At 50.9% G+C, this 57,671-nt stretch carries 48 protein-coding genes and 2 other annotated features; of the genes, 33 read left to right on the top strand and 15 right to left on the bottom strand.

The genetic code is table 11. The annotated features are described in order from the left end of the window. Positions 1–105: 105 nt before the first annotated feature. From rpoB to Dia5BBH33_RS02200, 5 genes are all read left to right on the top strand, one after another. A complete protein-coding gene (rpoB, locus tag Dia5BBH33_RS02180) occupies positions 106–3,879 on the top strand; it encodes a DNA-directed RNA polymerase subunit beta (RefSeq protein WP_108850915.1) in 3,774 nt (1,257 codons plus the stop codon). Between the two features lie 23 nt (positions 3,880–3,902). Further along, complete coding sequence (gene rpoC, locus Dia5BBH33_RS02185) at positions 3,903–8,039, top strand: DNA-directed RNA polymerase subunit beta' (RefSeq protein WP_143332291.1); 4,137 nt, start codon at positions 3,903–3,905, stop codon at positions 8,037–8,039. Positions 8,040–8,196: 157 nt separating this feature from the next. Beyond that, entirely contained in the window at positions 8,197–8,985 is a 789-nt protein-coding gene (locus Dia5BBH33_RS02190; RefSeq protein ID WP_022381551.1) for a hypothetical protein, read from the top strand. Further along, complete coding sequence (locus Dia5BBH33_RS02195; RefSeq protein WP_143332292.1) at positions 8,982–9,797, top strand: hypothetical protein; 816 nt, start codon at positions 8,982–8,984, stop codon at positions 9,795–9,797. The genes Dia5BBH33_RS02190 and Dia5BBH33_RS02195 overlap by 4 nt, the downstream gene beginning before the upstream one ends. Before the next feature lie 199 nt (positions 9,798–9,996). Then, the gene (locus Dia5BBH33_RS02200; protein WP_143332293.1) at positions 9,997–13,740 is read left to right on the top strand and encodes a phosphoribosylformylglycinamidine synthase; all 3,744 of its coding nucleotides are present in this window, start codon (positions 9,997–9,999) and stop codon (positions 13,738–13,740) included. Positions 13,741–13,813: 73 nt separating this feature from the next. Here Dia5BBH33_RS02200 and Dia5BBH33_RS02205 read toward each other — a convergent pair whose 3' ends face one another. From Dia5BBH33_RS02205 to Dia5BBH33_RS02215, 3 genes are all read right to left on the bottom strand, one after another. Continuing rightward, entirely contained in the window at positions 13,814–15,091 is a 1,278-nt protein-coding gene (locus Dia5BBH33_RS02205; protein WP_022381554.1) for a sensor histidine kinase, read from the bottom strand. A 1-nt stretch (position 15,092) separates the two neighbouring features. Beyond that, a complete protein-coding gene (locus Dia5BBH33_RS02210; RefSeq protein ID WP_022381555.1) occupies positions 15,093–15,767 on the bottom strand; it encodes a response regulator transcription factor in 675 nt (224 codons plus the stop codon). 61 nt (positions 15,768–15,828) lie between these two features. Next, positions 15,829–16,446, bottom strand: a complete 618-nt coding sequence (locus Dia5BBH33_RS02215) for a GTP pyrophosphokinase (RefSeq protein WP_143332294.1) — start codon at positions 16,444–16,446, stop codon at positions 15,829–15,831. Positions 16,447–16,734: 288 nt separating this feature from the next. On the opposite strand from Dia5BBH33_RS02215, the gene typA reads away from it, so the two are divergent. Continuing rightward, positions 16,735–18,555: a translational GTPase TypA gene (gene typA / locus Dia5BBH33_RS02220; RefSeq protein WP_143332295.1), complete on the top strand. Its 1,821-nt coding sequence runs from the start codon at positions 16,735–16,737 to the stop codon at positions 18,553–18,555. Between the two features lie 183 nt (positions 18,556–18,738). Further along, positions 18,739–19,611 (top strand): YihY/virulence factor BrkB family protein, encoded by an 873-nt coding sequence (locus tag Dia5BBH33_RS02225; protein ID WP_108849979.1) that lies wholly within the window; start codon positions 18,739–18,741, stop codon positions 19,609–19,611. Positions 19,612–19,674: 63 nt separating this feature from the next. Here Dia5BBH33_RS02225 and Dia5BBH33_RS02230 read toward each other — a convergent pair whose 3' ends face one another. Together Dia5BBH33_RS02230 and Dia5BBH33_RS02235 are read right to left on the bottom strand one after the other, a co-directional pair. Next, on the bottom strand, positions 19,675–20,313 hold the full coding sequence (locus Dia5BBH33_RS02230; protein WP_108849978.1) for an alpha/beta hydrolase: 639 nt from the start codon (positions 20,311–20,313) through the stop codon (positions 19,675–19,677). Beyond that, a complete protein-coding gene (locus tag Dia5BBH33_RS02235; protein WP_143332296.1) occupies positions 20,268–20,678 on the bottom strand; it encodes a hypothetical protein in 411 nt (136 codons plus the stop codon). Before Dia5BBH33_RS02235 ends, Dia5BBH33_RS02230 begins: the two co-directional genes overlap by 46 nt. 146 nt (positions 20,679–20,824) lie before the next feature. Here Dia5BBH33_RS02235 and Dia5BBH33_RS02240 point away from each other — a divergent pair, with 146 nt between their 5' ends. Next, positions 20,825–22,165: an ISL3 family transposase gene (locus Dia5BBH33_RS02240; protein ID WP_143332297.1), complete on the top strand. Its 1,341-nt coding sequence runs from the start codon at positions 20,825–20,827 to the stop codon at positions 22,163–22,165. Positions 22,166–22,301: 136 nt separating this feature from the next. Here the strand turns inward: Dia5BBH33_RS02240 and Dia5BBH33_RS02245 are convergent, their stop codons facing one another. The 4 genes from Dia5BBH33_RS02245 to panC form a co-directional block, all read right to left on the bottom strand. Beyond that, positions 22,302–23,303 carry an alpha/beta hydrolase gene (locus Dia5BBH33_RS02245; protein WP_143332298.1) on the bottom strand — a complete coding sequence of 334 codons (1,002 nt, stop codon included), beginning with the start codon at positions 23,301–23,303 and terminating at the stop codon, positions 22,302–22,304. A 71-nt stretch (positions 23,304–23,374) separates the two neighbouring features. After that, positions 23,375–24,334 carry a bile acid:sodium symporter family protein gene (locus Dia5BBH33_RS02250; protein ID WP_143332299.1) on the bottom strand — a complete coding sequence of 320 codons (960 nt, stop codon included), beginning with the start codon at positions 24,332–24,334 and terminating at the stop codon, positions 23,375–23,377. Between the two features lie 36 nt (positions 24,335–24,370). Next, entirely contained in the window at positions 24,371–24,754 is a 384-nt protein-coding gene (panD, locus tag Dia5BBH33_RS02255; protein ID WP_022383150.1) for an aspartate 1-decarboxylase, read from the bottom strand. Further along, positions 24,754–25,611 carry a pantoate--beta-alanine ligase gene (gene panC, locus Dia5BBH33_RS02260; protein ID WP_231939245.1) on the bottom strand — a complete coding sequence of 286 codons (858 nt, stop codon included), beginning with the start codon at positions 25,609–25,611 and terminating at the stop codon, positions 24,754–24,756. Before panC ends, panD begins: the two co-directional genes overlap by 1 nt. Before the next feature lie 537 nt (positions 25,612–26,148). On the opposite strand from panC, the gene Dia5BBH33_RS02265 reads away from it, so the two are divergent. Continuing rightward, positions 26,149–26,670: a transporter gene (locus tag Dia5BBH33_RS02265; RefSeq protein ID WP_143332300.1), complete on the top strand. Its 522-nt coding sequence runs from the start codon at positions 26,149–26,151 to the stop codon at positions 26,668–26,670. A gap of 70 nt (positions 26,671–26,740) precedes the next feature. On the opposite strand, the gene Dia5BBH33_RS02270 is transcribed toward Dia5BBH33_RS02265, so the two are convergent. The 3 genes from Dia5BBH33_RS02270 to Dia5BBH33_RS02280 form a co-directional block, all read right to left on the bottom strand. Next, positions 26,741–27,541: a carbon-nitrogen family hydrolase gene (locus tag Dia5BBH33_RS02270; protein WP_022383147.1), complete on the bottom strand. Its 801-nt coding sequence runs from the start codon at positions 27,539–27,541 to the stop codon at positions 26,741–26,743. A gap of 112 nt (positions 27,542–27,653) precedes the next feature. Beyond that, positions 27,654–28,934, bottom strand: coding sequence for a M18 family aminopeptidase (locus tag Dia5BBH33_RS02275; RefSeq protein ID WP_108849973.1), 1,281 nt, complete (start codon positions 28,932–28,934; stop codon positions 27,654–27,656). Next, positions 28,934–29,317: a hypothetical protein gene (locus Dia5BBH33_RS02280; protein ID WP_022383145.1), complete on the bottom strand. Its 384-nt coding sequence runs from the start codon at positions 29,315–29,317 to the stop codon at positions 28,934–28,936. The genes Dia5BBH33_RS02275 and Dia5BBH33_RS02280 overlap by 1 nt, the downstream gene beginning before the upstream one ends. A 196-nt stretch (positions 29,318–29,513) precedes the next feature. On the opposite strand from Dia5BBH33_RS02280, the gene Dia5BBH33_RS02285 reads away from it, so the two are divergent. From Dia5BBH33_RS02285 to Dia5BBH33_RS02295, 3 genes are all read left to right on the top strand, one after another. After that, positions 29,514–29,816: a hypothetical protein gene (locus Dia5BBH33_RS02285; RefSeq protein WP_108849972.1), complete on the top strand. Its 303-nt coding sequence runs from the start codon at positions 29,514–29,516 to the stop codon at positions 29,814–29,816. Further along, the gene (truA, locus tag Dia5BBH33_RS02290; RefSeq protein WP_108849971.1) at positions 29,813–30,553 is read left to right on the top strand and encodes a tRNA pseudouridine(38-40) synthase TruA; all 741 of its coding nucleotides are present in this window, start codon (positions 29,813–29,815) and stop codon (positions 30,551–30,553) included. The genes Dia5BBH33_RS02285 and truA overlap by 4 nt, the downstream gene beginning before the upstream one ends. Before the next feature lie 92 nt (positions 30,554–30,645). Continuing rightward, entirely contained in the window at positions 30,646–32,223 is a 1,578-nt protein-coding gene (locus Dia5BBH33_RS02295) for an IS1182 family transposase (protein ID WP_143332110.1), read from the top strand. A gap of 160 nt (positions 32,224–32,383) precedes the next feature. Here the strand turns inward: Dia5BBH33_RS02295 and Dia5BBH33_RS02300 are convergent, their stop codons facing one another. Beyond that, on the bottom strand, positions 32,384–32,812 hold the full coding sequence (locus tag Dia5BBH33_RS02300) for a universal stress protein (protein WP_022383143.1): 429 nt from the start codon (positions 32,810–32,812) through the stop codon (positions 32,384–32,386). Positions 32,813–32,945: 133 nt separating this feature from the next. On the opposite strand from Dia5BBH33_RS02300, the gene Dia5BBH33_RS02305 reads away from it, so the two are divergent. Next, positions 32,946–34,025, top strand: coding sequence for a PsbP-related protein (locus Dia5BBH33_RS02305; protein ID WP_022383142.1), 1,080 nt, complete (start codon positions 32,946–32,948; stop codon positions 34,023–34,025). A 66-nt stretch (positions 34,026–34,091) separates the two neighbouring features. Continuing rightward, on the top strand, positions 34,092–34,883 hold the full coding sequence (locus Dia5BBH33_RS02310; RefSeq protein ID WP_022383141.1) for a hypothetical protein: 792 nt from the start codon (positions 34,092–34,094) through the stop codon (positions 34,881–34,883). Between the two features lie 49 nt (positions 34,884–34,932). Here Dia5BBH33_RS02310 and Dia5BBH33_RS02315 read toward each other — a convergent pair whose 3' ends face one another. Beyond that, complete coding sequence (locus Dia5BBH33_RS02315; RefSeq protein ID WP_143332301.1) at positions 34,933–35,982, bottom strand: winged helix-turn-helix domain-containing protein; 1,050 nt, start codon at positions 35,980–35,982, stop codon at positions 34,933–34,935. A 60-nt stretch (positions 35,983–36,042) separates the two neighbouring features. After that, entirely contained in the window at positions 36,043–36,333 is a 291-nt protein-coding gene (locus Dia5BBH33_RS02320) for a hypothetical protein (RefSeq protein WP_143332302.1), read from the bottom strand. A gap of 185 nt (positions 36,334–36,518) precedes the next feature. Here Dia5BBH33_RS02320 and Dia5BBH33_RS02325 point away from each other — a divergent pair, with 185 nt between their 5' ends. The 19 genes from Dia5BBH33_RS02325 to purM all read left to right on the top strand — a co-directional run bounded on the left by Dia5BBH33_RS02325 (position 36,519) and on the right by purM (position 57,479). Next, a complete protein-coding gene (locus Dia5BBH33_RS02325) occupies positions 36,519–37,760 on the top strand; it encodes an MFS transporter (protein ID WP_022383139.1) in 1,242 nt (413 codons plus the stop codon). Positions 37,761–38,154: 394 nt separating this feature from the next. Continuing rightward, positions 38,155–39,411 (top strand): MFS transporter, encoded by a 1,257-nt coding sequence (locus tag Dia5BBH33_RS02330; RefSeq protein WP_022383138.1) that lies wholly within the window; start codon positions 38,155–38,157, stop codon positions 39,409–39,411. A 73-nt stretch (positions 39,412–39,484) separates the two neighbouring features. Beyond that, positions 39,485–40,600 carry an o-succinylbenzoate synthase gene (gene menC / locus Dia5BBH33_RS02335; protein ID WP_108849968.1) on the top strand — a complete coding sequence of 372 codons (1,116 nt, stop codon included), beginning with the start codon at positions 39,485–39,487 and terminating at the stop codon, positions 40,598–40,600. 73 nt (positions 40,601–40,673) lie between these two features. Next, positions 40,674–41,834, top strand: coding sequence for a M20 family metallopeptidase (locus tag Dia5BBH33_RS02340; RefSeq protein WP_022383136.1), 1,161 nt, complete (start codon positions 40,674–40,676; stop codon positions 41,832–41,834). Between the two features lie 77 nt (positions 41,835–41,911). Further along, entirely contained in the window at positions 41,912–43,024 is a 1,113-nt protein-coding gene (menC, locus tag Dia5BBH33_RS02345) for an o-succinylbenzoate synthase (RefSeq protein ID WP_108849967.1), read from the top strand. A gap of 348 nt (positions 43,025–43,372) precedes the next feature. After that, positions 43,373–43,495, top strand: a complete 123-nt coding sequence (locus Dia5BBH33_RS11370) for a hypothetical protein (protein ID WP_022383134.1) — start codon at positions 43,373–43,375, stop codon at positions 43,493–43,495. A 12-nt stretch (positions 43,496–43,507) separates the two neighbouring features. Continuing rightward, positions 43,508–43,739: a binding site (T-box leader), on the top strand. A gap of 108 nt (positions 43,740–43,847) precedes the next feature. Next, the gene (locus Dia5BBH33_RS02350) at positions 43,848–44,870 is read left to right on the top strand and encodes a uroporphyrinogen decarboxylase family protein (protein ID WP_108849965.1); all 1,023 of its coding nucleotides are present in this window, start codon (positions 43,848–43,850) and stop codon (positions 44,868–44,870) included. Between the two features lie 25 nt (positions 44,871–44,895). Continuing rightward, positions 44,896–45,771: a transporter substrate-binding domain-containing protein gene (locus Dia5BBH33_RS02355; protein ID WP_022383132.1), complete on the top strand. Its 876-nt coding sequence runs from the start codon at positions 44,896–44,898 to the stop codon at positions 45,769–45,771. A gap of 36 nt (positions 45,772–45,807) precedes the next feature. Then, positions 45,808–46,503: an amino acid ABC transporter permease gene (locus tag Dia5BBH33_RS02360; RefSeq protein WP_022383131.1), complete on the top strand. Its 696-nt coding sequence runs from the start codon at positions 45,808–45,810 to the stop codon at positions 46,501–46,503. 9 nt (positions 46,504–46,512) lie between these two features. Beyond that, positions 46,513–47,235: an amino acid ABC transporter permease gene (locus Dia5BBH33_RS02365; RefSeq protein WP_022383130.1), complete on the top strand. Its 723-nt coding sequence runs from the start codon at positions 46,513–46,515 to the stop codon at positions 47,233–47,235. Between the two features lie 2 nt (positions 47,236–47,237). Continuing rightward, positions 47,238–48,065 carry an amino acid ABC transporter ATP-binding protein gene (locus tag Dia5BBH33_RS02370; protein ID WP_022383129.1) on the top strand — a complete coding sequence of 276 codons (828 nt, stop codon included), beginning with the start codon at positions 47,238–47,240 and terminating at the stop codon, positions 48,063–48,065. Positions 48,066–48,121: 56 nt separating this feature from the next. Further along, on the top strand, positions 48,122–49,135 hold the full coding sequence (locus Dia5BBH33_RS02375) for an alpha/beta hydrolase (protein ID WP_143332304.1): 1,014 nt from the start codon (positions 48,122–48,124) through the stop codon (positions 49,133–49,135). Positions 49,136–49,209: 74 nt separating this feature from the next. Further along, positions 49,210–49,441: a binding site (T-box leader), on the top strand. A 59-nt stretch (positions 49,442–49,500) separates the two neighbouring features. Further along, positions 49,501–50,373, top strand: a complete 873-nt coding sequence (locus tag Dia5BBH33_RS02380) for a transporter substrate-binding domain-containing protein (RefSeq protein ID WP_022383127.1) — start codon at positions 49,501–49,503, stop codon at positions 50,371–50,373. 122 nt (positions 50,374–50,495) lie between these two features. Continuing rightward, entirely contained in the window at positions 50,496–51,854 is a 1,359-nt protein-coding gene (locus Dia5BBH33_RS02385; RefSeq protein WP_162501749.1) for a M20/M25/M40 family metallo-hydrolase, read from the top strand. Between the two features lie 136 nt (positions 51,855–51,990). Next, positions 51,991–52,986 carry a tRNA dihydrouridine synthase DusB gene (gene dusB, locus Dia5BBH33_RS02390; RefSeq protein ID WP_022383125.1) on the top strand — a complete coding sequence of 332 codons (996 nt, stop codon included), beginning with the start codon at positions 51,991–51,993 and terminating at the stop codon, positions 52,984–52,986. Between the two features lie 456 nt (positions 52,987–53,442). Further along, a complete protein-coding gene (gene purE / locus Dia5BBH33_RS02395; RefSeq protein WP_022383124.1) occupies positions 53,443–53,934 on the top strand; it encodes a 5-(carboxyamino)imidazole ribonucleotide mutase in 492 nt (163 codons plus the stop codon). A 26-nt stretch (positions 53,935–53,960) separates the two neighbouring features. Continuing rightward, positions 53,961–54,824 (top strand): phosphoribosylaminoimidazolesuccinocarboxamide synthase, encoded by an 864-nt coding sequence (locus Dia5BBH33_RS02400; RefSeq protein WP_108850913.1) that lies wholly within the window; start codon positions 53,961–53,963, stop codon positions 54,822–54,824. 155 nt (positions 54,825–54,979) lie between these two features. Then, positions 54,980–56,401, top strand: coding sequence for an amidophosphoribosyltransferase (gene purF / locus Dia5BBH33_RS02405; RefSeq protein WP_143332306.1), 1,422 nt, complete (start codon positions 54,980–54,982; stop codon positions 56,399–56,401). A 19-nt stretch (positions 56,402–56,420) separates the two neighbouring features. Further along, entirely contained in the window at positions 56,421–57,479 is a 1,059-nt protein-coding gene (gene purM, locus Dia5BBH33_RS02410) for a phosphoribosylformylglycinamidine cyclo-ligase (protein WP_108849961.1), read from the top strand. Positions 57,480–57,671 lie beyond the last annotated feature (192 nt).

A 57,671-nucleotide genomic window follows, 5' to 3' on the forward strand; every position in this document is an offset into this window, starting at 1 on the left:
ATAGCAAGGTACATGAATTTCTGTGGCCCTTGCTTATTTTTTCCGAATAAGCGCGAATTGAGTGTTTGAAATGAAAGGGTGAGGCGAGGAATGCCCAAAAGCAAGATGTTCAGACCTGTGCAGGTTGGCAAGAAGAAGAGATACACCTATGCCAGATCGCAGGAAGTCCTGAAGATGCCACATTTGCTCGATCTGCAGACAAAGTCCTATGAATGGTTCTGCAGAGAGGGTCTCAAAGATGTATTTGCAGATATCTCCCCGATTGAGGATAGTGCACACAAGTGGGCACTTCATTTCGGCGATTATTATTTCGGTCAGGGCAAATACAATATTGAGCAGTGCAAGGCGAAAGATGTGAACTATTCTGCACCTCTGTACGTCAAGGTCCGTCTGGAAAACAAAGAAACCGGCGAATTGAAGGAACATGATCTGTTCATGGGGGATTTCCCAGTCATGACGGATACGGGCACGTTTATCATCAACGGTGCGGAACGTGTAATCGTCTCCCAGCTCGTCCGTTCCCCGGGCGTCTACTACAAGAAGGAAAGAGATGCCTTTGATAAGGAAATCTATTCCGCACAGCTGATCCCGAACCGCGGTGCCTGGATTGAACTTGAATCGGATCCGTCTGGTTCTCTTTCCGTTCGTATCGACCGCAACCGCAAGATGCCGGTTACTGTCCTGATCCGTGTTCTCGGATACTCCACCAATGAAGAAATCCTTGAATTATTCGATCACGACATCCACATCGAAAAGACGCTGGAAAAAGACAGCACAACGGACAGAAAGTCCGCTCTGATTGAAATTTACCACAAGCTTCGCCCGGGCGAACCGGCAACAGAAGAAAGCGGCGCTACACTGCTGCACAATTTCTTCTTTGACCCGCGGCGCTATGATCTGGCTAAGGTTGGCCGTTACAAGCTGAACAAGAAGCTGTCCTGGAGAAACCGTCTCCTCGGCCACAAGACTGAAGGCCCGATCGTCAACATGGAAACCGGCGAAGTCGTCATTGAAGCAAACAGCATCATTGATGATGAAGCTATTGCAAAAATTGAAGAAAGCGGAGTATTCAACGGCAACGGCCAGGTTGAAATCATGACCCAGAAGGATGACGGAACACCGGTCAAGGTGATCTGCTCTTCCGGCAACCGTGAAGATAACTTCCGTACACTGGAAAACTGCGACATCATCGCATGCATCGATTACCTGCTGAACATGATGCAGGGCTATGGCAAGAGCGATGATATCGACCATCTCGGCAACCGCCGCGTACGCTGCGTAGGCGAACTGCTGCAGAACCAGTTCCGCATCGGCCTGACCCGTATGGAAAGAGTCGTTCGTGAAAGAATGACCACCCAGGATCAGGACAAGATGACCCCGCAGGCTCTTGTCAACATCCGTCCTGTTGTTGCAGCTATCAAGGAATTCTTCGGAAGTTCCCAGCTGTCCCAGTTCATGGACCAGACTAACCCGCTGGCAGAACTGACTCATAAACGCCGTCTGTCCGCATTGGGACCTGGCGGTCTGTCCCGTGAACGCGCAGGGTTCGAAGTCCGCGACGTTCATTATTCCCACTATGGACGCATGTGCCCGGTAGAAACGCCTGAAGGCCCGAACATCGGTCTGATTTCCTCGCTGTCCAACTACGGGATCATCAATAAATACGGCCTGATCGAAACGCCGTACCGTCAGATCGTTGATGGAAAGGTTACGAACGAATGCAAGTACGTAACCGCTGATATCGAAGAAGACAAGATCATCGCGCAGGCCAGTGAACCGCTGGATGCAGAAGGTTATTTCGTTCATAAGAACGTAGCCAGCCGCCGCGGCGCTGACGTGCTCGAAGCTGAACCAGACGAAGTCGACTTGATGGACGTATCCCCGAAACAGGTCGTTTCCATCGGCACATCCCTGATTCCATTCCTCGAACATGATGATACGAACCGCGCACTGATGGGTGCTAACATGCAGCGTCAGGCAGTTCCGCTGCTCCGTCCGGAAGCTCCGCTCGTCGGAACCGGTATGGAATGGGTAGCCGGCCAGGACTCCGGTGTCTGCATCCTCGCCAAGAGAGGCGGCACTGTTGAAAGAGTCACCGGTCGTCAGATCATTGTCCGCGCTGACAATGGCGAGCTCGATACCTACGATCTCATTAAATTCATGCGTTCCAACCAGTCCACCTGCATCAACCAGCGTCCGGTAGTATTCAAGGGCGACCGTGTTGAAGTTGGTTCCACACTGGCTGACGGCATGGCAACAGACGGCGGCGAACTGGCCCTCGGCCACAACGTGCTCGTTGCGTTCGTATCCTGGGAAGGGTACAACCACGAAGACGCCGTTCTGATCTCCGAACGTCTCTGCAAGGACGATCTCTACACCTCCATCCATATTGAAGAATACGAATGCGATGCAAGAGACACCAAGCTGGGCGCAGAAGAAATTACCCGCCAGCTGTCTTCTGTTTCTGAAGACGCTGTCAAATACCTCGACGAAAACGGCATCATCATGATCGGTGCTGATGTTCGTCCTGGCGATATTCTGGTCGGCAAGGTCACCCCGAAGGGCGAAACCGAACTGACTCCTGAAGAAAGACTCCTCCGCGCTATTTTCGGCGACAAGGAAAGAGAAGTCCGCGATACATCCCTGCGTGTTCCGCATGGTGAATTCGGCAAGGTTGTCGATGTCAAAGTCTTTACCCGTGAAAACGGCGATGAACTGGCTCCTGGCGTCAACAAGCTCGTCCGCGTATACATTGCTCAGAAACGTAAGATCCGTGAAGGCGACAAGATGGCCGGCCGTCACGGCAACAAGTGCGTATGCTCCAGAATTCTTCCAGTCGAAGATATGCCGTTCACACCAGACGGTCGTCCTGTCGACCTGGTTCTGAACCCGCTGGGCGTACCATCCCGAATGAACATCGGACAGATTCTGGAAATCCACCTGTCCTGGGCCTGCCACATGCTCGGCGAAGAAATTCACGAAGCACTGAAGGATCCGGCTCAGTACAAGATCATGGAACAGCGTCTGCGCGACTGCGGATATGATTTCGATCAGTATGGCATGCCTGAACCGACCGAATCCGGTATCCATATCGCAACCCCGGTATTCGACGGCTGCCGCGATGAAGACCTCGCAGCAACACTGAAAGCAGCTGGCCTGCCGGCTAATGCAAAGACTGATCTTTATGACGGCCGTACCGGTGAAAAACTGGACAACCAGGTCACCATCGGCTGGAAATACATGCTGAAGCTCCATCACCTCGTTGATGACAAGATTCATGCTCGTTCCACTGGTCCATACTCCCTCGTTACCCAGCAGCCACTGGGCGGCAAGGCTCAGTTCGGCGGCCAGCGCTTCGGCGAAATGGAAGTCTGGGCACTCGAAGCTTACGGCGCAGCTTACACACTGCAGGAAATCCTGACCGTCAAGTCCGATGATGTCATCGGCCGTGTCAAGGCATATGAAAAGATCTTCAAGGGCGAAGACATCCCGAGCCCGGGCGTTCCGGAATCCTTCAAGGTTCTCATGAAAGAACTTCAGTCCATCGGCCTGGATGTCCGCATCCTGAACGAAAATGGCGACGAAGTCGTTCTGAAGGAACTCGACGAAGAAGATATGGAACAGGGTTACGGCGGCGGAGAACGCTGGCACAGAGATGAAGTCAAGGAAGCTATGGAAGGCGACACTGCTGTCACCGAATCCAGAAATGCCATGGAATCTTCCATGACGGGCGCTCCGGCTGAATCCCTCCATGATGATGTAGCATCCTTCAACGATGCCCTTGAAGCTGAAGTCACAGCTCCCGCTTATGAAGAAGCAGGATTTAATGAAGAAGAACTCAATGGCGATTCCGGTCACGACGATGACCGTGACGAATAAGTCCGGAAAGGAGCGGTACACAATTGTTAGATGTAAACGAATTTGATTCCATGAAAATCGGCATCGCTTCTCCGGAAAAGATCCTCGAATGGTCCCACGGCGAAGTAACGAAACCGGAAACGATTAACTACAGAACCCTGAAGGCTGAAACCGATGGTCTCTTCTGCGAGAAAATTTTCGGACCGACAAAGGATTGGGAATGCAAATGCGGCAAATATAAGAAGATGCGTTATAAAGGCACCATCTGCGACAAGTGCGGTGTCGAAGTAACGAGCTCCAAGGTTCGCCGTGAAAGAATGGGCCACATTGCCCTGGCATGCCCCGTTTCTCATATCTGGTATTTCAAGGGTACCCCGTCCCGTATCGGATTGATCCTTGAAATCGCTCCGCGTCAGCTGGAAAGAGTTCTCTATTTCGCAGCTTACATCGTCCTGGATCCGGGAGACACCAACCTCTCCAAGAAACAGGTCCTGAACGAAACTGAATACCAGACTGCCGTTGCTACTTACGGCAAAGGCTCATTCAAGGCTCAGATGGGCGCTGAAGCTATCCAGTACCTTCTGAAGGAACTGGATCTGCCGGCTCTCGAAAAAGCCCTGAAGAAGGAAATCGAAGAAGGCAGCGGCCAGCGCAAGGTAAAATGCATCCGCCGTCTGGAAGAAGTCGAAGCATTCCTTCATTCCGGCAACAAGCCTGAATGGATGATCCTGACCGTTCTTCCGGTCATTCCTCCGGATCTGCGCCCGATGGTTCAGCTCGATGGCGGCCGTTTCGCTACCTCCGACCTGAATGATCTCTACCGCAGAGTCATCAACAGAAACAACCGTCTGAAGAGACTTCTGGAACTCGGTGCTCCGGAAATCATCATCAGAAACGAAAAGCGTATGCTGCAGGAAGCAGTCGATGCGCTGATCGATAACGGCCGCCGCGGCAGAGCCGTATCCGGCCCGGGAAACAGACCGCTGAAATCCCTCTCCGATATGCTGAAGGGCAAACAGGGCCGTTTCCGTCAGAACCTGCTTGGTAAACGTGTCGACTATTCCGGACGTTCCGTTATCGTCGTAGGTCCTGAACTGAAAATGTACCAGTGCGGTCTGCCGAAGGAAATGGCAATCGAACTCTTCAAGCCATTCATCATGCATGAACTGATCAAGAGAGGCATCGTCATCAACCTGAAAGCTGCCCGCAAGAAAGTCGACAAGCTCGCTCCTGAAGTCTGGGATGTCCTTGGCGACGTTATCAAGGAACACCCGGTTCTCCTGAACCGCGCTCCTACACTTCACAGACTCGGTATCCAGGCATTTGAACCGATCCTCTGGGAAGGCCGTGCAATCAAACTGCATCCGCTCGTATGTCCGGGCTACAACGCCGACTTCGACGGTGACCAGATGGCATGCCATCTGCCGCTGTCCGTAGAAGCACAGGCCGAAGCAAGAACGCTGATGCTTTCCATCAATAACATCCTTTCGACAAAAGACGGCAAGCCGGTTGCTATTCCTTCTCAGGATATGATCCTCGGATCCTATTACCTGACCATCGTGGAAACAGCAGCAGACAACAAAGTCGACTTCACGCCGGAAGAAAAAGCTGCTCATCCGGATGCTTCCTTCGATCCTGCCAAGGAATGGAAGAAGGCTGAAGATGAGATGGATACCTCCCATCTGCATGCTTACACTGGTTATGACGAAGTCATGCTGGCTTATGCACTGCACGAAATCCGCATCCATGATTTCATCAAAGTTCACATCCCGAAGGAAGACCGTCCGGACGGATTCAACGATGATGATTCCGATCTTGTCATTTCTACCCCGGGCCGCCTGATTTTCAACTATGCGATCCCGAGAGAACTCCGTTATTTCTACAAGCGTCATGAAAAGAGAGTCGACGAAAACGGCAATGTCACCGAAGTTGTCAACAACGGCCTCGGCGTCACCATCGGCAAGAAGCAGATGGGCAAGCTCGTCAACGACTGCTTCAAGAAGCTCGGCTTCAAGGCAACCGGCGATCTGCTTGACTCCGTCAAGTCCCTCGGCTTCCATTACGCTCTCGTATCCGGTATTTCCATCGGCATCTACGACGTAGCCGTTCCGCCTGAAAAGGATGGAATCCTCGAAGACGGCGATGAAAAGGTAGAACAGATCAAGAGATACTTCAGACGCGGCCTCATGACCGACGACGAAAGATACAGAAGAGTCGTCGAAATCTGGAGTGCAAAGACCGACGAAGTCGGCGCTGCTATGAAGAGCTCCATGAGAAAGTTCAACCCGCTGACCATGATGGCACAGTCCGGCGCCCGTGGTAACGACAACCAGATCAGACAGCTGGCCGGCATGCGCGGCCTGATCGCCGATACATCCGGTAAGACCGTTGAACTGCCAGTTAAGGCAAACTTCCGTGAAGGTCTGACCGTACTGGATTACTTCACATCTTCCCACGGCGCCCGCAAGGGTCTGGCCGATACCGCACTGCGTACAGCAGACTCCGGTTACTTGACCCGCCGTCTCGTCGATGTCTCCCAGGACGTCATCGTCCGCGAAGAAGACTGCGACGTACAGGTACTGAACTTCGACCGTGAAGAAGGCATCCTCGCATCCCGTCCGGATGTAAAGAACACCATTCTCGGCCTGAAACCGACACTCCTCGGATCCGTACTCGATGAAGACATCATCGACCGCAGAAGCGGTGAAATCCTCCTCGTCAAGGGCAAGACCCTCGATGCTGACGATGTCACCCTCCTGAACCGCCATCTGGTTGAATCCGTCACTGTCGTTATTCCAAGCGCTGATGCTGAACCGGAAACGAAGACATTCGACCTCGGCACCGCTGAAGCTGTCAAGGAATATGATCACGCTATGCGTCATCACCTGACCGTTCATTTCGCAGGCAAGGCTCTTGAAGAAGACGCTCTTGACCGCAGCGGAAATGTTGTTCTTACAGCAGGCACCGTCATTGATGCTGATGCTGCTGAAAAGATTCTGGCCGCTGACGTTCCGGTCATCCGTGTACGCATGGATGAATGTGAAGGCGTCGAAGTCATGAAGATCGAAGAAAACAACCGCCTGATCGAATCTCTGGCAGACCGCATCTCCGGACGCTGCCCGCTGGAAGATGTCGTGAACCCGCAGACTGGCGAAATCATCGCTAAGAAGAATGTGGAAATCACTGACGAACAGGCTTCTGAAATTGAAAAGTACTATGACAGACTGAAGATCCGCTCTATGCTGACCTGCCACTCTGCACACGGCGTCTGCGCTAAGTGCTACGGCAGAAACCTGGCAACAGGCCGTCACGTAGAAATCGGCGAAGCTGTCGGCATCATTGCCGCTCAGTCCATCGGCGAACCAGGTACACAGCTGACCATGCGTACATTCCATACCGGCGGCGTTGCTTCCGCAGAAGATATTACACAGGGTCTTCCACGTGTCGAAGAATTGTTCGAAGCACGTAAGCCGAAGGGCAATGCTATCATCTCCAAGATCAGCGGTACTGTATCCATTACAAGTGCTGAAGATAACCCGAACGTCAAGATTATCACGATCTCCAACGATGAACAGTCCGAAAGCGAAAAGATCCCGGTTGCCAAGAAGATCATTGTCCAGGATGGACAGCACATCGAAGCTGGCACACGTCTTTTCGAAGGCAACATCAACCCGCACGATATCCTCGAAGTACTGGGTGTCCAGGCTACTCAGGATTACATCGTCAACGAAGTCCAGAAGGTTTACCGCAGCCAGGGCGTTGAAATCAACGATAAGCACATCGAAGTCATCGCTCACCAGATGCTCCGTAAGATCAAGATCATCGAACCGGGCGATTCTGGCTGGCTCCCGGGCGAAGTCGTCGACATTGTCGCATACCGCGGCATGAACGGACGTCTGGAAGACGAAGGAAAGAAACCGTCCCAGGGCATCAACCTGCTCCTCGGCACGACAAAGGCAGCTCTTGCTACCGACTCCTTTCTCTCCGCCGCATCCTTCCAGGAAACGACCCGCGTTCTTACCGAAGCCGCTATCAAGGGCAAGGAAGATCCACTCCTCGGTCTGAAGGAAAACGTCATCATCGGCAAGCTGATTCCTGCCGGTACAGGCATGTCCCGTTACCGCAAGCTGAAAGTCGTTCACAATGCTGAACCTCCGGCTCCTGCAGAAAAAGCTGAATAATAATGACTCAAATACTGCAGCTCAAAAGGCTGCGGTATTTTTATTGCGGAAGAGGCGCCGGATTTATTTCCTGCGGGAATCTTTTTCACTTGAACAATCTCCCGTATTTCTCTAAAATAGAGAGAAAGGCTGTAATTGTATTGATAAAGGAGCCATTATGCTGCGTAAATATATAATCCGTCTGGCTCTTTCTGCTGCGCTTGTCTTAGGGGGCGCGGCCGGAGCCAGGGCGGATGATCTTGTGATTGACGGGCTGGGAAAGATTCCTCTGGGGAATGCGGTTACTGTACAGAACGGCAACGGGACTGACATCCAGAATTTCCTGAAGAAGGGCGCTGAAAGAAAAGGATATGGCAAGACGTCCAATGCTGCCATGTGGACGCTCATGACGGTGCCTCCGGGAATGAATGTGTATCCGGAGAAGCCTCCGTACCCGTATGAAAGCATGGAGCTTTACCAGCTCCGGAAGCGGGATGTCCGCGGCGTCTATACGGCAATCGTCGTCGTCCTTTCCGGAACGCCTGAGGTATTTTTCCATGAAGGAAACCGGAGAGCTGAGAAATTCTGGAGTGATGCCTTCCGCGAAGATGCCAAGCGTCCTTCGACACTCTTTGGTATGCCTAAGATCCAGCTGAAGGAATTCCAGAATGTCGTCGATGAAGTGTTGAAGGACAAGAAGGGCGGAGCCAACAAGGTGAAGGTCCTGACTGTCAGCCCGTGGCGCGCTTACAAGCAGGAAGACGGGGAGTACCGCTGGGGACAGGATGCCAAGATCATCATGACGATGCCAAACGGCCTTTCCTTCCCGCTGTGGGTGGAAAGCTCTGTTTTCAAGCAGGGAAACAAGTACTACCTCGTTATTATCAACGGAAGCCATGTAGCGGCTGATCAGCTCGGCGATCCGCTTCTCTATGGGTTCTACCGGATGGAAAGGAGCAGCCAATGAAATGGAAGACAGCGGCCCTGGCCGCGCTTTTGACAATCGCAGCTTCCACAGGCGCCATGGCGTATGATATGAATACGCTGGCGGAAAAGACGCTGCCGAAGAGCTTCAAGTACATGGCCATTCCGGGTGAGCAGACCATGGAATTCAATGGCGCTGAAGTTCCTTACAAGATGGGGCAGCTGCAGATTACGCTGAAAAGAAGCCAGAAGTTCTACTCCGGCTATATCATCCGCACGACGCTTCCTCCTGAAGTGGCTGATGCCATGCATCCGTATTTCAGGCTGAATCCGACTGTAACGGAATGGAGGGGGCTTGCTCAGCTCAACCGCGCTCTCATGAACCCGTCCTCGCAGCTCAGGAAGGGAATCGACAAGACGCTTCTGAACCTTGCCGTCAATGCACTCGGGCAGGTCGCAAAGGAAGATGTCAAAGTCGAGATTTCGGACATTGAACCGTTCCGCCGCCTGGATGCCGGCGAAGCGTACGTGTATACGGCAGGCGGCCGTATCGTTTATGATGCGCAGGGGCTTTTGATGCCGATGTATGCGCGTTCCTATTTCTTCCTGGGTGAAAACGGACTTGAAGTCATGATGCTTCTTGCTCCGGATGAAGGCAAGGACATCCTTGTCTATGCCATCGATGATCTGGCCAAGGCAGCCGCTAAGGAAGATCTTCTTGGCGCAGGCGGCTACGCGGATATCAGTGTCATCCTCGGCCGTCAGGAAATGGATCTTGAAAAGGATCCCGAAGCAGGGGAAAGTGAAGCTGACGAACAGAAGGAACAGGAGCAGATCACACAGAAAGCACAATAAGAAGGACGGAGGCCGTATCGGCTTCCGCCTTTTTTGACCATTTTTGACTATTCCAATTCGGTAAAAAACAGGCTGTTTCCTATGCCTATTTTGTGGAGCAGGTTTTGTTTTTGTGGTAAGATAGGATTGTGATTTTCGGAATTGACGCATTGTCCGTCGCCGCAATATTTTGCGGATTTATTGGAAGGAGTGTTGAACTTTGTCTGCTATCAGACGTTTATATGTACGCAAGAAAGAAGGATTCCGCCAGGGTGAGGAAAGCCTCACTTCCCAGCTGAATGAAGTACTGGGAAACCGTCTTGCGGAAACCGCCGTGTACCACCGCTACGATGTGGACGGGCTGACTGAAGAGGATTATGAAAAGGCTGTCGCAACTGTCTTCTCTGAACCTCCGGTCGATTCCGTAGAGGAAGCGCTCCCGAAGGGAGACCTTGTCATCGGCGTAGAATTCCTGCCAGGCCAGTATGACCAGAGAGCAGATTCCGCTGAACAGTGCCTTGCCATCGTTACCGGCAAAGACGGCGCACGCGTACGCTGCGCACTCGTTTATACATTCAATGGCGATTTCATTGAAGGCGACCGTGAAAAGATCGTGAAGTTCCTCGTGAACCCGGTCGAATCCAGGGAAGCAAGCCTTGAACCAGCCAAGACGCTCGATCTGCCGATTGAAGATCCGAAACCGGTTCCTACCGTTGAAGGGCTGACAGGCCTCGACGACAAGGGCCTTGACGAACTCATCGCATCCATGGGACTTGCCATGAGCCATGACGATCTCGTCATGATCCGTGACTACTTCCGTGATGAAGAAAAGAGAGATCCGACTGTCACTGAAATCCGCGTACTCGATACGTACTGGTCCGATCACTGCCGTCATACGACATTCTCCACAAGCCTGACCGATATCGGCGTGGAAGAAGGCAAATTCACGGCTCCGATCGAACGCGCTCTTGATGAATATAAAGAAACACGCATCACCATTTACGGCAAGGACACCAAGCGTCCTGTCACACTGATGGATATGGCAACGGCTGCTGTCAAAGCGCTCCGCAAGGAAGGCAAGCTGGAAAACCTCGATCAGTCCGAGGAAATCAATGCATGCACCATCAAAGTGAAAATCGAGACAGAAGCAGGAATCGAAGACTGGCTGCTCCTCTTCAAGAATGAAACGCACAACCATCCGACCGAAATCGAACCATTCGGCGGCGCAGCTACCTGCCTTGGCGGCTGTATCCGCGATCCGCTTTCCGGCCGTTCCTATGTATATCAGGCTATGAGAGTCACCGGCGCAGGCGACCCGAGAGCTCCTCTTTCCGATACACTGCCAGGCAAGCTCCCGCAGAGAAAGATTACTCTGGAAGCTGCCAAGGGCTACAGCTCTTACGGCAATCAGATCGGCCTTGCTACCGGACAGGTCCAGGAATACTACCATCCGGGATTCATTGCCAAGAGAATGGAAATCGGCGCTGTTGTTGCAGCAGCTCCGGAAGACCATGTCATCCGTCTCCGTCCGGAGCCGGGCGATGTCGTCATCCTTGTCGGCGGCCGTACGGGCCGTGACGGCATGGGCGGTGCTACCGGTTCTTCAAAGGAACTCAATACCGAATCCATTGAAACCTGCGGCGCAGAAGTACAGAAGGGCAATCCTCTGACTGAAAGAAAGATCCAGTGCCTCTTCAGACGCGGCGAAGTTACGCGCCTCATCAAACGCTGCAACGATTTCGGCGCAGGCGGCGTATCCGTCGCTGTAGGCGAACTGACTGACGGCCTTGATATCGATCTCGACAAGGTACCGAAGAAGTATGAAGGCCTTGACGGAACAGAGCTTGCTATTTCCGAATCCCAGGAAAGAATGGCTGTCGTCGTCAGAAGCGAAGACGCTGAGCAGTTCATCAAGTTCGCAGCAGAAGAAAATCTCGAAGCTACCATTATTGCTGATGTCACCGATACGAAGAGACTTGTCATGAAGTGGAGAGGCGATACGATCGTCGACATTTCCAGAGCCTTCCTCGATACGAACGGCGCTCAGCAGATCAAAGAAGCTTATATCAAGAAACCGGCAGACGAAGGCTTCTTCGGCGTGCCGCAGATCAAATCCATCAGGGAAACCTGGCTTGAAGGCATGAAGGACCTCAACAACTGCTCGCAGCAGGGCCTTTCTGAACGTTTTGACTCCACTGTCGGAGCTGCTACCGTCCTGATGCCGTTTGGCGGCAAGTACCAGAAGACACCGACCGACGGCATGGTTGCCAAGTTCCCGGTCAGAAAGGGTGAAACCGATGCAGCAAGCTTCATGGCGCACGGCTTCGATCCCGATCTTGCTACATGGAGCCCGTTCCATGGTGCTGTCTATGCAGTCCTCCTTTCCGTCGCACGCCTTGTATCCATGGGTGCTGACTGGAGACAGGCATACCTCACGCTGCAGGAATATTTCGAAAAACTGACGGACAAGAACAGCTGGGGCAAGCCGGCTGCCGCTCTCCTGGGCGCATTCCATGCCCAGATGGCTCTTGGTCTTGGTGCTATCGGCGGCAAGGACTCCATGAGCGGTACCTTCAATGACCTCCACGTTCCTCCGACACTCGTATCCTTCGCTATCGCTCCGGGCAAAGCTTCTGAAGCTGTCAGCCAGGAACTGAAGAAGGAAGGGGACACGCTGATTCTCTTCGGCCAGCCGAAGGATGCTGAAGGCATGCCTCTCCTCGACGTATTCAAGGCTCATGCTGATTTCCTCTATGAAGAAGTCAGGAAGGGCCATATCGCTGCCATGAAGGCTGTCGATCACGGCGGAGTCGCTGTGACGATTGCAAAGATGGCATTCGGCAACCGCCTCGGCGTGACCTTTGACAGCAAGCTGCCGCTTCCGAAGTATTTCGCAAACTTCTACGGCGCTATCGTTGTCGAAACGACACCGGAACTGGCTGCTGAATATGCAAAACAGTTGCACACGAAGATCCTCGGTACCGTCGGCGGAGATTCCATGAAGCTTCTGGGCGAGGAAGTCACACTGGATGAACTCCTCAAGGCTTACGAAGGCACACTGGACCCGATCTTCCCAAGACGCGCTGAAAATATCGATAAGGCAGATCCTGTCATTGAAGAAACAAAGGAAATCCCGGATTTCTACGTACATACCAATGTAGCAAGACCGAGAGTCTTCATCCCGACCATGCCTGGCAATAACTGCGAAGTCGACAGCGCAAGAGCTTTCGAAAGAGCAGGCGCTGTTTCCGATATTTTCATCTTCAGGAACAGGGATTCCGCTGAACTCAAGGCTTCTGTCGATGAAATGGCAGAACGCATCAGCCATGCGCAGATTGTCATGTTCCCAGGCGGCTTCTCTGCCGGCGACGAACCGGACGGCAGCGGCAAGTTCATTGCTGCCGTATTCCGCAACGAAAAGCTCAAGGAAGCCATGGAGCAGCTCCTCCACACCCGTGACGGACTGGCTCTTGGCATCTGCAACGGCTTCCAGGCTCTGATCAAGCTGGGACTCGTTCCTTACGGTGAATTCAAGCCGCTGACAGATACAGCACCGACACTGACATTCAACACGATCGGACGCCACCTGTCCCGTTTCGTAACGACCAAGGTCGTTTCCACCAAGTCCCCGTGGCTTTCTCTCTGCAAGCCGGGCGACCTCTACAGCATCGCTATCAGCCACGGCGAAGGCCGCTTCATCGCATCCGATGAACAGATCAAGGCTCTTGCCGCTAACGGCCAGATTGCTACCCAGTACACGGACCTTGAAGGAAATCCGACTTACGACAGCAGCTTCAACCCGAACGGTTCCTCCTGGGCCGTCGAAGGCATCACCAGCCCGGATGGAAGAGTCCTGGGCAAGATGGGCCATACAGAAAGAAGCGGCGCCAACATTGCCAAGAACATCTCCGGCAACAAAGCGCAGCCGCTCTTCGAATCCGGCGTGAAGTACTTCAAAGGCTGATTCTTGAAACAGCACTAACTGCATAATAAAAATCCCGAGGGCATGTGCCTTCGGGATTTTTCTATAATGTGTCTCAACCAGCCTTCATCGTTATGGAGAAGGTGATTTTTCCATCCTTGTACGATACGGAAAGGGGAGCCTGCAGCAGGGAGGATAGTTCTCCTGCGATGGAAAGGCCGATACCGTAGCCTGCCTTTTCGCTGTTATGGGATTCATCGTTCCGGTAGAACCTTTCAAAGAAACGGGAGTAGTCGACGCCCTCGCCTTCCTTGTAATCGTTCGTGACGGAGACGGTGACATTCTTCTTCGTGCCCGCTGCCGAGACGGAGATGGTGCCGCCCTTGTCGCAGTACTTGACGGCATTGTCGAGGAAGATATGGATGAGTTCGTTCATGCACTTCCAGTCGCTCATGCCTTTCAGTCCTTCCGGGCAGGAGACGGCGAGTTTCTTGCCGCCGTCTTTTACAAGGAGGTCGAATTCACTGGCCGCCGCGGAAAGGAGTTTCTTCACATCAAGCGGCTCTATCTTGAGCTGCAGGCGGCTCATTTCACTTGCCTTGGAAAGAAGGATGAGGTGATTGATAAGGTTGGAGAGGTGGCGCACCTGTTTTAAGATGCCCTCTGTCCAGTCATTCTTGCCATTCATCATTTCAATCGCTTCTGCATTGACGGAAATGATGGCAAGAGGAGTCTTCAGCTCATGGCTGGCGTTCGTGATGAACCGTTTCTGTGCTTCCAGGTTATGCACGAAGGGCGCGATGGCCTTGTTGGAAAGGAACGCGAAGATAGCGACATAGAGAAGGATGCAGAAGAAGCCGAACCAGATGGAATAGCTGAGGAAGGTATGGAAATCGGCAAAGTCTCTCGTGCAGTCCATGACGACGATGAGCTTGCTGCCGTCAGGATATTCCGTCTTCATGAAACCGTAACGCGCCTTGTTCTTCTGCATGAAGCCGGTCGCAGATGGAGACTGGAGCGCTGTCTTGGAAAAGGCGATGGCCTGGTCCTCAGAGAAGGCGACGATGTTCTTCACATTGACGGAAGTCATCCTGTTCTCCGAATCAAGATGAATGGAGAAGTAACGTGTCTGGTAAGCAAATTCAGGAGTATCTGCCGGGGAATTGGCACCGGGAATCGGGAGCCAGCCGGCAGAGGTGGTATCGTTCTCATGAATCCTTGAGGGAAGCGTGCCGCCGTTCTGCGTGATGGCTGTCATCGTATCAATGACGTGCGAGCGCATGGCCGCATAACCAAGCGTATTGATGAGGCCCAGAGCCCCGATCACGATGATGAGGACAGCGACCGTTGCCAGTAGGATGAACTGGCGGCGGAGCCGTTTGATGAGGTTCATGCTAATCCCTCCTTGGCATCAGAGTGAATGAACCGCCTTCCTCTCCATCGATCTGCAGATCCGACATGACGGCAAGGAGCTTGCCGCGGAGGTAGGAAATGTAAATCCATACGACGCTTTCATCGACATCCTCTTCCTTGCTCCAGATTTTGTCGAAAATGAATTTCGTATCCAGACCCTTCAGCGGATTCAGCATGAGGAGCTTCATGAGCTTCGTTTCCTTGCCGGAAAGGCGGATGGAATTATGGCAGGACAGTTCCTGTTCTTCCGAATCAAGGGAAGTGGAGCCTACATTGAGTTTGGATGGCGACATGTCCTGTCCGCGGCGCGTGAGCGAGCGGATGCGGGCGAGGAGCTCGCCGACGGAAAACGGCTTTGTCAGATAGTCATCAGCGCCTGAATCAAGGCCGGAAATGCGGTCGTCGATTTCAGACTTTGCCGTAAGGAGTATGACAGGCGTCACGTCCCCCTTGCTGCGAAGGATTTTCAAGGCTGTCAGGCCGTCCATCACGGGCATCATGATGTCCATGACCATGCAGTCATAATTGTTTTTCATGGAAAGGTCCAGCGCTTCCTGTCCGTTCTCGGCAAGGTCGACTTCATAGCCGCTGTGCTTCAGGATTGTGGTAAGAACGTTGGACATGTCCCTTTCATCTTCTGCAAGAAGAAGTCTCATACAATCACTCCCTTATGAAAAAGGATGCGTCCCAGGCGCGGACAGCCCGCGGACGCACCGCTTAGTGTTCATCACGGATAAGGTTCCTGATCGTCTGCATGGAGAGGTCGCAGGAAGCAAGCTCGTCAGCGCAGCGCTTCAGCTCGCGGACGATCATTTCCGGATTCTTGATATCTTTCTTGTACTTCATCTGATGTTCCAGACTTGCCCAGGAATCCATGGCAATCGTGCGCAGCTGGATTTCTGCAAAGTACTGGCCCGGATTCTGTCCCAGGACGTCCTCAAAGGGCACGTCCATGCGGAGAATCATGTGGAAGCTCCTGTAGCCGTTCGGCTTGGCGCTTTTGATGTAGTCCTTGCCGACGATGACTTTGGCTCCGGGAATGGATTCGATGAATTTGATATTGTCGTAAATGTCATTCAAAAAGCAGCAGACGATGCGGATGCCGATTGCGTCATGGATATCATAGAGCGCAGACTTCGGCACGGGCGGAAGGCCCTTTCTCTGGCATTTCTCCCGCATGCTGTCTTCTGATTTGATGCGGTAGATGAGGTGCTCGTAAGCAGGCTCGCCTGTTTCTTTTCTCTTTGTTTCGTTGTAGTTTTCTATCTGGGATACGAGGTGCTTGAGGACGGCGGGAAGTACCTCTTTGTGTTTTCCATAAATTGATTCAGCCATGTATGCCTCCTGAAATAGTATATCCTTTATTATATCACGGAATGAGGGCGGGCGAGGAAAACGGCTAATAATTTATAACTTGTTGAAGTTTCCGAAAAGCCGGAAAAATCTAAGAAAAAATGAATGGGAATACGGTTTCTTTATACTATGCGGACTTTTCAAATTTGCGATAATATGGTAAAATTAATTGTATTTCTAGTATAAGCGTATATAAAGACAGGCAGTCCTGCGGATTTGTGCAGGAGCCGTTGTTTTTAGAAGTAGTACCCGAGGGGGAAAAGGAAAGAAATGAAAAGAGAAGGTATTCGTAACATTGCCATTATCGCGCATGTCGACCATGGTAAAACGACTCTCGTAGATGCCATGCTGAAGCAGAGCCATATTTTCAGAGACAACCAGAAAGTGGCTGAACGTGTCATGGACTCGAATCCTCTGGAAAGAGAAAGAGGAATCACCATCCTCGCCAAGAACACATCTGTGATGCATGACGGTGTAAAAATCAATATCGTCGACACCCCAGGGCATGCCGATTTCGGCGGCGAAGTAGAACGTATCCTCAACATGGTTGACGGCGTTCTTCTTCTGGTAGACGCACACGAAGGCCCGATGCCGCAGACGAAGTACGTACTGCGCAAGGCCCTTGAACATAAACTGAAACCGATCGTTGTCATCAATAAGATTGACCGTCCGGATCAGCGTATCAGCGATGTAGAAGGCGAAATCCTTGAACTGTTCATGGAACTCGACGCTACTGACGAACAGCTTGATTTCCCGCTCGTTTATGCATCCGCAAGAAGCGGCATTGCAAAACTCCATATGAATGATGAAGGAAAGGATCTCACTCCTCTCTTCGATACCATCCTGAAGTACTGCCCATGCCCGGAAGGCGATGCTGACGGCGGACTGCAGGTCATGGTCACCACCCTTGAAGCTGACGACTACCTCGGCAAAGTCGCTATCGGCCGTATTACCCGCGGTACAGCTAAGCAGGGCATGACCGTTGCCATCACTGACGGTGAAAAGATCCGCACCGACCACATCGGCGCTCTCTTCAACTGGCAGGGAATGAAACGTACACCGGTCACCGAAGCTAAGATGGGCGACATCATTGCTATGGCCGGCTTCAAAGACATCAACATCGGCGAAACCGTTGCTGACGCAGCTAATCCGGAAGCTCTTCCGGCTATCCATATCGACGAACCGACCCTGTCCATGGTATTCCATGTCAACAAGAGTCCGTTCGCAGGCAGAGAAGGCGACTTCGTCACCTCCCGCCACATCCGTGCAAGACTCTACAAGGAAATCGAGACCAACGTGGCTCTCCGCGTAGAAGACACTGATACATCCGACGCATTCAAGGTATCCGGCCGCGGCGAACTTCACCTGTCCGTCCTGATTGAAACCATGCGCCGTGAGGGCTTTGAACTCGAAGTTTCCAAGCCGCAGGTTATTTACAAGGAAATCAACGGCAAGAAGTGCGAACCACTCGAACGTCTGACAATTGAAGTTCCGCAGGAATTCATGGGTGCCGTTATGGAAGGTCTTGGACCGAGAAGAGCAGAAATGATTTCCATGGAAGAAATCGCCGGCTACATGAGAATGGAATTCTCCATTCCGGCCCGCGGCCTCATAGGCTTCAGAAATGAACTGCTGACCACCACCAGAGGCACAGGCATCATGTACCACGTATTCCAGGGCTATGCTCCATACAAGGGCGATATTCCGGAAAGAACAAAGGGTTCCCTCGTCGCATTCGAATCCGGCACGACGACCGCTTACGGCCTGAACTCCGTTCTCGACAGAGGCGAACTCTTCCTTGAACCGGGCGTAGAAGTTTATGAAGGCATGATCGTCGGCGAAAATGCCCGCGACCAGGACATGGACGTCAACCCGTGCAAGAAGAAACATCTGACCAACACCCGTGCATCCGGCTCCGATGATGCCATCAAGCTGCCGCCATGCCGCAAGTTCACTCTGGAAGGCGCTCTCGAATGGATCAACGACGACGAACTCGTCGAAGTGACACCAAAGAGCATCCGCATGAGAAAGATGGTTCTTTCCCGCCAGGCTCGTTATAAGGACGCAAACGTTAAAAAAAGCCAGCAGTAATTGCTGAATGAAATATCCGCGCCATCAAGACGCGGATATTTTTATGTCATTGAGACTTCGGCAGACCTTTGAATGATTGAAATTCATTCCGAATATCTTTTCCGTCTGTTCCAAGAGTGTCAATTTCATGTATAATAAGTTAGGATTTCATAAAGGCCGGACGGACGGCGGAAGGAGAGTGCCATGGAAGAGAAAATCACTGACTCTACAGCGGTGTATTTTCTGAAGCGCATGATCAATCGTTTCAATGACGATAATGTCACAGCGCTGGCGGCAGAAAGTACATACTACTTCATACTGGGACTGATTCCTTTCATGATCTTCTTCGTGAACGCCATGCTTTTCTTCGCGGCACCGCAGGTCGACCTTATTACAAAGGCAGTCCATTACTTACCTCAGCAGGTCGCTGTCACGCTGCAGGCCAACATCAACCGTATCCTGCAGGCAAGAAGCTCCATCTGGCTGGTTGTCGGTCTTGCTACCGCCTTGTGGACAGCCTCCCAGGGGGTCACGACGCTGATCCGGTCCATGGACTGCGCCTTCTATGGAGACAGGGACAAGCAGTCTTATATCAAAGTCAAAATCAAGTCACTCATCTTCACGATGCTCATCTCATTTGCGATGATCCTTTCCCTTGGTCTTATCGTTTTCGGAAACGCAGTCGTCTATGCGATTGCCTACTACTTCAATGTGGCGGATGTATTTCTTGAAATGTGGACGATGGCCAAGTTCGGCATCCCGTTCGTAATCTTCACCTTTTCTCTGGCAGGCTTCTATCAGTTCGCGCCGGCAGGAAGGAGAAGCGAGTGGAAACGCATCATTGCGGCATCCTTCATCGTGACAGTCGTACTCTTGGGACTGACAGCCGCTTACGGGTACTACATCCTTCATGTATCATCCATGGGCATCACGTACGGCTCCCTGATCGGCTTGATCGTCCTCTTCATCTGGTTCCACCTGACAGCCATGACAATCATCACAGGCGGTGAATTCATCATGGCATGGGATGAAACAGCAAGACGACATGATCTGGACGAAATCATAAAAAGTGAATAAAAAATGGCAGTAAAAAAGATGTGATCGAAACCGGTCACATCTTTTTCGTTTCTATCATGGAAATCAGGGTTTCATGTTCAGGTTGATGAAGCTCTGCATTTCTTCAAAGGCATCGACACTGTCCTGTATCTCAGGGACGCAGAAGGGGAAGTCGTGGGACATGTAGGGATAGACGGTGAGCGTCACTTTGACATCGTCAGAAGCGGCTTTCTCAGCAAGCTTCATGCCTTCATCCAGAAATACTTCGTATCCGCCGGTCTGGATCAGCATGGGAGGAAGGCCCGTGAGATCGCCGTAAAGAGGGGACAGGTAAGGGTCATCCAGCTTTGCGCCTTTGGCGTAGGATGGATGATTGATTTCGTAGAACATGTTTGGATTGATTTCGCCAAGGATCAGATCTTTTTTCACGCTGCCCTGTCTCGATGGAGAAATCGTTTCCATCGTCGTCCACGGGGAGTCAAGGATAAGGAGTCCGGGCTGGGGAAGCTTTTCATCCTTCAGCTTCAGCGAAAGAGCCAGGGCAAGGTTTCCTCCGGCAGAATCGCCAAAGACGATGATGCTCTTGGGATCGCAGCCGCCTTTGAGGAGTGACTGATACGCCGTGAAGGCATCATCCAGTGCAGCCGGATACGGATACCTCGGCGCAATCCGGTAGTCTACCATGTAGGTGTCCCTCGCATTGGAAAGGACAGACTGACGCATGCGATCCTTCTGTATTCAGCATGGAGGGGCGTGGTGTATCCGCCGCCATGAAGCTGGAGAACGGTCCTGTTCGGCGAGCCCTTGGGATTCACCAGTTTTTCCATGTAGAAACTGCCCATATCAAATCTTGTGTAGGTCCAGTCATCCGGTACTTCAAAGGGATGGCTGACAGGCTTTGCATCCTTGGCAGGGTGGAAGCTGGCATACATTTCCTTATAGATATAGGCCTGATTGGAAGCATTGTCCATCTGAAGGCCCGATTCAGGCAGCGACCAGGCAGGCGCGGCAGAAGCGGAGAAGCTTCCTGTGAAAAGGGCAAAGCCCATAATGCCGGCAGCGGCAAGACGTGAAAGTTTCCTGTTCATAAAATCCTCCTTGACCTGCTTTTATAATTTGGGTTCTTCACGCTTTTTTGTGGGATAAAAATAATAACATATAAAATTGGCATTGAAAAAGAGCATTATCTACTCCAAAATGTAAGTTGCCTAAAACTACGCACGGAGGTCGAATAATGCTCTTTTATTACCATAATGAAATCACTTTTAATTGTCAATATTATCGCACAGAAAATATCACTAACCATCCAAATCCTCATTGCCATACCCGAGTTACCAGTCTACGGACTGCCAGAGATTTTTTTTGTCCGCACTGTCACTCCCGTATGCATAGTTATGGGGCTTTTTCTGTACTCATCAAGGATTTTCCAGATCTTCCTAAGCAAAAGAAGTATATAGAGTTCTCGGGGCACAGATTTTGCTGCACATCCTGCGGGGAGACCATAACGGAAGATATCCCCTGCCAATGCCCTTTCACACGCGTTACTTGGGATATGGCCTTGTGGATTATCCATCTGCTTAAGTGTCATACATCCATTTCTGCCATTTCGGCCATGCTCTCTGTACATTGGAGTACCATACAGAAAATACAAAAGCATATCATGGATAAGGCGTTGGCTGCCTTTGAAACCTGCCTGAAGAAAAGTAACTATCGCCCACGGTATTTAGCCGTAGATGAGTTCGCTATCCATAAGGGCCATCGCTATGCCACCTGCGTTATGGATTTGGAAACGGGATTCATCTTGTGGGCCGGCCTGGGTCGCTCCATGGCAGATTTTGAGCACTTCTTTAAGAGCATTGGCCTTTCGCTTCTTTCCAGGCTAAAAGCGGTGGCCATGGATATGAACGCATCCTTTAACAGGCTGTTCCAGAAATATTGTCCGAAGGTCCCCATCGTTTATGACCGGTACCATATGCAGGCACAGTTTGGGCGTGATGTTATGGGAGCCGTGCGCCTGGAGGAAGCACAAAAGCATAGGCAGGAAGCAGAAGCATTAAAGAAATATACGAAAGAAACTAATAATCCAGAGCTCCAGAAGATGGCCAGGGAAAAGAGCCATGAAGAAAGGAAGCTTTATACCGAATTAAAGAAATCCCGATGGATACTGTTAAAGAAGGACGACCACCTGAATGAAAGGCAGAAAACTCATCTGTTGGATATCCTGAGCGAGCATAGGGATTTGGCGATTTGTTATGCCATGAAGAAGGAGATGACTCGTATGTTCACATTGACTGACTATGAAGAAGCTCTCGCCGGATGGACAAAATGGATTCAGGCTGGACTGGAGAGCGGGATTCCTGCATTGGTGAAATTTGCCCGGCAAAAGCAGAAGCGAATCAAGGGACTGGCTGCTCATGCCCTGTATCCTATCAATACGGGGAAGCTTGAAGGATTCAATAATAAGATCAAGGTACTAAAAAGAATCGGATATGGGTACCGAAACATGGATTATTTCTTTACCCTTATCCGATTCCATTCTTTACCTAAAAATTATTCATCCCCCAAATTTCCGTGAAGAGCCATAATTTGTATATATCATATCCCAAAAAGAGTCGCCTGTGTCAAGGAATCAGATAAGGAATTAGAAAGAGGCAATGAAAAAAGATGTGACCGAAAATGAAGGGTCACATCTTTTGTTTCTGTGATGGGAATCACGGTTTCATGTTCAGGTTGATGAAGTCACGGATTTCTGCAAAGGAATCGATGCTGTCCTGAAGCTCCGGCAGGCAGAGCGCAAAGTCATGCGACATGCCGGGATAGACAGTGAGCGTCACTTTGACATTGTCAGCAGCGGCTTTCTTCGCCAGCTTCATGCCGTCATCAAGGAAAAGCTCATAGCCGCCTGCCTGAATCAGCATGGGCGGGAATCCTGTGAGATCGCCGTAAACAGGTGAGAGGTGCGGGTCGGAGAGATTCATGCCTTTTGCATAGGTGGGGTGATTGATTTCGTGGAACATGCCCGGATTGATTTCACCCAGGACAAGATCCCTCTTCACGCTCTCCTTCCGGGAAGGGGATTCTGTCTCCAGCGTCATCCATGGCGAATCAAGGATGAGAAGCGCTGGCTGGGGAAGCTTTTCTTCCTTCAGCTTTGCGGAGAGGGCGAGTGCCAGATTGCCTCCGGCAGAGTCTCCGAAGACAATGATATTTTCCGGCTTGTATCCCTTCTTCAGCATGAACCGGTATGCAGTCATGGCATCATCAAGAGCGGCCGGATATGTATGTCTTGGCGCGAGCCGGTAGTTCACCATGTACGTATCGCGCGCGTTCGAAAGGACAGCCTGACGGACGCCCTGATTCCGGTACCCATTGTGAAGAGGACCTATATAGCCGCCTCCATGAAGCTGAAGGACGGTGCGGTTTCCTGAGCCTTCTGGGTTTGTCAGCTCTTCCAGGACAAGTCCGTCCTGAGAATATCTGGTGTAAGTCCATCCGTCCGGAGCTTCGAAGACAGCAGGCTTGGCAGAAGAGGCTGCAGGATGGAAGCGTCCGTACATTTCCTTGTAAATGTAGGCCTGCTTGGCAGTATTTTCCATCTGGACGCCCTCAGAGGGGAGCGTCCATGCCGGCGCAGCATAAGCGGGAAGGCTGCTGCCACAAAGGATCATTCCGAGAAGGCCTGCAGCAGCCAGGCGGAGAATTTTCTGATTCATGATAGTTTCCTTCTTTCTTCAAACTAACTGTAATTATCATAGACCTTAGAGTCAGCTTGAAGTCAAGAAAATTAAATGGATCTTGTCTCAGCGGCGGGAGCCATTTCCTCCTCTTCATCCTTTCCTGCACACCAGGAAGCGAAGAGGGATCCGGAAATGTTGTGCCATACGGAGAAGATAGCACCTGCGATGCCGCCGGCCGCCGTGAAGTACATGAGGGCAAGCGTGGAGGCAAGGCCGGAATTCTGCATGCCGACCTCGATCGACATCGCGCGTACCTGCGCTTTTGTCATGCCTGCTTTCTTAGCCGCAAGGTATCCGAGTGTCATGCCGCCAAGGTTGTGGAGGATGACGACGCAGAGGATGATGAGGCCGCTGTCAAGAATCGTACGGCCGGAAAGGGATACGACGCATCCTACGGTGAAGATGATGACGAGAGCAGAGAGCATCGGCGTGATCTTCGTGACTTTCGAGACGGCCTTCGGGAAGAAAATATTGAGAAGGACGCCTGAAAGAAGGGGCAGAAGCACCATTTCTATGATGGAAATCATCATGGATGTGAAGCTGATATCGACCCATGCGCCGGCGGTGACCCAGATCAGGAAGGGTGTCACGAAGGGGGCGAGGATCGTATTGACCATTGTCATGGAAACAGAGAGCGCTACATCGGCGCGTGCAATGTAGGAAATGACATTGGAAGCCGTGCCGCCCGGGCAGCATCCGACGAGGATGACGCCGATGGCAATCGCCGGCGGGAGAGCAAAGAGCTTAACGAGCGCGAAGGCAAGCGCCGGCATGAAGATGAACTGGAAGAGCGTGCCGAGAGCAATGTTCTTCGGATGATCGAAGACGTTCTTGAAGTCGCGGGGCGTAAGGCTCATGCCCATTCCGAACATGATGACACCTAGGAAAATAGGGATATAACGGGCAAAAGGCTTCATGAGGGAAGGCCATATGATGCCGCATACGCCTGCAAGGATGACGCCGGCAGCCATGTACCTGGTGCAGAAATGAACGAGTTTTTCAAGCATGGAATCACTCCTTTACGGGGAAAACAGAAAAAGGAATCAGACGGTTTCTCTTTCCTTTTCCGTGCCTCTTTCGCGAAGGATATGATTTTCGCCATCGACCATGACGACTTTCGGGACAAAGCCTCTGGCTTCTTTTTCATCCATGCCGGCATAAGCGATGATGATGACGATATCGCCGACGGCAGCCATGCGTGCCGCAGCACCGTTCAGGCAGATGACGCCGCTTCCTCTTTTTCCGGCAATGGTATACGTCTCAAGGCGCGCGCCGTTATTGTTGTTGCAGATCTGCACGCGTTCGCCGGGAAGGATGCCTGCAGCATCGAGAAGGTCAGCATCGATCGTGATGCTTCCCATGTATTCAAGATTGGCTTCCGTGACGGTTGCGCGGTGGATTTTTCCATGCATCATTGTATAAGTCATTATTCTGCCTCCAGGATTACGTTATCGATGAGTCTTGTCTTGCCGAAGCGGACAGCGACAGCAAGGAGGGCATTTCCTTCAATCGTTTCAGGAAGCTCTGCAAGGCCGGGCATTTCATACATTTCCACGTAATTGATGTCGCTCATCGGCTCTTCTTCGATTTCATTTTTAACGATAGTCAGGAGGGCATCCTTGTTTCTTTCGCCCTTCTGGAAAGCTTCTTTGGCGTGGGCAAGGCTTCTTGAAAGGACGAGAGCTGCCTTTCTTTCTTCCTGCGAGAGGTAAACGTTCCTGGAGCTCTTGGCAAGGCCGTCTTCCTCGCGTACGATCGGCATCAGGCGGAGTTCCACATTCATGAAAAGATCTTTGACCATGCGCTGGAGGACCTGTGTCTGCTGCGCATCCTTGAGGCCGTAGTAAGCGCGGTCGCATTCGGTCAGGTTGAAGAACTTGGCGCAGACCGTTGCGACGCCCCTGAAATGGATCGGGCGCGTGCGGCCGCAGAGGATCATCGTCACGTGGCCGGTGACTTCGACCCAGGTCATCTCTTCGTGCGGATACATGGCAGAAGGAGCCGGTGCAAAAAGAAGGTCGGCTCCGCATGCTTCAGCAAGCGCACTGTCCTTTTCAAGCCTCCTGGGGTAGGCGTCATAGTCTTCATTCGGGCCGAACTGGGTCGGATTGACGAAGACGGTCGTGATGACGATGTCGTTTTCCTTTCTGGCGGCACGGATGAGGGAAGCGTGTCCCTCATGGAGAGCGCCCATGGTCGTTACGAGTCCGATGGATTTTCCTTCTTTTTTACAGCGGCGGACGAAATCTTTCAGTTCGCCAATTTCATGGCAGATAATCATCATTACAGCATCCTTTCCGGAGAAACTCCTGAAGGCTTTTCTGCAACGAGCGGGAACGAAAAAGAGCGCATTCCAAAACAGAATGCGCCCTAAATGGGGATCAGGATATGGGAAATAAAAAAGCATTCCCCGAAGGATGCCAGCTATTCTGAACTATGCATTCGTCTCGGTCATTACAATCCAAGCGATATGAATTTTAAGCAAGGCACGCGCGGATCTCTTGTTTCCATGCTCCGCTATGATTCAGCTGATATCATGCGGGTGGAAATTTCCAGTTCCATAAGCGCTGGTCATTCTTTCCTTTCATAAGACTCTGTAAAGATGCCCTTGAATGGAGGTGCATGGCCCATGTCTTTCGGGAAAAGGATACCCCATGAGGAATGACTTGTCAAGGTCAAAAAAGCAATTTGACAAATTGGGAGATGCATTATAAAATAAAGTCCTTGAATTCAAAAATATGCCATTTTCCAATTTATTATATACTACAGATAGTATATAATAAATGTATAAAGGAAAACCTAGGCGGAAGGAGGAGTCCTCATGAAGAAATTGGCAATTACAGCGGCAGCAGTGCTGGCAGCGGTATTCCTTGGGACAGGCACAGCGCATGCCCTTGTACCAGGCGTAGATATCATGGACACGGAAGTCGGCTATGGCTACAATGCAGCCAAAGACGGCATCCATAGTGCTCATATTGAAATCAAACCGATCTCGAAAGTAGTCGTGGGCGCGGAATACCGGCACTGGAACCATGCAGGCAATGAAACGGATGTGTATGCGAAGTACAAAATCGGCCACCTCTATATCGGCGCAGGCAACAGAAACTATTATGACAGAGATGCAAAGCTTTTCGGACTTGTTGAAGGACGCGCAAACGTCTTAGGACCAGTCGATGCTTATGCAGGCCTCAAAGTATCCAGCGAAGAACGCGAATACAAAGCAGGACTCCAGCTCGATCTCGTACCGACATCGTTTGATGTGGATGTCAACTACACCTACTATGACAGAGATGATGTCAAGAACGAAGGCGGCCTTGGCGTCGGCCTCAACTATCACTTCTAAGAGCCATAAAAAAAAGACTGCATGCAGCAGATTGCGTGCAGTCTTTTTTTATTTTTTTATATAGCGGAAATTATTCGGCAGTGATTTTGTCGATGTCCGGTCTTCTGTCGCGGAATACATTGATCTGTGAACGGACTTCCTGAATGACGTCCGTATCGATGCGGCCGAAAGCGATTTCCTCTTCATCTTCGAGGCGGCAGATTTCTTCGCCCCATGGATCGAGGAGGAGGGAATTTCCTGCATATTCCAGTCCGCCCGAGCGGCCGGCCTGATTGACAGCGGCGAGGTAGAACTGGTTTTCAATGGCTCTTGCCTGATTGAGGCGTACCCAGTGGGTGTTCCTGATCTTTGGCCATGCGGCGGGGACGAAGAAGAGGTCGACGCCCATCAGAGCTTCCCTTCTGATCAGTTCCGGGAAGCGGATGTCGTAGCAGACAGCCATGGAGCAGGCGACACCGTCCAGATTGAAGTGGGCGAGGTGGTCTCCCATACGGAAATAGCCAGGTTCACCGGAGAGGGAAAAGCCGTGGATCTTATCAAAAGTTTCTGCAATCTTCCCTTCGCGGTTGAAAACATAGGAGCGGTTCAGGATATCATTCCCGATCTTGGCAGCGACCGTTCCTCCGACGATATTGACATTGTTGTTTTTTGCGAACGTGGAGAGCATTTCCTGCGTTCTTTCTCCGTTCTTGTCAGCAAGTTCGTCCAAATGCTCCGCGGGAAAGAAGCCGACATTCCATGTCTCAGGGAGCACAAGGATGTCCGGTTCGTGCTTCATGGCCTTTTCCATGAGCTCCAGAGCGTGAGCGTAATTGACGTCGGGCTTTCCCAGCTCGACATGCATCTGCAGCAGTCCGATTCTAAGTTTCATATATCCTCCTTTTCAGATGAAATGCAAGGGAAACTAAATCTTATCTATATTATAGCATTCCTGCATGATAAAAAGACCGCGGCAAGGGCTGCGGTCTTTAATTTTACGAACTTTATGCAAAGAATGCGGTGCATGCGTCAACCAGGTAAGCGGTATCCTTGACGCCGGCTGTCTCGTAGGAAGAGTGCATAGCCAGCTGTGCAAGGCCGATATCCACGGTCGGCATAGCCACTTTCGTGTTGGAAATGTTGCCAAGCGTCGATCCTCCGGGATTATCGCTCCTGTTCGTGAAGGTCTGCGTCGGGATATGATTCTCTTCGCAGAGATTTCTGAAGTAAGCGGCGGAGAATGCATTGGTAGCATAACTCTGGCGGGCGCTGAACTTGACGACGATACCTCCGTTGATGACGGGGCGGTTCACAGGATCAGCGTATTCCGGATGATTCGGATGGACAGCATGCGCATTGTCGGCAGAAATCATGAAGCTTCTGGCAATGGCGGCCATCGTCTCATCATAGGAAAGGCCCAGCGAAGAAGCAAGGCGCATCAGGACATTGTAAAGGAATGTCGAACCGGCGCCCTGAGCTGTCTGGCTTCCCACTTCTTCATTATCAAAGAGGGCATAGACGGAAATGGCTTCTTCCTTCTTTCCGAGGGTGAACCCGCGGAAAGCGGCAAAAGCGCACTGCAGGTCGTCGAGCTTGGGAGAGGAAACGAATTCACGTTCTTCGCCCCAGATCGTGCCGGGCACGCGGCTGTAAAGATAAAGGTCATGAGCGAGGATATCTTCTGCTTTTACTTTGGCTGATGCGGCAATGACATCCATGAAAGGCGTCTTGCCGGAAGACAGACCATAGAGGGGAAGAAGATCCTTCTGCACATTCCAGGACTTGTTCTGGTTCACCTGGCAGTCCATGTGGATCGCAACGGAAGGGATGACAAGCATCGTGCCGTCGACAGCGACGAGCTTCTGGGCCAGATGGCCGTTTTCCCTTGTAATCAGGCGGCCTGCTACGGAAAGCGGGCGGTCCATCCAAGTGCTCATGATCATGCCGCCATAGCCTTCCACATTCAGACGGACATAAGGGCCGTCCTTGATTTCAGGATTTTCCTTGATCTTGAACGTAGGGGAATCGCAGTGAGCTGCGGCGATGCGGAAGAACTCTCCGCCATTTTCAGGCACGGCAAAAGCAACGAGCGCACTGCCGTCCCTGGTGACCACGTATTTCCCGCCCTTTTCAATCTGCCATGTATCTTCTTCGCGCAGCTCAGTAAAACCCGCGTAAGCAAGCGCAGCTTTCACACCGCGGACGGCATGGAAGACAGAAGGGGACTTGGCGATGAAATGGAGCAGGTCGCGGCTCATGTCATCAGGCGTATTTAAAGGTTCCATTATTTCTTATGGTTGACTTTTCTCTGATAAACAGCTTCAGCCATTTCAGCGCGGGCTTTGACGACCGGATTGGTGGAGTTGACGGAAGTTGGTGTGAAGTTGCTGGTGTAGTGCAGCGTCTTCGTTTCCTTTTCCATCTCAACGACCTGAATGGTGCCTGCTGTACGGTCATAAGCGTATGTATAGGTGCAGGTGCCGTCCGGAATCGTCTGAATAGCTACGAAATTCAGGATTTCATGGCCGTTCGTTGTTTTCTTCAGGCTTGTTTCATCAAGATCGATCGTCGTCGTGTCGTTGTACTTCCAGTAACTTTCAGCGGAGACGGTCAGTGTTCCTGCGGCAATGGCAGCAGCGGCAGCCAGAGTCATCAGCATTTTTTTCATTAAAAATCACTCTCTTTCAAAAACGGGGATACTGTCCCTTGAAGTGGATACTATTCGGTGTATAACCTTTTCCATTATATCATAAAAATGAGAAATGAAAGAAGAAACTATTGGTTAAGAGTCAATTTTCTTGAAATTCGAGGCATAAGAAACTGAAGCTTATGCAGCTAAACGATTGGAGGATCATTTCAAGACCATGCTGCAGGCCGTGAAGCAGGAAGAAATCTTCATTCCCAGGAAATTCTCGTGTCCTAAGCCTGAGGAGGGTTTCCTTTTTCCATGGGTCCTTTTTGTTTTACTGCTGTTTCCGGTTCAGCCAGTCTTTGATCTGGAATGGAGGCGGGTTCTTCTTGTCAATGGCAGGAGGGGTTTTAAAGGGGATTTGCTGGTTTTCTCAAAATTATTCATTGGCTTTGAGTCACTTTTTCTTTTTTCAGAGGCCTTTTCCGTATATAATGAATATAGCGGGGCATGTGGCTCCGGAAAGGAATATATATGACAAACTATGCAATGATCGTGTCCTATGACGGGACGCGCTATGAAGGATGGCAGAAACAGACCCGCACGAAGGAAACCATTCAGGGAAAGATCGAGGATGCGCTTCTTCAGGTGACAGGGGAGGTCTGCCAGGTGAATGGGGCCGGTAGAACGGATGCGGGCGTACATGCCAAGGGGCAGTGTGCCAATTTCCGCCTGCCATTCCAAGTACCGGCCGATAAGCTGATGGATGAATTGAACCGTGCTCTTCCTGATGATATCGGCATCATGTCTTTGAAGGAAGCAGCGGAGAATTTCCATGCGCGCTTTTCTTCCTCGGGGAAACGGTACCGCTACCGCATCCGCATCGGAAGTCTCAAGAATGTATTCGAGAGACGGTACGTGTGGCAGCTTGGAAAGCCGCTCGATGTGGAAGCGATGAGAAAGGCGGCCCGCATTCTGGAAGGGACACATGATTTCACTTCTTTTACCAGCAACCGCCATATGAAGAAGAGTGCGGTCAGGACGGTCGAGGAAATCCGCCTGACGGAAGAAGAAGGGGAGCTTCGCATCGACTATACGGGAGACGGCTTCCTTCAGAATATGATCCGCATCATGACAGGGACGCTCGTGGAAATCGGCGAGGGTAAGAGAAGCGCTGATGATCTTGCCACAGTCCTTGAAGGGAAAGTCCGTGCAGAGGCCGGCTTCACGGCCCCGGCCGCAGGACTCACACTCCTTCGCGTATTTTACGATTAAAAGGGGATGTGACAAAATTCATCCCAACAAAAAAGGCTCTGCCCCGGATCATTTGGTCCGGGGCAGAGCCTTTCGTGTTATAATTTTTTACAATGAAAAATAACAACACTAGCAATCATTTTACCGCAGAACAAGGCATTTTGCCAATGTTTCCCTCTGAGATTCTCAATGTCGATGATCCTGTTTTAATGTATGACAGATTTATGGAGGAAATCGATCTTAAAAAGTACCTTCGTTACATACCGACGCGTGGCGCTGGCAGACCCAGGTATAATCCCGTCAACATGCTGAAAACGATCATCTATGGTTTCGCAGAAGAAGGATATTGCTCTTTTAGAAAACTTGAAGATAATTGCAGGGTTAATATCAGATATATGTACCTGATGAATTATGAAGCCCCATCCTATCGGACATTCTGTCATTTCGTGAAGGGCTTTCTTAAGTATTCTCTCAAGGATATCTTTTATTCAATTACGAAAGAACTCTGCGGCAAACTCAACGTGGATTTGCAGCATATATATATTGACGGTTCCAAGTTTGAAGCGAACGCAAATAAATACAGCTGGGTATGGAAGAAATCCGCTGAAAAATCCCGCTACAAGCATTTTGCCAAGATTACCAGCCTTTTTGAGTTACTCAATGATGATCTTAAGTATGACCATATGAGTGTAAACATCAATACAGAATACGCTCCGGACTATCTGCGTCTGGTATTGGATAAATTAAAAGAAATCTGGCAGATTGATGAGACGGCCTTTGTTCATGGAAGCGGGCATCGCAAGTCCGATCATCAACGCAAGTATGAGCAGCTTAAGGCATATACATCAAAACTTGAAGAATATGTTGAGAAGATACAGATATGCGGTACTTCCAGAAACAGTTATTCGAAGACCGATACGGATGCAACATTCATGCGAATCAAGTCGGACTACATGGGAAATGATCAGCTTCTGCCTGCATACAATGTCCAAATAGGTGTTGCCGATGAATTTATTGCCGTAATTGATGTTAACCAGTATCGTTCAGATATGGATTGCTTCGTACCGCTGATGGAGGAATTCCACGAAGTCTATGGGGCTTATCCTAAGTATCCTGTGGCAGATGCAGGATATGGATCTTTCAACAATTACATCTATTGCGAGCAGCACGGTATGGAAAAGTATATGAAATTCCCCATGTACAAGAAAGAAACGAAAGACAAGAAATACCATACCAATCCGTTTCGGCCAATAAACTTTAGAGTTGATGAGAATGGAACCATCCGTTGTCCAAATGACAGGGCTTTCAAATTTATCTATAGACATCTGGTCAGAGGGAACTTATACGGCAGGCAGGAGGAAGTATTTGAATGCGAAGACTGCCAAGGATGCCCGCTGGCAGAGCAATGTAAAAAGACCCCGAAGAACAAAAGAATCTCATTGAGCAGAGAACGGAATAACATGTACCAGGAGGTTCAGGATAATCTGGAAAGCATCCATGGAGCCCTGCTAAGAATGAACCGGTCAATCCAGGCTGAAGGAACTTTTGGAATCATGAAACATGACAGATGGTACAAAAGAATCGTCAGAAAAGGGATAGATTCTGTAAAAGCCGAGTTATACCTGGTAGCACTTGGCTATAATTTAAGGAAATACATCACAAAAATAATGCGTATAAGGATTGCCGCCTAAGACAATATAATTAAAAGTCTTATGGGGGTAAGGGGGCTTACGCGCATTTTTACGTAAAAGGCTTACAGCAGAGCTAAAAATGATGAAATAAAGACGCAAAAAAGAGGCTGCAACAAAATGATTAACCATTTTGTCACAGCCCCTTTTAAAAACTTCTAATTTATCTGATAACCATGACGGGGCATTTTACGTGGCCTAAAACATACTGGCTGACGCTTCCCATGATGAAGGAGGAAATGGCGCCTCTGCCGCGGCTTCCCATGATGATCATGTCGATGTTGTTGTCTTCGGCAAGGGAAGTGATGACACGGCCCGGATCGCCGATCTTGACGAGTGCAGTCAGTCTGGTGCCTACCGGAATCTGCGCTTTCAGATTGCTTAAGACTTCTTCTGCTTTCTTTCTCATGGAAATGAAGCCGTTTTCATCGAGTGTGACCTGCAGGACAGGATAGGCAGCGTCGTTCATGTCAGCTACGTAGAGAAGGAAGAGTTCCGCATTGTGCTTGATTGCCATATCAAGACCGACTTTGAAAGCTTTTTCGGCAGTTTCAGAGCCATCAACGGGGACAAGGATTTTCTTGAATTCCATTCAAAACACCTCCGGGTTAAAAAAGTAAATATGCCGCTCTCTTATATCATTATACCATGAGACTTATTCTGAAACAGGGATTGAGGTTAAAGATTTGAATATTCTTTCTGATTTTCCGAAAAAAGGAGAACATATGAAATTAAAATCAGGAAAGAAACTGCTGGGAGCTCTTCTTCTGGCATCGCTTGTCGGATTTGCATCACTCCCGGCGGTTTCTGCAGAAGATGCAGCTCCCGCTGACGGGAATGGGCCGGCTGTCGAAACGAGGGAACCTTCCTATCCGGCAGTCAACGGACATTACAAGAATGAAGCATTCGGCATGGAGTTCGATCTTCCGGCCGCTTATACGGAAGATGCAGGAAACAAGCCGTACATGTACCAGGCACATCTTACGGATTACAATATGGGTCTGATGGTCCTGATGCAGGGAAGAAAGGCAGGAATTTCCGACAGCCGCCTGAAGGAAGAGGTGAAGCAGGTCGAGGAAATACCGGACCAGATGGCTAAGGGCTCCAAGGACGTGAAGATCATGGACAAGAAGATGGTGAAGGCCGGCGGCTATGACACGCTCCAGTTTGCCGTCCGCGGCGAGCATGACGGGAAACCGTTCATCAGTGTTAATGATTTCATCCTCACAAATTCTGCGACGTACATGATGAGTTTCACCATGAAGGATACGGATTACAAGAATAATCAGAATGAAATCGATGAAATCCTGAAGAGTGTCAGCTTCTTCACTGTATGGAGGACAGAGCCGGTCCGCACGACGAAGTATGCATACGACCTTCCTGTCGATGTGAAGGTGGGAGCTTCCGGAGGCATCAATCCGGACCATATCCTTCTTGGAACGAATGGAAGACTTTTGACGGGTGTTATGGTTGTGAAATCTTCGAAGAGAAGCGCACTTTCTTTCTGGCCGGAAAGTCTTTCAGGCCTCACGGAACAGCAGAAGAAGGGAGTCCTTGATGGCCTTAAGGGATATCTTTCCCTCGATCCTGCCATGAAGGAAGCCAAACATCTCACGATGGATTTCGTACAGATGAAAGCAGGGGATGCAGTCAGGGTCGATTATGATATCGATGATGACCATACGTCTGCCTGGTATTTTGCAAAGGACAAGAATTCCATCTGCTTCGACTATACGTATGGAAAGGAAGATGCCGATTATGCAGCAGGAATCGTTGAAAAGTCGACAGCATCCATTACGCTGTAACAGGTGATTTCCTTTTTATAAAAGCTCCTTTATAATAGAGGAAATGAGTATGACGGAGGTGCGGTTTTGTTATTTAATCTTTTTGGAAGCAATAAAAAACAGGAATTTATTGATGGATATGCCCAGAAACTGGCTGATGCGGCTGTCGAAGGTGAAATCGATGCAGATCTCCTGGAAGAACTGATCGATTATGCCCGCGAGCATGACCTCAGCAACAAGCAGCTCGCCAGTGCACAGGCGCTTGCTTGTGACAAAGCCTTCGAGGAGCTTTTCCAGAACGGGTACCTGGATGATGACGAGTATGACCTCTACAAGGATCTCATCGATACCTGCTACATGCTGAAGGAAGACCAGAAGTACAAGTACACGACGATTTCCAAACGCTGCAATGCAATCTACAAGATCCAGGAAAAGGGCCTTCTTCCGAAGGTGGATCCTGAATTTGCCAATGTGGATTACAGGGAGGGCGAGGACCTTCACTTCGCAGGCCCGGCCAAGCTGATGAAGGAAGAAAGCGGCGCAGAAAAGCTCTCTGGCGGCGTCATTGCCAAGGGCACTTTCTATAAGACGGGCGGCCCGATGGTTGGGGAATCCCCGAAGGGCTGGAAGGAAAACGGACCGGGCGTGCTCTGGATCACGACCGAGCGTATCGGATACCGCGGAAAGAAAGGAAAGTTCACTCTGGAGATCGAAGATCTCGATCATGCCGAACTTGCCAAGGGACTTCTTCTTTACTATGAAAAGGGAGAAGAACATCCGGAAGCCGTCAAGCTTGACGATCCGGAAATGGCAGGACTCATCCTTTCCCGTATCATCAACGGTCCGCCGGAAGAAAACACAGAAGAATCTGAAGAATAAAACGAGAAATGGAAAAGCTCTGCAGGCAATGGCCCGGCAGAGCTTTTTCTTATTTCTTGTTTTTATCGTGTTTCTTTGATTCGAACTGGATTTCTATGATGCGGCTGGGACGGCCTGTCTTATCCGTGAAGCGGCGGCCGACGTCCTGGGCGAGGTGATGATCGATGAGCTTGGCAAGGATGCGGTTGATCGTGCGCGGCGTGACGCTTGTCAGGTCGGCAAGCTCGGAGGCAGTGAAGCGCTGGCGGCCTGTATCGCGGCAGGCGTGGTAAAGGTCGGCGATGATCCTCACGCTGACGCCGGATTTCTTAGAGAGGTAGAGGAACTGCTCATCGATGGGATGTTCCTTCTTTTCCTGCGAGGCCTGCCCGTTTTTTGACATGGGGACGCGGGAGAAGAGCTCCTTCCCGATGATGTAGGCGCGATTTCCGCCGGAAGCTGAGGAGTGTTCCATGCCCTGCAGCGCATTGTACTTGGCTTCGGCTGCCGTTTCGCCGTATCCGATCCCGATCGAAAGGGTGAAGGCGGTCGTTTCAGCGACGTTGGAAAGAAGCGAGAAGTGGTGGTAATGGTTTGTCGCATTCTCGATGAGGGCAGGGGTCGTGAAAAGGAAGTACCCGGAAGGCGGCTGCTCGATGCAGGCGGCATCCAGGAAATGGGCAAAGCGGTGGATTTCACGCGAAACCTGCAGCTTTTCCATCGAAAGGCGGTAGTCATTGTTATTGGGAATGGATTCCTTGAGCGCGTCGATGTGGATGGCTATGACAGCAAGCCTGTTGCCGCGGTCCAGCATGGATTCGTGGGTGAGGACAAGGCGCTGCAGCCCGTTCCGGATATCATCGAAGGATGGCTGGAGGATGTAGACGGGAATGCCCTTGGAGTCAAGGATGTCGCGGACCTTGTAGAAGAGGGTGATGCAGTATGAGACTTTACCCATCCGGTAGAGCTTTTCCATGGCGGCTGCATTCTTGATGAGGAGGCCTTCATTGTAAGCAAGGATCGGAAGGATTTCGAGGGAAAAGTCGTTTTCACTCATCCCGATTTCCTTGAAGGCAAGGTCGAAGAAATCCCTCCGGTCAAGATCGGTCGCAATCCGCATGGGATATCCCTTGTCACGCGCCCGGTAGAAAAGATTCTGAGGCTTGGGAGCTCTTCGCTGTTAATATCCCTTGTCACGCGCCCGGTAGAAAAGGCGCAGAAGCGAGGCAGAGGAACGCGGGATGGTCAGCCATTCTGTCACATGCGGCACGGCTTTTTCCGCATAGCGGCGGGCCGTGTCTCCCAGAAAGAGGAAGGTCTCGACGCTGTTCTGGCGGCCGGAGAGGAGATCCGGGATTTCCACAATGGAATGATAAGGAAATGGGACGGCTTCGATTTCCGGAAATTCTCCGGAAAGGAAGGTGATGATTTCATCAATGATTTCTGCAGGGACTACGATTCCGATACGCATGGCGCACTTCCTTTTTGGTCAGAATAAAGGTCTATTAAGGACATGTTCTTTTCCTTATGCTATTCATAAGTGAGGTAAAAGTAAATAACTGGTTCGTCAGAAATCAGCTCACGGGCAAAGAAGTCCATGCATCCGTATTTTTTGCATGGTTTTTTTAGTAGGTTTGGGAGTGTAGGAGGTCATCTATGAGTTGGTTGAAAAAGTATCAAAGTGAAAACAAGTACGTGGTATTCTTCTTCCTCTATATAGGGTTCTGTATATCCTATATAGACAGGTCCGCCATCGGGCTCGCGCTTCCTTCGATTTCGAAGGACTTCGCCCTTGCGCCCACGCAGATGGGCGTCGTCATCAGCGCATTCTTCATCGGCTATTCCATCATGCAGATTCCTGGCGGCTGGCTGGCTGACCATTTCGGTTCCAAGACGGTCATCTGCATTGCATTGACACTCTGGTCCATCTTCACCTTCACGACCGGCCATGCATCGACGCTTGCAGGACTGCTCTTCCTGCGCTTCGTATTCGGTCTCTGCGAAGGTCCATATGCCGGTTCCTGCTACAGAGCGATTGCTGAATACTTCCCGCGTGAGCTTCGTCCTGCATTTACGACAGGCATCCTTTCCTCGAACTACATTGGAAGCGCCATTGCACCGATCATCATCGTACCGCTCATCCTCTGGTTCGGATGGAGAGGCATGTTCCAGGCATTAGGCTGCATCGGCCTCGTTTATGTATTTTTCTATGCTTTTTGTGTCAAACAGACAAAGCCGGCAGAAGAAGTCAAAGCAGGCAAGAAAGAAAACAAGACAAAGTACTTCCTGCACCTGATGAAGTTCTCTATCATCTGGAAACTTGTCCTCTGCGCATTCTGCGTATCCTGCATCAATAAAGGCCTCGATGCCTGGATGCCGACATACCTCATCGCAGAACGCGGCATCAACCTGAAAGCCGTCGGTTATGTAACGCCGATCCCGTTCATGGCATCCTTCCTGTCAACGGCAGGCTGCGGCTGGCTTATGAACAAGTATTTTGATAAGAAGGAACAGTACATGATTGCCATCTGCGCTGTCATGACCGCGATTTTCCTCTACCTGATGTACAATGCGGAAACCCTTTTCTGGGTCGTCGTATTCCAGTGCGGTGTGTACTTCTTCAAGGCATGCATCTTAGGTTCTGCTGTTGCTATCGTCCTTAAGATCGTCACCGGTTCCATTGCAGGTTCCGCTTCCACGCTTGTCAACATGGGTGGACAGGTGGCAGGCTTCATTTCGCCAGTCATCATGGGCTACCTTGTTTCTGCATTCAACGGTTCCTTCAATGCCGTATTCTATTACCTGATTGCTGCTGCAGCGCTCTGCGCAGTGAGCGCACTCCTGATCCCCAAGAGAAAAGAAGCTATGCTTGATCTGGGTGAAGGCAGCGAAGAATAAGTTTCATAAGAGCTGTGAAAATGATACCCGTTTTTGCAGCTCTTCTAATTTTCCGTAAGGCTTTGCTGCCACGAGGCTTTATTGGAAATAAGGGACAGGCGAAAGGCGCTGTCTTTAAGTCAACTGCATAGACTGACATCGATTCAATCGATATGCCGAAAAGAAATGCTCGATAGTCTCCGAGAAAAGTTTCCTATTTGGGACACAATAAAAGTCTGTTAAGGACATTGTCTTTTACTTATGATTAGCTTAAGTGAGACGACAATTTCATAACATCGGTTCAGGAAGAACCGGCTCACGGGTAATGGGGCCCATGCTGCAGATCTTTTATGCTGGCATGGCTTTTTTTGTAGGTTTTTCTTTAGGAAAAGGGGTAAGGAAAAGGAGTGTTTCTATGGGTTGGCTTAAAAAGTTTCAAAGTGAAAACAGGTACGTAGTGTTCTTCTTTCTCTATGTAGGGTTCTGTATTTCTTACATAGACAGATCCGCTATCGGGCTCGCACTTCCTTCGATTTCGAAGGATTTCACCCTTGCGCCCACGCAGATGGGCGTCGTCATCAGTGCATTCTTCATCGGCTACTCGATCATGCAGCTGCCTGGCGGCTGGATGGCCGACAAGTTCGGGTCGAAGTCAGTCATTCTGATTGCGCTCACCTTGTGGTCTATTTTCACCTTCATGACCGGCCATGCTTCCTCTCTTGCAGGACTCCTTTTCCTGCGTTTCGTATTCGGCCTCTGCGAAGGCCCGTATGCCGGTGCCTGCTACCGCGGCATTGCAGAATACTTCCCGCGTGAACTTCGTCCTGCATTTGCCACAGGCGTCCTGTCTTCGAACTATATCGGCAGCGCCATTGCTCCGATCATCATCGTGCCGCTCATCCTCTGGTTCGGATGGAGAGGCATGTTCCAGGCATTAGGCTGCATCGGCCTTGTTTATGTATTTTTCTATGCATTTTTCTATGCATTTTTCGTCAAGCAGGTAAAACCGGCAGAAGAAGAAAAAGCCGGCGCCAAGAAGGGAAGCAAGAAGGAATATTTCTTAAAGCTTCTCCATTTCTCCATCATCTGGAAACTCGTCGTCTGCGCATTCTGCATTTCCTGCATCAATAAAGGCCTCGATGCCTGGATGCCGACGTACCTCATCGCGGAACGCGGCATCAATCTGAAAGCTGTCGGCTATGTAACCCCGATCCCGTTCATGGCATCTTTCCTTTCCACCGCTGTCTGCGGCTGGATCATGAACAAGTATTTTGACAGGGTAGAACAGTACATGATCGGCATCTGCGCTGTCATGACCGCTGTCTTCCTGTACCTCATGTACAATGCAGAAACCCTTTTCTGGGTCGTCGTATTCCAGTGCGGTGTGTACTTCTTCAAGGCATGCATCTTAGGCTCTGCCGTTGCTATCGTCCTTAAGATCGTTACCGGAAATATTGCAGGCTCGGCTACGATGATCGTCAACATGGGCGGCCAGGTAGCAGGCTTCATTTCCCCGGTCGTCATGGGATATCTTGTTTCTGTATTTAATGGTTCCTTCAACGCTGTTTTCTACTACCTGATCGGTGCTGCTTCCGTCTGCGCTCTGAGCGCATTCCTCATTCCGAAGAGAAAAGAAGCGATGCTTGACCTGGGTGAGGGCAGTGAAGAATAAACGGAGCGGATTTTCCGCTTTCCCTTGCAGTATAGTTCAATGATTGTAGAATGGAAGTTAAGGAGGAAAAAGTATGAAAATTTCTAAAGTAGTTGTCCGCAGAATGAGTCTTGATTTCAAGGTGCCTTTCCGCACCAGCTTCGGACTGAATACGACAAAGGATTTCTCCATCGTCGAACTGCATGACAGCGATGGCAATGTGGGATATGGTGCCTGCTCGGCATTCATGCGCCCCTGGTACAATGAAGAAACGACAATGGGCGCTCTCTTCATTATCAAAGAATACCTGATTCCGGCTCTCTTTGATGCAGGTGATTTCAAGGACCCTGAATGGTTCTTCGATCATACATCCTGGATCCGCAGAAACCGCATGGCGCGCGCTTCTGTCGACTGCGCTCTCTGGGAACTGTACTCCAAGGAACTCGGCATTCCTGAATACAAAGCTCTCGGCGGCGTCAAGGATTCTGTCGAAGCCGGCGTTTCCTTGGGCATTGAAGATACACCTGACAAGCTTCTTGCTACGATTGAAAAGTACATGAAGCAGGGCTACCGCCGTGTCAAATGCAAAATCAAACCGGGCTATGATATCAATTACATGAGAGCTGTCAGAAAAGAATACGGAGACATCATGCTCATGGTTGATGCCAATTCCGCATATACGCTCGCTGATATCGACCTCTTCAAGGAAATGGATGAACTGGGCCTTCTCATGATTGAGCAGCCTCTGGCATCCGATGATATCGTGGATCACCGCCACCTGCAGGCTGCCATCAAGACACCGATCTGCCTGGATGAAAGCATTGACAGTGTCGATGATGCCAGAAGAGCCATCGAGCTTGGCAGCTGCAAGATCATCAACATCAAAGTAGCCCGCGTGGGCGGATTGACCGAAGCCAGAAGAATCCAAAAATTCGCCGGTGAAAAGGGCGTTTATTCCTGGTGCGGCGGCATGGTCGACGACGGCGTCGCAAGGGGCCACAACATGGCTGTTGCCACCCTCCCGTACTACCGCTATCCGAATGATATCCCGGGAAGCGACCGCTACTATGCGGATGATATCGTAACCCCGTCCACATTCATTGACGATCATGCCATGATTCATCTGCCGCAGCTTCCGGGCACCGGCTTTGAACTGAATCAGGAAGTCGTTGAAAAACATACTCTTGAAAAGTGGGAATTCACAAAATAATCAAATAAGGAAGGAGCGCGGAGGGGAAGCCGTCCGCGTTTCCTGCTGTCATTTTTGAAACGGAGGAAAGGTTATGACGACAAGAGATAAAGCATACGAATGGATTGACGCGCATAAGGACGACATGGTCGATTTGTGGAAACAGATGGTGACCATCGATTCCGGCATCGGTGTCAAGGAAGGCGGCATGGAGATGGGCAATCTCTGCGCAGGAATCCTTGAAAAGCTGGGATTCTCCATCCGCCGCGTATCCTATGAAAAATGCGGCGACACGATCATCGGCGAACGCGGCGACCTGTCCAAACCATACACGATCCTCATGGGTCACATGGATACGGTATTCTTCAAAGGCGAACCTGAAAAGCGTCCGTTCACCATTAAAGACGGCAAGGCATACGGCCCGGGCGTTCTTGATATGAAGGGCGGCGTCTGCATCCTGCTCTCCACTCTGGAAGCGCTCCATGCAGCCGGATTTGATGATTTCCCGTGCAAAGTCATCCTTGTTGCCGATGAAGAACCGGCCCACGTATTCTCCAATGCGCCGGAAGTCATCGAGAAGGAATCCAAAGGCGCCAAGTGCGCATTCAACTTTGAAACAGGCTTCCCGGATCATGCCCTGGTCGTCCAGAGAAAAGGCTGCTGGCGTTTCTTCATTGAAACCTTCGGCCGCGGCTGCCATGTAGGGAATGATCCGCAGAACGGCAGAAGCGCTATCCTTGAAATGGCTCACAAGATCATTGAAATCGAGAACCTGACCGACTACTCCAAACAGTACAATGTCAATGTCGGCACAATCGAAGGCGGCACGGTAGCCAATGCGGCTCCGGCTCACTGCAAGGTGGAATGCGATTTCCGCTACGTCCATCCTGAAGATCTCCCCATCCTCAGAAAGAAGGTCGAGGAAGTCTGCGCCAAACAGTATGTGCCTGATGTCACGACAAAGCTCTATGACAGCGTAGGCTTTGCTGTCATGCCGCAGCTCCCGGGCAACCTTGAACTTCTGAAGATTGCACAGGAAGTCGCAGAAGAAAGCGGATTCCCTGTTCCGGGCCCGAAACTCTGCGGAGGCGGCAGTGATGCAGCCTACACGGAAGCTGCCGGTGTTCCGACACTCTGCGGCACAGGCGTTGAAGGCTCCAGAAACCATACGGTCGAAGAATGGGCCGATGTGGACAGCCTCTTCCGCCGCGCTAAGCAGATGGCAGGCATTCTTCTCAAGCTGAACGAAAAATAATTTGAAGATCATCTTAATACGGCAGGCCGCCCGCTTCGATGCTGGCGGCTTTCTGCCATGGAGGACAGGAGGACATTATGAGAATTGACCGCGTAGATATTATCCGCGTTTTGAATCCGTTCAAGCATCCGTTCCAGACAAGCTTCACCAAGTTTGAAAACAGGGACGCACTGCTTGTCAAAGTATATTCCGAAGGCCTTGTCGGCTGGGGTGAATGCAAGGCTTTCTACGGGCCTTTCTACAATCCGGAAGACAACGGCACCGTGCTTCATATCCTGAGCGACATCATCATCCCGGGCATCCTTCATACGGAAGTGGAAAGCCCGGAAGCTTTCATGAAACAGTTCGACTACATCAAGGGAAACCGCCTTGCCAAAGCAGCTGTCGAAAACGCTCTCTGGGAACTCATGGTCCAGCGTACAGGAAAGTCCCTGAAGACGCTCCTTGGCGGCACGCAGAAGGAAATCAAGGTCGGCGTCTCCCTTGGCATTGAAAAGGATATCAACGTCCTTTTCAAGGAAATTGAACATTACTTAGAACTTGGCTATCACAGAACGAAGATCAAAATCCATCCGGGCCGCGACATTGAAGTCGTCAAGGCCATCAGGAAGGAATTCGGGGATATCACGCTTACCGTCGATGCCAATTCCGCCTACACGCTTAAGGATATCGACCTCTTCCGCGCCATGGATGAATACCATCTCCAGTACATTGAACAGCCGCTCGGAGAAGAAGATATCGTCGACCATGCCACGCTCCAGAAAGCTATCGAGACACCGGTCTGCCTCGATGAAAGCATCGTTTCCTACGAAGCGGCAGAAGTGGCAATCCGTCTTGGCAGCTGCAAGGTCATCAATATCAAATCCAGCCGCTGCGGCGGTGTCTATGAAGGAAAGCGCATCCATGACCTCTGCGTTGCCCATCATATTCCTGTATGGTGCGGCGGCATGACAGAGCTCGGCATCGGCCGCGCGCAGAATGTTTCCTTTGCAAGCCTTCCGGGATTTACGGAACTGGCGCATGATGTGGCAGCTGCGAGCCGCTACTTCGACGAAGATGTGACAAACCCGATGGTAGACATCACTGACCGCTGCACGATCATCGTGCCGGATGAGGAAAACGGAATCCATTACGATGTCGATGAAAAGCAGATCGACAAGATGGAAGCAGGCCACTGGATTTTCAAATAAACGAAAATTTTACAAAAATCTTGTTGACACGCATTTCGAATCGTGGTAAAGTACACACAACGAAACGATGAAGAAAAGAGTAAGCGTCTGAAGACAGCAAAGCGAGTCCGGATAGTGAGAGCGGATATGGATAGGAAGCTGAAGTGCATTTCTGAGTTTGACGGGCTGAAATGATAGTAGGTCCTTCCGGGAACTCCCGATACAGAGTCAGGGTTTGATAGAACCTTCTAAGGTGCATTTGGCGACAGGTGCATGAAATCGGGTGGAAACACGAAGCTATGGCTCTCGTCCCTTTACAGGGGCGGGAGCTTTTTGATTTAAAAAAATACAGAAAAGGAGCGAAAGACGATGGGAAAAATGATAGCCAGAGAAATCGACAACTTGACATGGAGAGTCGCAGGCTGCCTGCTTTTCATCGGAATTTCCGCTCCGGCATTCCATAAGTTTTACAGAAACGGCATTGAACATTAATTCTTGCCCATAATAACTGCGATGAAGGAAAGAGTAAGTCTTCTGAATATGGCAAAGCGAGTCCGGATAGTGAAAGCGGATACAGATAAGATGACTGAATTGCATTCCTGAGCGGGACGGCCGAAATGAGAGTAGGTCTCCGGGGCGGCGCCCCTTACAGCGCACGGAGTATGATAGTACTTCATGAGGCCTTGCGGGAGACCGCAGGCAAAATAGGGTGGAACCACGAATCCTCGTCCCTTCGGACGGGGATTTTTTGTATACAGGAGGGAAAAAGAAATGAAGCGATGTAGACATTGCAGGAAAGCAGGAGACAGTTAACGATGATCATTTAAAACAGGAGGCATTACTTATGAAGCAGAGCAAAAGAGATTTGATTACAGCAGCATTCCACAACCAGGAAACCGGCCGCATGGCCCTGGGATTCTGGCACCATTTCCTGAAGGACGAAACCGGAGCCGATGCATTCCTTCATCCAGAGCTTACGGATGAAGTCATTCAGGGACAGGAAGATTTCTATCAGGCGTTCTCCCCGGATATGATCAAAATCATGACGGACGGCTTCTTCAGCTATCCGGCAGAAATCCTCCAGAAACCATTGACCAGCAGAAAAGCGCTTTCAGAAATCAAGCCGCTTGGAAAATCATCTGTCTGGTTTGAAAGTCAGATCGCTTATGCAAAGCTTCTCCAAAAGAAGTACGGCAGTGAAGTCCCTCTCTTCTACAATGTGTTCGCCGTCCCAAGGACGATCGAATTCATGCAGCAGACAGCCGGAAGCCCGATCGACCTTGGCGCATGGGTGAGGGAAGAGCCGGAAACGCTCACAAAGGCAATGGACATCATTTCCACTGATTATGCAGAGCTTGCAAAGGCTCTTATCAGCGAAGCAGGAGTGGACGGGATTTACCTTTCCGTCAACAACGTGAGCCCTGATGGAATCACGGAAGAAGAATACAGGAAGTACATCGCTCCTTACGAGCTGAAAATCCTGGAAGCGGCCAATGAGGCAGGCGGAAGCAATATTCTTCACATCTGCGGCTACCATGGCTTCAGGAACCATCTGGAATGGTACAAGGATTACCCGTTCCTGGCAGTCAATGTGGCCAACCACGTCGAAGGGATTACGCTTGGAAAGGAAAAGAAACTCTTTGGCGGAAGGGCCGTCATCGGAGGATTCGGACAGACTGAAAATGATCTGATCTACAAGGGAAGCGAAGAAGAAATCAGAAGCGAAGTCAGAAGACTTCTTGATGAAAGCGGGACGAAGGGGGTTCTCCTTGGTGCTGACTGCACGATTCCAAGAGATACGGATATCCGTCATCTGGAATGGATCAGGGATGAAGCAGACAAGTACGTGAAGGAACACAAGGCATAAAGAGTAAAGGAAAAGGAGAACAACTATGAAGACGGGAAAATTATGGAAAGCACTCATTCTGGCAGGCATCGTGGGAATCGCGGGAGGGCTTGCAGGATGCGGCGGTGAAAAGGCAGACAAGGGAGCATCTGCTGCTGTATCGTCCAATGGAAAGAAAATCGTGAAGATCGCGCACACGGCGCACTATTTCCCATACGACTATGTGGATGACAAGAATCAGTCGGACGGCATGGAAGTCGCTGTCATGAAGGAAGTGGCAAAGAAGCTGCCGCGGTATGAATTCCAGTATGTGCCGACATCTGATGATGATCTTCTGATCGGCGTCGAATCCGGCAAGTACGATGCAGGAACGAAGGGGATCTGGAAGACACCGGCCCGCGAAAAGAAATACATTTTCCCGGAAAACAACATTGCTGCCAGCGTCATCGGCGTAACGATCAGAAGCGAGGATGCGGATAAGATCCACTCCCTGGAAGATTTCGCCAAGGCAGGCAAGAAGCTTGTGCCGATTGCTCCGCAGAATGCGCAGTACCAGGTCATCAAGGATTTCAATACTGCTCATCCGGATTCCCCGATCAATCTGGAAGCGTCTGAAAACTTCCAGGTCGCTGATGCGTACAGCTGGGTGCTTGAAGGACGCTATGACGGATACCTTTCCATCGAGCTGGCTTACAAGAAAAATGTGACCGCACCGGATGCGCCGTACAAGGATTACAAGAACAAGCTGACATATATCCGCTACAAAGCGCTTCCGACATATGTCCTTGTCAACAAGAACGACAAGGAACTGGCCAGACAGATCAATCAGGCGCTTGGCGAACTGAAGAAGGAAGGCAAGATTGCCGAGCTTGAGAAGCAGTACTTCGGTGAGGAAATCAGCCCGCTTCTGGATCAGAAATAAGAATGGAATGGAACGATTGAATAAGGAGGGATACCCATGGATACGAGGCCATTCAGCCCGGATGTCATACTGACATCCATACCTGCTTTACTGCCATACCTTGAGGTGACGCTTATGGTCGGCCTGATCAGCGTCGTGACCGGATCAGCCTTCGGGCTTCTGCTCGCATGGGCCAGGCTTTCAGGAAATAGGATCCTGTCATCTCTGGCGGAAGGATACACGTACATCATCCGCTGTACGCCGTCCATCGTCCTTCTTTTCATCGTTTTCTACGGACTGCCGGTCTTTGCAAGGGATGCGCTGGGAATCGATCTCGATAATCTGTCGCGTGCGATTTTCGTCATCATCACGTTCACGCTTCTCTTCGGAGGCTTCGTATCGGAAGTGTTCCGCTCCGCTTACCTCGCTGTCCCCAAGGGGCAGTATGAGGCGGCGGTTACCATCGGTCTTTCTCCTTGGAAAGCATTCCTGACGGTCGTGATGCCGCAGGCAGCCGTCATCGCTCTTCCGAATTTTGGAAATTCGGTCATCAATCTTCTGAAAGAAAGCGCCCTGGCTTATACGATCGGGCTCATCGATCTCCTGGGCAGGACGAATCTTATCATTTCCCAAAACTACGGCGCGTACGGCATAGAGCTTTATGCAGCGTGCATGCTGATTTACTGGATGGTGAATATCCTTCTTGAAAGGACATTTCTTTTCGCCGAAAAACGGCTGTCACACAGAGAATAGGAGGCAAGTATGGAACTGGATCTGTCATTCATGGAAGAGGCGCTGCCCTTCCTCATCAAAGCCATTCCCGTGACGATTTTCATCACAGCGGCAACGCTCATCCTCTCTCTTGTGCCGGCTTTTCTGATGGCGGAGAAGAGAGTGCGTGGAGGCGGAAAAGGAAAGGCAGAAAAGCTCATCATGCTCTACATTTCCTTTATCCGCGGAACGCCGCTCGTCCTGCAGGTGCTTCTCGTGTATGCGCTCATGCCGAGCATCCTGAATTCCATCGTCAAAGCGCTGGGGCTTCCCATCGACGTATTCCATGACATCAATCCGCTCTGGTATGCAGTGACGGTTTTCACGATCAATACGACGGCTCTTCTTTCGGAAATCTTCCGCTCGGCCATGCTGGCGGTGCCGGAAGGGCAGATGGAAGCAGGACTTACGATCGGGCTTTCAAGGTTTCAGACATGGATCCATGTCGTCGTGCCGCAGGCTCTGACATCTGCGCTTCCCAACCTCTGCAATCTCACGGTCAACCTGATCAAAGGCACGTCGCTCGCCTTCTTCATGGGAATCAAGGACATCATGGCAGCCGCAAAGATTCAGGCGGCCTTCGGCTACAATTACATCGAGGCATACCTGGAAGTATTCATCCTTTATATCGCAATCTGCACCATCGTTCAGGTTGTTTACAAGATTTTCGAAAAACGCGCCGGACTCTACCGCGCAGCAGGACAGGAGGGCTAACTATGCTGGAAATTAAAAACGTAAAGAAAAGTTTCGGGAAACAGGAAGTACTGAAGGATGTGAGCCTGCGCGTGGAAAAGGGAGATGTCATTGTGATTCTGGGGCCTTCAGGCTCCGGAAAGACGACGCTTCTCCGTTCCCTTGCCTTCCTTGAAAAGGCAGACGGAGGTGTGATGATGCTGGGAGACAAGTCGCTTGATATGCACAATGCATCATCCAAGGACATTGCCTGGGTCAGGAAGCGGACAGCTTTCGTCTTCCAAAATTACAATCTCTTTGCCAATAAGACAGCGCTTGAAAATGTCATGCTGGGCCTTACGGCAGGGCGGGGCATGAAGAAGGACGAAGCAGAGCGCATTGCAAGAAAAGCGCTCCGGGATGTAGGCCTTGAAGACAGGATGGATTACTATCCCTCCCGCTTGTCCGGAGGGCAGCAGCAGCGCGTCGGCATTGCAAGAGCCATGGCAGTCAAGCCGGACGTCATTTTCTTTGATGAACCGACATCAGCTCTGGATCCCGAACTCGTCGGCGGTGTCCTCTCTGTCATGAAGAAGCTGGCAGAGGACGGCGTGACGATGATTGTGGTCACGCATGAAATGAAGTTTGCCCGTGAAGCGGCCAGCAAGGTCATCTTCATGGACGGCGGGGTCATCGTGGAAGAGGGAGATCCTGAGACGGTATTCACCCACCCGAAGGAGGCAAGGACGAGAAAGTTCCTGCGCCGCATTCTTGATCATGAAGATATCCCCGAAGACAGGGAGGGAATCCCTGAAGTGCGCGCAGCCGTGAAGAGTATTCCATCTGTCAGCGCGATGCCGGGATTCATGTAAGCTTTCTCCTTTCCGGTGTATAATAAAGAAAAATGACGGGAAAGGGATGATTCCTGATGGATGAGGAAAAACCGATCATATTGACCGCGCAGGGAAGTTTCTCTGCCGGCGGAAAGACGCTGAAGGCGGAGGGGACGTATGACCCTTCTCATGCGCTTGATCCTGCCGGACAGACAAAGCATGTCGATCATGCCTATGTGTTTTATCAGGCGCCGAAGGATGCGAGGCCGAACGCTCTCGTGTTCCTCCATGGAGCCGGGCAGAGCGGAGCCGCATGGGAGACGACGCCTGACGGGCGCGAAGGATTCCAGACGATATTCCTCCGTAAGGGATACAAGGTATTCCTGATGGACCAGCCGGGACGCGGCAGGGCGGCGAGTGTTTTGACAAGTGCATCCGTCGAGCCAAAACCAGACGAAGCGCTCTGGTTTGATATTTTCCGCTTCGGCCATTATCCGGAAAGATTTCCCGGCGTGCAGATTCCTGAAGGGGAAGAGGCCGCCGACCAGCTCTGGCGGAGGGTGACACCGGATACGAGGACCTTTGATGCCGAGCTTGTCTCGGATACGCTATCAGCGGCAATCGACCGTGCAGGGCCTTCTGTCATCGTGACGCATTCGCAGGGAGCCGGCGCAGGCTGGCGCGCTGCCATGAAGAATGACAATGTCAGGGGCATCATTGCCCTGGAGCCCGGCGTAGGATTCCTCTTTCCTGATGACGATGTGCCCGATCCATTGATTTCCACAAGCCCCTTCGGTGCTCTTAAGGCAGAAGGCGTCGATCCGAGGGATTTCCACAAGCTGACGGAAATCCCGATCCTCATGATCTTCGGAGACAATATTCCAGACGACATGACACGCTGGGGCGGCGAAGACAACTGGAGAGTCCGCCGCATGGAAGCGGAAAACATGGCAGAAGAAATCAACCGGCAGGGCGGGGATGCCCGTGTCATACGGCTTCCTGACGTCGGAATCCATGGAAATACGCATTTCCCTTTCGAGGATCTGAATAACCGTGAAATCGCGGATCTCATGGAAGACTGGATGATCGAAAAGGAACTGGACAGGTAAGAAAACCAAGTTTCATCTTCCTCGTTGACATACTGTCAAATTAGTGATATTGTAGGTATATCGAATAGAACAAATATAATGTTATGACGAAAAGAGTAGTCATTCCGAAGCCGTAAAAGCGAGTCCGGAGGGTGAGAGCGGACGCGGACAGGATGATGAAGTGCATTTCCGAGCATCGAAGGCTGAAATGACAGTAGGCTTTCCCGGGCGCTCCCGATACAGGGCAGAGGGTCTTAGGACTCTCAGAGGCATATCTGGCGACAGGTATGCGAATTTAGGTGGAATCACGAGTCTCTCGTCCTGAAAAGGACAGGGACTTTTTTATTTAGCAATCAACAGCCGGAAGGCAACGAGGAGGAAACTTTATGAACAAGAAAACAAAAATCGCAGCAGCAGCACTTATTTCATTCCTTGCAGCAGGACTCATTGCCGGATGCGGCGGAGACAAGAAGGCAGCTTCTTCTGCAGCTTCTGCAGCAGCTGACGGAAAGAAACACGTGAAGGTCGTTCTTTCCAGCACGGAACGTCCGCTTTCCTGGACCGATGAAAACGGTAGGACACAGGGCTATGAATACGATATCCTGGAAGCAGTCAATAAGAACCTCAAGGGCTACCACCTCGATCTCCAGGCTGTTCCGCCGGAAACACAGGATGTCATGATGGAATCCGGAGATGCCAAGGTCGCAGCCGGCGGTTACTACCGTACACCGCGCCGTGAAAAGGATTACATCGTACCGAAGACACCGATCGGCGTATCTTCTGTCGAAGTATACATGAGCAAGGAAAATGCAGCGAAGTACCACAGCCTTGAAGATGTCATCAAGGGCGGCGGCAAGCTCGTTCCGAACACACCGAACGGCGGCATCTACAAAGTACTGACAGACTGGAACAAGGAACATAACAACATTCTGAAGGAAGTTCCGATCCAGGACGGCCTGACTCCGGCTGAACGTCTGAGCTCCCTGAAGAGCGGCCAGTATGATGCGCTCGTTTACCCGAACAACCTCGGTGTAGAAGATATTGCCAAAGCTATGAACCTGGACCTTGTCGCTCTCGACAAGCCAATCAAAGTCAATGAAACCGTTCTCATCGTCAACAAGGATGAAAAGGAACTGGCCAATGAAATCGAAGCTGCCCTGGAAAAACTCTCCAAGGATGGCACTCTGAAGCAGATTTCTGAAAAATGGTATCACAGAAACCTCTTCGATCAGCTGGATGAAGCCAACGCACAGAAGTAAGATTTGCCTCTGGGCGGTTTAAATGATACGATAGCCTTATTATATGTATAAAATAAGAGGCGGGATCGCAGCCCGGATCAACCGAGGGAAGCGGCCCGCCTCCTTTAATGAAAGGACGATCTATGGATTTGGAAAACAAGGGAGCCGAAATCAGCGCCCGGAATGAAAAGTACCTGCGCCATCTGCAGGGGCTGGTGCAGATTCTTTCTGTATCAAGCGTGAATGATGAGCATACGGACTGGAGCAGGTTTGATGAGCTGCATCAGTACCTTCAGACGACATATCCGATGATCTATCAGAAACTGGAACTGACGGTGATCGGAAAGGCAAGCCTCCTTTTCCGCTGGCCGTCTGAAAATCCGGACAGGAAGCCTGTCCTTCTGATGGCGCATCAGGACGTCGTGCCGGCAGGACGCGAAGAACAGTGGAGCCATCCGCCCTTTGCAGGCGAGGTGGAAGATGGTTTCCTCTGGGGAAGAGGATCGGAGGACTGCAAGTCGCTCCTCTCGGCCGAAATGGATGCTGTCGAGGAACTTCTGGAAGAACATTTCAAGCCTTCCTTTGATATTTACCTGTCCTTTGGCCACAATGAGGAAGTGCAGTGCACACCGGACAAGAAGGGATCCATTCTGGCGGCAGAATACCTGAAGAGAAACGGCGTCGAGCTGGCCTGCATTTTTGATGAAGGCGGAAATATCATCGACAATGAAAGCGGCGTGAGGGCGGAAGTCGCACTGGCAGAAAAAGCGCCGAATGAATTCGTCCTCTACAAGGACGGGGATGGCGGACATGCCAGCCGCCCCGGAAAGGGAACAGTGCTTGGCGATATTGCAAGGGCCGCCGCAGCTGTCGAAGAACATCCGATGCCCTACCGTTTGACGCCGCTCGTCAAAGCCTTCCTCAAGGCTGAAGCGCGTTTCAAGGACAAGAAGACAGCCAAGGTGTACCGCCACCCGGGCAAGCATTTCAAAAAACTCAAGAAACTCGCAGCCAAGGACAGGACACTGGATGCCATGCTTCATACGACATTTGCCGTAACGATGGCAGAGGGCAGCGCGCAGGCCAATGTCCTTCCGTCCCATGCAGAAGCAACGATGAGCGTCCGCATCCTTCAAGGTGATACTGTGGAATCAGTAAAGAAGTACCTGGAATCTATCATTTCCGAAGGCGTTCTTGTCAAAGTTCCTTTTGCTGAAAATCCGAAACGGGCAGGAAGCACGGACAGCGATGTCTATGAACTCCTCTGTGATACGATCCATGAAGTCTATGGAGAAAAGACAGCCATCGTGCCAAAACTCATGCTCGGCGCCTCAGACTCCAGAAACTATGCTGAAGTATCCCCGGCTGTTTTCCGCTTCTCCGGCCGCGTAAAGACACCGAAATGGGGCGAAGCCCATCAGGTGGATGAAAGGATGCCGGTAGACAAGCTCTACATGCCTGTTGATTTCTTCAAGACATTCCTTGGCAATTATAATAAGTAAAATATATATAAGGGCTTTGGTGAAATGGCTTCACATTTTGCCAGGGCTCTTTTATTGTCCGTTTATATTGTATTTATTTGGAGGAGCATACCTTCTATGGTACAATATACATGTTTTTCAGAAATGGGAGGGAATTATGGATAAACCAGTCATAGGTACTGTCAAGCTTGACGGCTGGGCCGTACTGGCTCCGATGGCGGGCGTCAGCGATCTGGCGTACCGTGTCATAGCAAGGCGCTTCGGCGCATCCATGACTACAGCGGAAATGGTCAGCGCCAAGGGGCTGTATTATAAAAACGGAAAGACAGAAGACATGCTGAAGATCGATCCGGATGAACATCCGGTAGCTCTCCAGCTTTTCGGAAGCGATCCTGAAATCATGGCGCTTGGGGCGCGCGAGATGGCAAAGGCGGGTCCTGATATCATCGATATCAATATGGGCTGCCCGATGCAGAAGGTCGTTAAGAACGGCGACGGATCGGCGCTCATGAAGAATATTCCGCTGGCTGCTTCCATCGTAAAGGCCATGGCGGGCGCCGTGGATATCCCGATCACGGTCAAGATGCGTCTTGGCTGGACAAGGGATACGGAAAACTGCGTGGAACTTGCCAGGGCTGTCGAAGAGGCAGGGGCAGCAGCCATTACTGTCCATGGACGCACAAGGGAAGATTTCTATACAGGAAAGGCGGACTGGAAGAAGATTGCCGAAGTCGTCAAGGCGGTTAAGATTCCGGTCATTGGAAACGGGGACGTCGTTGACGGCCCATCGGCTAAAGCGCTTCTGGAAGAAACAGGATGCGCCGCGGTTGCCATCGGCCGTGCTGCCTGGGGAAATCCCTGGGTGTTCAAGGAAGTGAATGCATACCTTGAAAATGGCGATATTATCGATCCGCCGTCCTGGGAGGAACGCCTTGCCATGGCAAGGGAGCATCTTCACGGCCTTGTCATTGAGAAGGGCGAAAATGCAGCCGTCCGCGAAATGCGCGCGCATGCAAGCCGCTATTTCCACGGACTTCCTGAAGCCGCTGCCCTTCGCCGCGAAATCATGAAGGCGCTCACCGAGAAGGAATTCAATGAGACGATCGACAGGTATGAAGAAGAAAAGCATCTGACCGAGCCGTCAAAAATCTGATTCTTTCCGAACTCTCTCATGGAAATGAATGCATGACGAGAGAATCATTAGGAAAAATAAAGAATTGGTAAGATATGCATTATAATCATGTTGTCTTGCCATATATGGTACCTTTTTACAGTCAATTTTTATTGACAAGGTAAAAGGGAAATATTAGAATGATTAAAGAACGCGAGTAATAGAGCGTGGTGATCGTCGAAGCTTGTGCAGGTTTGTGCGCGCAGGCTTTTTTATCTCACTACGGAGAGGAGAAAAGATGTCCATTGAAATGGTCCTGTTTTCCGAAGGCATCCGGGCGTATGAAATCGTATCCCGAATGACCTGTTCTGTTGCCGTGTGTTTCTTCAGGTCTTGTAAACCACTCCTCTTACGGGGGTCTGTGTCTTTGGCATAGTGTACCCCTAAAGAGGAGATTTTTTGTTATACGGCTAAGCCGTAAAGAGGGAGGATATTACAATGCATGTAGGAATCGTTATGGGCAGTGACTCCGACCTGCCGGCCATGAAAAAAGCATTTGAAATCCTGGACGGATTCGGCGTTACATATGACGTTGCCATTGCTTCCGCTCACCGCACGCCAAAGAAACTGGCTGAATTTGTTGCGGCAGAAGAAGAAAAAGGCGCAGGCGCATTCATTGCCGGCGCTGGCATGGCAGCAGCCCTTCCGGGTGTGGTAGCCAGCCTGACTTTAAGACCAGTCATCGGCGTACCGCTCTCCGGCGCAAAGCTCGACGGTATGGATGCGCTCTTCTCCATTGTGCAGATGCCATCCGGAATCCCGGTAGCTACCGTTGCCATTGACGGCACGAAGAATGCAGCCTTCCTCGCTATTGAAATCGGAGCTGTCTCCGATCGTGAATTGTACAGAAAGTACAAGGAATACCGCGAAGAAGCCGCTGCTGAAATTTACAGAAAAGATGAAAAACTGCAGAAGGAATTGGGCCGTTAATGAAGGCCTCCAAAGGAGAAAACGAAATGAAAGAATACAAACCATTCAAATCCGGCAAGGTACGTGAACTCTATGATCTGGGCGACAGCCTCGTTATGGTCTGCACTGACCGCGTTTCCGCTTTCGACAACATTCTGAAAGACCCGATCCCGCAGAAGGGCGTCGTTCTGAACCGCATGTCTGAATTCTGGTTCGATTTCACAAAGGACATCGTTCCGAACCACATGATTTCCATCGACACAAAGGATATGCCGGAATTCTTCCAGACTGAAGAATTTGAAGGCCGTTCCATGAAGACACAGAAGCTCGACATGATCCCGGTAGAATGCATCGTCCGCGGATACATCACAGGTTCCGGCTGGGAAGGATACCAGAAAGACGGCAAAGTCTGCGGCATCACTCTTCCGGAAGGCCTGAAGGAATGCCAGAAGCTTCCGCAGCCGATCTTCACCCCGTCCACCAAGGCTCCTGTCGGTGAACATGACCAGAACATTTCCATGGAAGAAGGCGTGGAATGGGTCGAAAAGTTCTTCCCGGGCAAGGGCAAAGAATACATGGAAAAACTGTCTGAACTGACACTCGCGCTTTACAACAAGTGCGCTGACTATGCTCTCGAAAGAGGCATCATCATCGCTGATACCAAATTCGAATTCGGCCTCGACAAGGAAGGAAACATTGTCCTGGGCGACGAAATGCTGACACCAGACAACTCCCGCTTCTGGCCGGCAAAGGGCTATGAAGCAGGCCACGGCCAGCCGTCCTTCGACAAGCAGTTCCTGAGAGACTACCTCAAGGCTCATCCTGGAGATACCGTTCCGCAGGAAATCATCGACAAGACGATTGCCATTTACAAAGAAGCATATGAACTTCTGACCGGCATCAAGTTCTAAGATCGTATTCACAGAGTGCGGGAAAGGCTTTCCTTCCGCCCGGGAGCGGGGAGGAAAGCCGCCGCATTTTATATCCCGCTCTGGCGGGTGCTCCCCAGAAAAAATGGGAGGGATTATCCCTCCTGCTGTTTACAGAAAGTCAGGAGAATTCCGGAATGTATAAAAGTATTGATATCTATGATGACAAGCCCCATGAAGAATGCGGGGTATTTGGCATTTTTGACCGTGAATTGTCTGCTGCAGCCGAGACCTATTACGGGATTTTCGCACTCCAGCACCGCGGCCAGGAAAGCGCCGGCATCACAGTGTCTGACGGAAAGGTTATGGAGACTTTCCGCGGTATGGGACTCGTTACCGAAGTTTTCCGCCATTTACCTGAAAAGGACGGGCATATCGGTATTGGACACGTACGTTATTCCACCACAGGCTCTTCGATTCCAGCCAACGTACAGCCGCTGCAGGCTGACAGCATAGACGGATCGATGGCGCTGGCACATAACGGCAACTTGGTCAACACGAAGAACCTTCGCAGAAGACTGCTTCTGGAAGGCTCCACGTTCCAGACTTCCATGGATACCGAAGTCATTATCAAGCTTCTGGCAAGAAGCAGAAGAAAAACAGAAGAAGAAAAGTTCATTGAACTGATGGATGAAATCCATGGCGCATATGCCATCGTAGCATGCACGAATGATGCACTCTACGGCTGCCGCGATCCTTTCGGCTACCGCCCGCTCGTACTGGGCAGGACGGAAAAGGGCTGGGTGCTGGCTTCTGAAACACCGGCTCTCGATGCCATTGATGCAAAATTCGTCAGGGACATCCTTCCGGGCGAAATTGTTTCCATCGATGACAACGGTGTCCGTTCCACCATGTACTGCCCGGTGGAAAATCACCGTCACGGAATCTGCTCCTTCGAATATATTTACTTCGCCCGTCCGGATTCCATCATGAACGGACAGGGCATTTATCAGGCCCGCCTCAACATGGGCAAAAAGCTCTGGGAAGAAACCCATTTCGACGGAGACGTCGTCATGAGCGTGCCGGATTCCGGCAACGTGGCAGCTCTGGGATATGCCCAGGCTTCCGGCATTCCTTTCGTGGAAGGCCTTCTCAAGAACAAGTACATGGGACGCACCTTCATCCAGCCGGGACAGAAGCAGCGTGAAAGAGCCGTCCGCATGAAGCTGAACCCGATCCGCATGAATGTCGAAGGAAAGAGAATCATCCTCGTCGATGACTCCATCGTCCGCGGCACGACAAGTGGCATCATCATCAACCTTCTGAGAAACGCAGGCGCCAAGGAAATCAAACTCTGCATCAGCTCGCCGCCAGTCAGATATCCATGCTTCTTCGGCATTGATACCGCTGAAAGAAAGCAGCTGATCGCCGCTAAGTATCCAACAGAGGAAATTTGCAAGATGATCGGCGCCGATGCGCTCCATTACCTCTCGCAGGAAGGCCTCGCTGAATCGATTTCCGAACTGAAGAAGACGGATATGTGCTTTGCCTGCTTTGACGGCATTTATCCGGAACCCGTACCGAACAACGGTCTGGGCGGCATGGAAGAGGAAGAATAGGACAAGGGTGAATAGGGACATGACTGAAAAGAAAAAAGGCCTGACTTACGCGGAAGCCGGCGTTGATATCGATGCTGGCGAAAGAGAAGTGGAACTGATCAAGGAATCAGTCCAGGCAACATACACCAGAGGCGTTCTGGGAGATCTGGGAGGCTTTGGCGGCCTTTTCCGCCTGAAGGATGAACTGACAGATGATCCGGTTCTCGTATCCGGCACTGACGGCGTAGGCACAAAGCTGCGCCTTGCCATTGAAATGGGCATCCATGATACCATCGGCCAGGACTGCGTTGCCATGAGCGTCAATGACGTCCTCGTACAGGGCGCAAGACCGCTCTTCTTCCTGGACTACATTGCTACCGGAAAGCTCGAACCAGAACTGATGGCTGAAATCGTCAAAGGCGTTGCCAATGCCTGCATCGAATCCGGCTGCGCACTCCTCGGCGGCGAAACCGCTGAAATGGCAGGTTTCTATGCCAAAGGCGATTACGATGTAGCTGGCTTTGCTGTCGGCATCGTTGACAAGAAAGACCTCATCACAGGCGAAACAATCGCTCCTGGCGATGTCATTCTCGGACTTCCGTCCACCGGTGTCCATTCCAATGGATACTCCCTCGTACGCCGCATCATCGAGGACAACAACCTGTCCCTGAAGGAAACGTATGAAGGCTTCGATAAGCCTCTTGGCGAAGTCCTCCTCACACCGACCCGCCTCTATCCGAGACCGGTCCTGCCGGTACTGAAGGGCGCTGACGTCAAAGGTCTCGTCCATATCACTGGCGGCGGCTTCTACGACAACATCCCGAGAGTCCTTCCAAAGGGCACCCGCGCTGTACTGAATGCCGATCTCTGGCCGATGCTTCCTGTATTCCCGTTCCTGATGAATCTGGGAGGCGTCGATCCACATGAAATGTACCGTACATACAACTGCGGTCTTGGCATGCTCCTGATTCTCACCCGCGAGGAAGCAGAAAAGGCAAAGGAAATCCTCGCTTCCATCAATGAACCGGTTTACGAAGTCGGCGAAATTACTGAAGGCAGCCAGGACGTCATTGTGACGGGCGGCTTGTTTAATAAATAATTGCCTTAAATGATAGCCGGACTTCTGAGCGGAGTCTGGCTTTTCATTAAAAACCATCTGAAAATATGAGCTGCCCGCGCGGAAGAAAGGCAGCCGAACTTGAAAATTTGTGCCAGAATTTCCTGAAATGATTATATATCCAGGGGAATACGATTCTTACCCCGATTTCGATATAATAAAAATACCTGGTTT

This window comes from Dialister hominis (genome assembly GCF_007164725.1).
Lineage (GTDB): Bacteria > Bacillota > Negativicutes > Veillonellales > Dialisteraceae > Dialister > Dialister hominis.

What these genes read in the sequence shown, in the direction of transcription:
- rpoB (WP_108850915.1), top strand. Translation starts at nt 106, where the DNA reads ATGTTCAGACCTGTGCAGGTTGGCAAGAAGAAGAGATACACCTATGCC.
- Dia5BBH33_RS02190 (WP_022381551.1), top strand. Translation starts at nt 8,197, where the DNA reads ATGCTGCGTAAATATATAATCCGTCTGGCTCTTTCTGCTGCGCTTGTC.
- Dia5BBH33_RS02195 (WP_143332292.1), top strand. Translation starts at nt 8,982, where the DNA reads ATGAAATGGAAGACAGCGGCCCTGGCCGCGCTTTTGACAATCGCAGCT.
- Dia5BBH33_RS02205 (WP_022381554.1), bottom strand. Translation starts at nt 15,091, where the DNA reads ATGAACCTCATCAAACGGCTCCGCCGCCAGTTCATCCTACTGGCAACG.
- Dia5BBH33_RS02210 (WP_022381555.1), bottom strand. Translation starts at nt 15,767, where the DNA reads ATGAGACTTCTTCTTGCAGAAGATGAAAGGGACATGTCCAACGTTCTT.
- Dia5BBH33_RS02215 (WP_143332294.1), bottom strand. Translation starts at nt 16,446, where the DNA reads ATGGCTGAATCAATTTATGGAAAACACAAAGAGGTACTTCCCGCCGTC.
- typA (WP_143332295.1), top strand. Translation starts at nt 16,735, where the DNA reads ATGAAAAGAGAAGGTATTCGTAACATTGCCATTATCGCGCATGTCGAC.
- Dia5BBH33_RS02225 (WP_108849979.1), top strand. Translation starts at nt 18,739, where the DNA reads ATGGAAGAGAAAATCACTGACTCTACAGCGGTGTATTTTCTGAAGCGC.
- Dia5BBH33_RS02230 (WP_108849978.1), bottom strand. Translation starts at nt 20,313, where the DNA reads ATGCGTCAGTCTGTCCTTTCCAATGCGAGGGACACCTACATGGTAGAC.
- Dia5BBH33_RS02235 (WP_143332296.1), bottom strand. Translation starts at nt 20,678, where the DNA reads ATGAACAGGAAACTTTCACGTCTTGCCGCTGCCGGCATTATGGGCTTT.
- Dia5BBH33_RS02240 (WP_143332297.1), top strand. Translation starts at nt 20,825, where the DNA reads ATGCTCTTTTATTACCATAATGAAATCACTTTTAATTGTCAATATTAT.
- Dia5BBH33_RS02245 (WP_143332298.1), bottom strand. Translation starts at nt 23,303, where the DNA reads ATGAATCAGAAAATTCTCCGCCTGGCTGCTGCAGGCCTTCTCGGAATG.
- Dia5BBH33_RS02250 (WP_143332299.1), bottom strand. Translation starts at nt 24,334, where the DNA reads ATGCTTGAAAAACTCGTTCATTTCTGCACCAGGTACATGGCTGCCGGC.
- panD (WP_022383150.1), bottom strand. Translation starts at nt 24,754, where the DNA reads ATGACTTATACAATGATGCATGGAAAAATCCACCGCGCAACCGTCACG.
- panC (WP_231939245.1), bottom strand. Translation starts at nt 25,611, where the DNA reads ATGATGATTATCTGCCATGAAATTGGCGAACTGAAAGATTTCGTCCGC.
- Dia5BBH33_RS02265 (WP_143332300.1), top strand. Translation starts at nt 26,149, where the DNA reads ATGAAGAAATTGGCAATTACAGCGGCAGCAGTGCTGGCAGCGGTATTC.
- Dia5BBH33_RS02270 (WP_022383147.1), bottom strand. Translation starts at nt 27,541, where the DNA reads ATGAAACTTAGAATCGGACTGCTGCAGATGCATGTCGAGCTGGGAAAG.
- Dia5BBH33_RS02275 (WP_108849973.1), bottom strand. Translation starts at nt 28,934, where the DNA reads ATGGAACCTTTAAATACGCCTGATGACATGAGCCGCGACCTGCTCCAT.
- Dia5BBH33_RS02280 (WP_022383145.1), bottom strand. Translation starts at nt 29,317, where the DNA reads ATGAAAAAAATGCTGATGACTCTGGCTGCCGCTGCTGCCATTGCCGCA.
- Dia5BBH33_RS02285 (WP_108849972.1), top strand. Translation starts at nt 29,514, where the DNA reads ATGCTGCAGGCCGTGAAGCAGGAAGAAATCTTCATTCCCAGGAAATTC.
- truA (WP_108849971.1), top strand. Translation starts at nt 29,813, where the DNA reads ATGACAAACTATGCAATGATCGTGTCCTATGACGGGACGCGCTATGAA.
- Dia5BBH33_RS02295 (WP_143332110.1), top strand. Translation starts at nt 30,646, where the DNA reads ATGAAAAATAACAACACTAGCAATCATTTTACCGCAGAACAAGGCATT.
- Dia5BBH33_RS02300 (WP_022383143.1), bottom strand. Translation starts at nt 32,812, where the DNA reads ATGGAATTCAAGAAAATCCTTGTCCCCGTTGATGGCTCTGAAACTGCC.
- Dia5BBH33_RS02305 (WP_022383142.1), top strand. Translation starts at nt 32,946, where the DNA reads ATGAAATTAAAATCAGGAAAGAAACTGCTGGGAGCTCTTCTTCTGGCA.
- Dia5BBH33_RS02315 (WP_143332301.1), bottom strand. Translation starts at nt 35,982, where the DNA reads ATGCGGATTGCGACCGATCTTGACCGGAGGGATTTCTTCGACCTTGCC.
- Dia5BBH33_RS02320 (WP_143332302.1), bottom strand. Translation starts at nt 36,333, where the DNA reads ATGCGTATCGGAATCGTAGTCCCTGCAGAAATCATTGATGAAATCATC.
- Dia5BBH33_RS02325 (WP_022383139.1), top strand. Translation starts at nt 36,519, where the DNA reads ATGAGTTGGTTGAAAAAGTATCAAAGTGAAAACAAGTACGTGGTATTC.
- Dia5BBH33_RS02330 (WP_022383138.1), top strand. Translation starts at nt 38,155, where the DNA reads ATGGGTTGGCTTAAAAAGTTTCAAAGTGAAAACAGGTACGTAGTGTTC.
- menC (WP_108849968.1), top strand. Translation starts at nt 39,485, where the DNA reads ATGAAAATTTCTAAAGTAGTTGTCCGCAGAATGAGTCTTGATTTCAAG.
- Dia5BBH33_RS02340 (WP_022383136.1), top strand. Translation starts at nt 40,674, where the DNA reads ATGACGACAAGAGATAAAGCATACGAATGGATTGACGCGCATAAGGAC.
- menC (WP_108849967.1), top strand. Translation starts at nt 41,912, where the DNA reads ATGAGAATTGACCGCGTAGATATTATCCGCGTTTTGAATCCGTTCAAG.
- Dia5BBH33_RS11370 (WP_022383134.1), top strand. Translation starts at nt 43,373, where the DNA reads ATGGGAAAAATGATAGCCAGAGAAATCGACAACTTGACATGGAGAGTC.
- Dia5BBH33_RS02350 (WP_108849965.1), top strand. Translation starts at nt 43,848, where the DNA reads ATGAAGCAGAGCAAAAGAGATTTGATTACAGCAGCATTCCACAACCAG.
- Dia5BBH33_RS02355 (WP_022383132.1), top strand. Translation starts at nt 44,896, where the DNA reads ATGAAGACGGGAAAATTATGGAAAGCACTCATTCTGGCAGGCATCGTG.
- Dia5BBH33_RS02360 (WP_022383131.1), top strand. Translation starts at nt 45,808, where the DNA reads ATGGATACGAGGCCATTCAGCCCGGATGTCATACTGACATCCATACCT.
- Dia5BBH33_RS02365 (WP_022383130.1), top strand. Translation starts at nt 46,513, where the DNA reads ATGGAACTGGATCTGTCATTCATGGAAGAGGCGCTGCCCTTCCTCATC.
- Dia5BBH33_RS02370 (WP_022383129.1), top strand. Translation starts at nt 47,238, where the DNA reads ATGCTGGAAATTAAAAACGTAAAGAAAAGTTTCGGGAAACAGGAAGTA.
- Dia5BBH33_RS02375 (WP_143332304.1), top strand. Translation starts at nt 48,122, where the DNA reads ATGGATGAGGAAAAACCGATCATATTGACCGCGCAGGGAAGTTTCTCT.
- Dia5BBH33_RS02380 (WP_022383127.1), top strand. Translation starts at nt 49,501, where the DNA reads ATGAACAAGAAAACAAAAATCGCAGCAGCAGCACTTATTTCATTCCTT.
- Dia5BBH33_RS02385 (WP_162501749.1), top strand. Translation starts at nt 50,496, where the DNA reads ATGGATTTGGAAAACAAGGGAGCCGAAATCAGCGCCCGGAATGAAAAG.
- dusB (WP_022383125.1), top strand. Translation starts at nt 51,991, where the DNA reads ATGGATAAACCAGTCATAGGTACTGTCAAGCTTGACGGCTGGGCCGTA.
- purE (WP_022383124.1), top strand. Translation starts at nt 53,443, where the DNA reads ATGCATGTAGGAATCGTTATGGGCAGTGACTCCGACCTGCCGGCCATG.
- Dia5BBH33_RS02400 (WP_108850913.1), top strand. Translation starts at nt 53,961, where the DNA reads ATGAAAGAATACAAACCATTCAAATCCGGCAAGGTACGTGAACTCTAT.
- purF (WP_143332306.1), top strand. Translation starts at nt 54,980, where the DNA reads ATGTATAAAAGTATTGATATCTATGATGACAAGCCCCATGAAGAATGC.
- purM (WP_108849961.1), top strand. Translation starts at nt 56,421, where the DNA reads ATGACTGAAAAGAAAAAAGGCCTGACTTACGCGGAAGCCGGCGTTGAT.